The following is a 57671-nucleotide window of genomic DNA, read 5'->3' as shown; positions in this document are numbered from 1 at the left end:
AATCATCTCACAAAAGTGCTTAAAGTTCTCCAAAAAACAGGACTCGAGATTCAAATAGAACCTCATGGAATTCATGTTAAGAGAAATCCAAAGAACACCAAAATTATGCCCGTTGATATTAAAACAGGACCTTATCCTGCTTTTCCAACGGATCTCCAAGCACAATTCATGGCGCTCATGACACGGGCTGAAGGAAGCGCGCATATTACAGAGACGGTTTTCGAAAATCGTTTTATGCATGTTCAAGAACTCAATCGCTTAGGAGCACAGATAAAGCTTGATGGGCAGACGGCAACCGTTTATGGAACAGAGAATTTGCAAGGGGCTCCCGTTATGGCGACGGATTTGCGCGCTTCTGTTTCTCTTGTAATTGCGGCATTGGCAGCAAAGGGAGAAACAATCGTCAATCGTGTTTATCATCTTGATCGTGGATTTGAGAGATTAGAAGAAAAATTGGCTCGTTGTGGCGCAAAAATCCAACGTATCACAGTGTAAAGCTTTCAAAGATATGCTCCAAAGAATGGCTTTGAGAGGTTGCTTGGGGGGTGGCTGTTGTGTGGGCGGCATGCTTTCATGACACGGGGTTGAGGGAAGCGCGCATATTACAGAGACGGTTTTCGAAAATCGTTTTATGCATGTTCAAGAACTCAATCGCTTGAGGGCGCAAATAAAGCTTGATGGGCGAGAGGGCAACTATCTCATGGAACAGAGAATTTGCAAGGGGGGCCTCATCATGGCGACGGATTTGCGTGCTTGTTGTTTCTCTTGTGATTGCAGCCCTCTTACTCTTGTTACATTGGCAGCAAAGGGAGAAACAATCGTCAATCGTGTTTATCATCTTGATCGTGGATTTGAGAGATTAGAAGAAAAATTGGCTCGTTGTGGCGCAAAAATCCAACGTATCACAGTGTAAAGCTTTCAAAGATATGCTCCAAAGAATGGCTTTGAGAGGTTGCTTGGGGGGTGGCTGTTGTGTGGGCGGCATGCTTTCATGACACGGGGTTGAGGGAAGCGCGCATATTACAGAGACGGTTTTCGAAAATCGTTTTATGCATGTTCAAGAACTCAATCGCTTGAGGGCGCAAATAAAGCTTGATGGGCGAGAGGGCAACTATCTCATGGAACAGAGAATTTGCAAGGGGGGCCTCATCATGGCGACGGATTTGCGTGCTTGTTGTTTCTCTTGTGATTGCAGCCCTCTTACTCTTGTTACATTGGTAGCAAAGGGAGAAACAATCGTCAATCGTGTTTATCATCTTGATCGTGGATTTGAGAGATTAGAAGAAAATTGGCTCGTTGTGGTGCAAAAATCCAACGCATCACAGTGTAAAGCTTTCAAAGATATGCTGAATGCTTTGCGCTGTGGTTGAGGGGGGGGGCGATTGCTTGGGGGCGTTTTAACACAATGTTTGCTTGTTGGGAGGGGCTGGGCTTGGGGCGCTGGGCTTGGCTGGTGCATTTTTAATGGTTTACTCTCTTGCTTGTGGAATTTTGGAGCCGTACATTCTTGATGATTTTCTCAATAGTTCTTTCAAATCTCCATCTTTCAAGGGTATGGCTTTTGTGGCTGCTGTTTTCTTTTCGGAATGGTTTTTCTTTCGTGTAAAGTTTTGCTTCTCTCACTCTTGAGGAGGCTCGTGATTATTGTCTAAGTTTCGTTCATGGCGCTCATGACGCGGGGTGCATGACACGGGCTGAAGGAATCGCGCATATTACAGAGACGGTTTTCGAAAATCGTTTTATGCATGTTCAAGAACTCAATCGCTTGAGGGCGCAAATAAAGCTTGATGGGCGAGAGGGCAACTATCTCATGGAACAGAGAATTTGCAAGGGGGGACTCATCATGGCGACGGATTTGCGTGCTTCTTGTTTCTCTTGTGATTGCAGCCCTCTTACTCTTGTTACATTGGCAGCAAAGGGGAAAACAATCGTCAATCGTGTTTATCATCTTGATCGTGGATTTGAGAGATTAGAAGAAAAATTGGCTCGTTGTGGCGCAAAAATCCAACGTATCACAGTGTAAATCTGTAAGATGTCTCTCAAAAATGGCTTTGGGAGGGGGTGATATGTTGTTAGGTGTGCTTTTGGGAGGTGTGATCTCAAAAATAAAGGGTTATTAGTCCTCTCAATAAACGTGGGTTTTATTTCATGGTTTTGGAGTTTTTACGAGCGGGCATAAAAGTTTGAGAGGCGGGGGTGGAGCTCATAAAATAAAGACTGTTTTTAAATTTTATTGCTAATTTCATGAAATTACTTTATTGGTAAGAGAATGTTTTGGTCGTCTACGCAGCGATCAACAGGGAATGAAAGCCCTAAAGTTCAGTACATAAGATTAGCCTACTTTTGTAGGTATCCCGGGATTCCGGGAGTTTTTGCCATGTCCAGGTGCGATGAGCACTAAAAGCAAAAAAAGCTGACTGAACTCAGTACTTTCAGACTCCCGGAATACGCATAAGAGGCGCTCGCAACCGGCAGGGGAGCTTGAAGTGAAAGCTAAAAATCCACACTTTAACGATATTTCGATAGGCAGAAAAATTCGCTTTAAAAGAACAATGCTGGGAATGCCGCAAAAGAAATTAGGTAGCCAGTTAGGTGTGACTTTTCAACAAATCCAAAAATATGAAAAAGGCTCTAATCGTATAGGAGCTGGGCGTTTACAAGAAATTGCTGATATTCTCAATGTTCCCATTTCTTTTTTCTACTCCGATCTCTCGACAAAAGAAAATGCCTTGTATTGCTGTGATGAAGGGATCGCAAGTAAAGAAGAGCACATCCTTTTGAAAAGTTTTAGAGAGCTCAAACCTAAAAAGCAATTTTAAGATTAAATTTTCGTTAGAATCAAAAAAAAGATTAAAGAGGCTCTTGCTAAATAATAAATTATTATATAAAGCTTTTTCTAGAGAAGGGGGTTAACATTTCTCCTCCCCCCCCCCCCGCAGAAATGTCCAAATAAAACCTCCTTCTCATCGTTTTAAAAATCACGAAAAATTTTATCTTTTATCCTTTATTTTTTTTAAAAGAGTGACTTATTTGTGCTAGAAAAGTTGCTGTATTAGGCAAATTGGAGGGTGGGGTGTTTTTAGTAGGGATTTGGGAAGGGCTGGAAAAGTCGTCTTGTCAAATAGAGTTCTCAAAAGAAAATCTTGGAAAGAAACTATCAAAGGGGTGGCTTAAAAGAAGCTACCAAAAATCCGGAACTTCAGGCTTTAAATGAGGACCAATCCGTACTGCCGAGACCTTTTCTGCTAAACCGGTGCGATCTGAAATCTCAACCGCTAAACCACAAAGGGTGGCAGGACCACACGCCGGTTCAAAACGATCTTGCTTCGTCTTATAAAGAAAACGGTGTAAGGGTTCTTCTTTATCCATTCCAAGAGAGGAGTTATAATCTCCACACATGCCTGCATCTGTTAAATAGGCGCTCCCACCTTCTAAGATCTGCGCGTCAGCCGTGGGAATATGCGTATGGGTGCCAACGATAACACTCACACGACCATCAAGAAAATGGCCAAAACATTGCTTCTCGCTTGTCGTTTCTGCGTGAAAGTCAAAAATAATCGTATCGGCTTGCTCCATCAACGAACAGGCAAGCAGAATATTTTCCGCTGTTTCAAATGGATCTTCTACTTTACACGGCATAAAAACGTTGCCCAACAGATTGGCGACAAGAACACGGGCGCCATTTTTTGCCGTAAAAACACCAGAACCTTTTCCAGGAGTTTCTTTCGAAAAATTGGCAGGGCGTAAAAAACGATCACTCTCATGGGCATACTGCAATGCTTCTTTGTGAGAAAAAGCATGATTACCTGTGGTGACAACATCAACACCGGTTATCAAAAGATCTTGATACGTTTCTTGTGTGAGACCAAAACCACCAGAGGCATTTTCACCATTTACCACAACAAAATCAAGCTGCCATTTCTCAATCAGTTGAGGAAGGTATTCAAAAACAGCTTTACAGCCTGTGCTACCAACAATGTCACCTAAAAATAAAAAACGCATAGGCGCTTTAATCACATTTTAACATTTTAAGAAACCTTTTTCTGTAAAAATTCCTTGTACCTGTAGATCGTGTTCTGCTGCGGGAATAGAGGAAACCTCCTGACATGAAAATCCTATGCCCCATAATATCATTTGATGCCCTTGTTTTTCAAGAGCTGCAACAGCACGGTCATAGTATCCTCCTCCATAGCCAAGACGGTGACATTGACGATCAAATGCAGAAAGCGGAACAATAATATTATTGGGGGCAACAACGTCATTGTCTGCACCCGGACCAAAGGTGCCAAAACGCATGGGCTCTAAAATCGTGCTGGGCGAAAATGCACGGAAAATCATGGTGGTGGAATCAAGAACTGCTGGTAAGGCTAAATGCCCACCGCGTAACGCTACAGCATCCAGTAAAGGACGCGGGTCAATTTCCGATTTAATGGGCCAATAGCCTGCTAAAATGAGGCGTGAAAAATCGGTTCCCTTCTTTTCAAGGTATTCAATAAAGTGGCAACAAGCACGCTGCGAAAAGAGTGCGCGCTCTTCTGTTAAAAGAGCATCACGACGCGATAAACCGCTTTTGCGTTGCTGTGTGCGAAGAGATGAAGCAGATTCACAGAGGGGATTTTGTGTCATTGTCTCGTCAATTGTTTTAATAAGATGCTGGTATTTTATCCATTGTTGGCGTTTTGTAAATCTCTGTTAGGATAAGAGCTGTGCTCATGAAAAAAAGCATGAAAAAAAGTGTGTGCTCTTTATAAGGGGGTATCTTGGTGCGATAAACCGCTTTTGCGCTGCTTGCGTGCGAAGGGATGAAGCAGATTCACAGAGGGGATTTTGTGTCATTGTCTCGTCAATTGTTTTATAAGATGCTGATATTTTATCCATTGTTGGCGTTTTGTAAATCTCTGTTAGGACAAGAGCTGTGCTCATGAAAAAAAGTGTGTGCTCTTTAGGGGGTATTTTGGTGCGACAAGCCGCTTTTGCGTTGCTGTGTGCGAAGGGGTGAAGCAGATTCACAGAGGGGATTATTTGTCATTGTCTCGTCAATTGTTTTATAAGATGCTGGTATTTTATCCATTGTTGGCGTTTTGTAAATCTCTGTTAGGACAAGAGCTGTGCTCATGAAAAAAAAAGCATGAAAAAAAGTGTGTGCTCTTTAGGGGGTATTTTGGTGCGACAAGCCGCTTTTGCGTTGCTTACGTGCGAAGGGGTGAAGCAGATTCACAGAGGGGATTATTTTGTAAGTGCTGTCTGTTTTATAAAATAAAGCTTATCGTAATTTTTATTTCTTGAAAAGAGAGTATCGTCATTGGTCTTATGTAAAAGGACGCTCTCAATTTTAGCTGGAAAAATTTGATGTAAAAAAGTTATATAAATAAAGGGTGATCCACAACAGCCGATGGAAAAAGCTGATCCCGGGAACCTATACAAATAGGTGGGCGCCATATGAAAAAGCCCACGGGCTTGATCAGGGACAGCTCCCTTGGAGATCATTAAGGTCTCAGGAATACGTTATTTCCTGTCGAGAAGCGCAGAACACCCTCCTTAATATAAAACAATTTCAGAGCTTCTGCTAGAGATAAAATAACCTCGCTCTCTTCTTTTTCATAAAGTATTTCAGGAGAGATTGATGATATTGTTGGTGGTTGCTCAAAATGGCTGTATGATGGATGGCTTATTCAAAGTAAAAAAGCAAAAAATATGAGTGGGGGTGGGTGATTGAGTGACGCAGAACGGTTTATTGGCAATGGCTTGATTGGCTCTTTTGGGACAGTGCTTGATTTTTATGTTTCGGGGGTAATGCTTGGAGGAGTTTTGAAAGGAATATTTCTTATTCAAGGATGTTGGTTGAATTGGTGTTGCACCTTTGAAGTTTTTGCTTTGTGAAGCCATATTTCAGGGCTGTTTTATCAACTTTGAGGGGTGGAGGAGAGCCGATACGGTATGTGCTGCTATGGTTTGAAGCTCATAAATAAAAAACAGACGATGACAGTTTATCAGAGGCGCTAAGCGATGTTTTAAGCTTTTTTCAAAAAGTATTTTTTGAGGATCGTGTTTTATCATCTTTTTATCCATGATGGAAGGTGTGAAAAGAAGAAACGGCGTGAAGAGGACTTAGGCGTGAAGCCCGTATGCTTGCTATGAGAAGAAATTCTGTAAGGGGCATATTGGCAGTGTTTGGAAGATGCCTTCAATACAAAAAAGGTCCAAATTCAAAAAAAGGCACTGTGAATTGTGTGGGGGGTGATGGGGTGGTTATAAGCAGGGGCAGTTTATTGAGTGGAATGTGAAGCCGGCTTGCGTCTTATCTAGGTTTGAAAGGATGCCGTAAAGCGTCTTGTTCTTGAATGGTTTTAAAGAGCTTGGGGTGATTGTTCGTCTAACAGAGCTTGCACGCGCTTTTGAATCCTGCGCATTTGTGGAGTGTAATCCAAAGCTGTTTCATCAATCTTAAGTGCCAAGTTTTGAACGCTCTGTTGCTTCCATGGTAATGGCTAAGTTTCAAAAAAAGGCACTGTGAATTGTGTGGTGGTTATAAGCAGGGGCAGTTTATTGAGTGGAATGTGAAGCCGGCTTGCGTCTTATCTAGGTTTGAAAAGATGCCGTAAAGCGTCTTGTTCTTGAATGGTTTTAAAGAGCTTGGGGTGATTGTTCGTCTAACAGAGCTTGCACGCGCTTTTGAATCCTGCGCATTTGTGGAGTGTAATCCAAAGCTGTTTCATCAATCTTAAGTGCCAAGTTTTGAACGCTCTGTTGCTTCCATGGTAATGGCTAAGTTTCAAAAAAAGGCACTGTGAATTGTGTGGTGGTTATAAGCAGGGGCAGTTTATTGAGTGGAATGTGAAGCCGGCTTGCGTCTTATCTAGGTTTGAAAAGATGCCGTAAAGCGTCTTGTTCTTGAATGGTTTTAAAGAGCTTGGGGTGATTGTTCGTCTAACAGAGCTTGCACGCGCTTTTGAATCCTGCGCATTTGTGGAGTGTAATCCAAAGCTGTTTCATCAATCTTAAGTGCCAAGTTTTGAACGCTCTGTTGCTTCCATGGTAATGGCTAAGTTTCAAAAAAAGGCACTGTGAATTGTGTGGTGGTTATAAGCAGGGGCAGTTTATTGAGTGGAATGTGAAGCCGGCTTGCGTCTTATCTAGGTTTGAAAAGATGCCGTAAAGCGTCTTGTTCTTGAATGGTTTTAAAGAGCTTGGGGTGATTGTTCGTCTAACAGAGCTTGCACGCGCTTTTGAATCCTGCGCATTTGTGGATAGTAATCCAATGCTGTTTCATAAGCTTTAAGAGCAAGTTTTGGACGCTCCGTTGCTTCCATGACAACGCCAAGTTCAAAAAAAGCACTATAATTGCGCGGCTCAAGTTCAAGAGCATGGTTGAGATCAAGCAGGGCAAGTTTGAAATCGTTCAGTTGAATGTGAATCCAAGCGCGTCTTATCCAAGCTTCAGAATGAGTAGGTAAAAGTGCAAGAGCATTGTCAATATAATCAAGCGCAAGTCCATAATCGTCGCTGTTGAGTGCATTTTCGGCCCATGACATTAAAAGATCAATCGTCTCACTCCCCGATTGGGACCATAAATGTTGAAGTTGTTGACTGATCTTTTTCGCTTTAGCAACATCAGCACAATATTTCAACTCTTTGAGTAAACGTGAAATTTCTGCTTCTTTGCGCTGCTTAACTCTGTCAACATGGGAAAGCTGCTCTTTGTCAAGATCTTCAAGAATAACCGCCGAGGAATCAGAATCGGAGGGCGTTGAGGAAGGGGGAGGAGAATTGGGAATAAGATCATCTAACGGTAAAAGCGATTGTGGAGAAGGCCGATCTTCAGGAAGAGAAGGAGGATTTTGCCCATAGCTCGAGGGAACAAAACAAAAAACGCCAACAAAAAAAAGAAAAAACGCGCGCTGAAAAATACAGAAAAAACGCAGCTGAAAAAATCGAAAGGCTTTTAAAAAAATAGAAGAATCCATAAAAACAAGCCCCCAAAAGATAAATCACCAAATATTATCAAATACTAGACTTGTAATCAACGGACTTATAACCAAAAAAACGCAATAAAATTTTTTTAAGCCTACAATCAAAGTAGGCATAAAAACATTGATCCTAAAGAAATTAGTCCTAAAAGAATTAGCCCTGACGTGCTCTAAAACGTGGGTTCGTTTTATTAAGAATATAAACACGACCCTTACGACGCACCAAACGATTGTTACGGTGGCGCTCTTTTAGTGCTTTAAGCGAATTTTTAATTTTCATCATATTCACCGTTTAAATAGTTTACGTAACACAATACTATAATACAATATTAAAACACGAAAATACAATATTACAACCCCAATAGACTGCTTACTCTATGAGCCTTGCATTGCGATATCGTACTTGCATGATAACATCACACGATACACTTTTTCACTGTGATCACAAAAAGAAAAGCGCACTCTTAAGGTACGCATTAACCACTTCATTAGCACAACGATAAGTGAAAATTGCAAAAAAGTAGGAGAGATTTAACAAGAAGTCTTATTCTTGTCAAGGGTATATCCCTTACAAATTCCTTAGGGTGTGTTAAGGGTTGGCCTTGAAGGTAAAAATTTTCTCGTAAAAAAAGGACACAAAAAAGCACAAAGAGTGGAAAAAAGTAAAAGCCTTGTCAGCTTTAAACAAATAAGCTCTGTTAGGGAGTGTTGAAAGATCAGGAGCGCTGTTGAGCCGTTGGATTGTTGAAGTGGTGTGGGTTTTTGTCGTTAAGGGCAAGGTGTGGCTTCTTAAAACGTAAGGGGCTTGTTTGTGGGGGCTCGTGAAGCCCTGTCAGGTGCGTGCGCCGGCTTGAAATGCTTGAAGTGGGGAGAAGAGGGGGAGCCGTTGGATTGTTGAAGTGGTGTGGGTTTTTGTCGTTAAGGGCAAGGTGTGGCTTCTTAAAACGTAAGGGGCTTGTTTGTGGGGGCTCGTGAAGCCCTGTCAGGTGCGTGCGCCGGCTTGAAATGCTTGAAGTGGGGAGAAGAGGGGGAGCCGTTGGATTGTTGAAGTGGTGTGGGTTTTTGTCGTTAAGGGCAAGGTGTGGCTTCTTAAAACGTAAGGGGCTTGTTTGTGGGGGCTCGTGAAGCCCTGTCAGGTGCGTGCGCCGGCTTGAAATGCTTGAAGTGGGGAGAAGAGGGGGAGCCGTTGGATTGTTGAAGTGGTGTGGGTTTTTGTCGTTAAGGGCAAGGTGTGGCTTCTTAAAACGTAAGGGGCTTGTTTGTGGGGGCTCGTGAAGCCCTGTCAGGTGCGTGCGCCGGCTTGAAATGCTTGAAGTGGGGAGAAGAGGGGGAGCCGTTGGATTGTTGAAGTGGTGTGGGTTTTTGTCGTTAAGGGCAAGGTGTGGCTTCTTAAAACGTAAGGGGCTTGTTTGTGGGGGCTCGTGAAGCCCTGTCAGGTGCGTGCGCCGGCTTGAAATGCTTGAAGTGGGGAGAAGAGGGGGAGCCGTTGGATTGTTGAAGTGGTGTGGGTTTTTGTCGTTAAGGGCAAGGTGTGGCTTCTTAAAACGTAAGGGGCTTGTTTGTGGGGGCTCGTGAAGCCCTGTCAGGTGCGTGCGCCGGCTTGAAATGCTTGAAGTGGGGAGAAGAGGGGGAGCCGTTGGATTGTTGAAGTGGTGTGGGTTTTTGTCGTTAAGGGCAAGGTGTGGCTTCTTAAAACGTAAGGGGCTTGTTTGTGGGGGCTCGTGAAGCCCTATCAGGTGCATGCGCCGGCTGAAATGCTTGAAGTGGGGGAAGAGGGGACGCCGTTGGATTGTTGAAGTGGTGTGGGTTTTTGTCGTTAAGGGCAAGGTGTGGCTTCTTAAAACGTAAGGGGCTTGTTTGTGGGGGCTCGTGAAGCCCTGGCAGGTGCGTGCGCCGGCTTGAAATGCTTGAAGGGGGGAGAAGAGGGGGAGCCGTTGGATGGTTGAAGTGGTGTGGGTTTTTGTCGTTAAGGGCAAGGTGTGGCTTCTTAAAACGTAAGGGGCTTGTTTGTGGGGGCTCGTGAAGCCCTGTCAGGTGCGTGCGCCGGCTTGAAATGCTTGAAGTGGGGAGAAGAGGGGGAGCCGTTGGATTGTTGAAGTGGTGTGGGTTTTTGTCGTTAAGGGCAAGGTGTGGCTTCTTAAAACGTAAGGGGCTTGTTTGTTGCGGGCTCGTGAAGCCCTGTCAGGTGCGTGCGCCGGCTGAAATGCTTGAAGTGGGGGGAAGAGGGGACGCCGTTGGATTGTTGAAGTGGTGTGGTTTTTGTTGTTAAGGGCAAGGTGGCTTCTTAAAACGTAAGGGGCTTGTTTGTTGCGGGCTCGTGAAGGCCCTGTCAGGTGCGTGCGCCGGCTGAAATGCTTGAAGTGGGGAAGAGGGGGAGCCGTTGGAATTGTTTCTTGTATTGGCTATACGCACATAATATCATGCCGATAGTTTCAAACGTCCCCTTATGAAAAATCTCATACCCTCAATATGGGTCATCAATAACTGGTAATCACATTAAATACGTCTAGAAATATGAAAATAAGGATTATGGTATTTTAATACCACGTTTTTCACGACTTTTTTTATTTATTAATTTCTTTATTACATTTTTGAATTGCTAAGTTTAGTCCTGTAAGCGCTTTACGGTACAGTTTTCGATATTTAATGGTAGAATAAACAAGCCAAACGGATAATGTTATTATTGCACAACCGACAATAATCCCTAGAATGCGCCCTAATATTATAGCTTCAGTCATTTTCTCTCCTTATTGTATTTTGATTAGCAACCGCTTCGTCTAGTTGTTTCATTACTTTTTTCAGTTTCTTCTTTACTATGATCCGTAGCACCAAAGAGATTGGTATCGAACCGTACAGAATTAATCCGCATATCAGCCCGATTAAACTTGCAGCATCCATTTGAGGTTTATCCGCATGGCCTAATATTGAGAGAAAAATGTATAAACAGACGCTTATAAAGATTATGAATATAAACTCTCTCAGTGAAACAACACCAGCCTTTAATGTTTCCTTAACTTCTTTTTGGATATCGAGGACTAAGTCCCATTGAGAAGATGTATCATTTTGTTCTTTTGGTGATGCATCTGATAGGTTTGGTTTTGTCATGTTGATATTCGTTTGTTTCTTGAAGGTTTTGTCTTTTGATAAAGCGAATAACTCAGTTTCTCAGACTATGTTTATGAAATGAAAAAAGATTTCTGTAGTTGTTTTAATTATAATACGAATGACTTGCTACGTCTGTAGCGCATCTTCCCTTTATTATTATGAGGCATGTACAATTTTTCGTGCCGCTGTATAAAAGATTCGTTTTGTGAGTACAATTATATTTTATGACTAAACTATAGGCGAAGAGGCATTTAATATTGAAGTGTTCATATTGGCTAGAATTTACTTAAGAGAAGCGTGATTGTTGATAGATCGGCACAGGAATCTTCGTCCTTGAGCGCGGTTAGGCGCGCAAATTTGAATAATGTAACTTTATAGGGGAAAGAACGAAGGCGATAGACATAACGGAGGTCACAAATATTACAAATGTTAAAGTGAGTGATATTTTAAGCGGTTGGTGTTTTAGCGTGTAAGCTAAATTTACGGTTTTCTTTCAGTGTGGAGTGTATGTACATCTGCTCTTTTAAGCCTTATCGCGAAATGAAATAAGGAGAGACGCTTCAAGCCCTAGAAAATACGACACAGGTAATATCGCCTTATGAGGGGAGAGAGGATATTGCTATGATGGATAAGCTTAGTACTGTAATTATATCTTTGACATGAAACTCAAGGGGTGGTGCGGAGCGGCGCTTGGCACTTTTGTGAAAGAATGAACACAAGAAGGGAGACTAGAGGCAATGAGAACGCATTGTTAGAATGCTCTCTATAGGCCGCAAGAGGTAAGTTTATCCTCTAAAGGTTGGAATTAAAAGGCTTAAAGATTGGCATTAAAAGAAAAATGAAGGGGCTGCGTATGTTATAGGGGAATATTTATGCTGTGGGAGGTGGAGGGGTAGTGAAGTTGGGGGTTGGTGGATTGTTTTGAGCCGTGGGGGGATATTTTTGAGAAAAGGAAGGGGAGAAGAGCTAGGGGGTGGAGTTGAAGGGTTGGGAGCGCTTGTTGTGCTGCTTGGATATTGGTGTGGAGTGAAGCTTTGTTTTTAAGGGCGGATGAGATGTTCGTGTAGGATGAAGCGGTTTGGAGGGGGAAGAGGTGATGTTTTTAAGAGAGAAGGAGCTTGTAGGAGGGCTTCACGCCCTTTCAGGGGAGAATTAAAAGGTTAGGGGCGCTTTTGAAGCCGATGGATATCGGTGTGGGGGGAGAGGTTGTTTTTTCAGTTCATTTAGGGGAAAAGTGTGAAAAAGTATTTGTATATATGTGGGCTTAAGATTTGTTGGCTGGTCCCAGTAATTGGATGATATGCCCCATTTTGCGGTTGGGGTGAACAGTGCTTTTGCCATATAAATGGATCGAGGTGCGCTCTTGCTTCAGAAAATATTTTAACGTGCTAAAATTGTTACCAAGAAGATTGGTCATTTGGCAATCGCTATGGCGATAGGGACTGCCTAAGGGAAGTCCGCAAATAGCACGGATATGCTGTTCAAATTGTGAAGTTATGCATGCCTTTTGTGTCCAATGACCAGAATTATGGACACGCGGTGCTAATTCATTCACTAAAAGATGACCATTCGTTAAGACAAAAAGTTCAATACAAAGAACACCAACATAATCGAGGGCATCCATGACTGTTACACTGATTTCTTGAGCTGCTTTTTGCACGTCAAGTGGAATATGTGATGGAACAAAGGACTTATGAAGAATACCATTTTTGTGTTGATTTTCAGGGCAGTCATAAAAAATATGTTCTCCTTGTTTTGTACGTGCCGAAAGAACCGAAATTTCCGATAAAAAAGGGACTATTTCTTCTAAAATACAAGGCTGTTCCTGAAAAGTCCTTAAGGCTTCGTCAAGGGTTTGTTCATCTGGGTGATCAAGCTTGATCTGGTTTTTTCCGTCATAACCAAAACGACGCGTCTTTAAAAGACCACGTCCGCCTAAGGTATCAAGAGCGGAAAGAAGAGAAGAAGAATTGTCAACAGCGTGCCATAACGCGGTGCCAATCCCTTGATCACGCAAAAATTGCTTCTCAAAAAGTCGATCTTGCGTGATCTCTAATGCTTTGGAAGAAGGATAAACAGGCTTACTCTTTTCTACATATTGAACCGTTTGAAGCGAAAGATTTTCAAATTCATAGCTGACAACATCACACTGAGAAATAAAATGATCTAAAGCTGATATATCGTCATAGGAGGAAACAATATGGTTGTTTGCTGTTTGAGCGGCTGGGCAATCGGCTTCAGGGCAAAAAATAACGGTTCGAAATCCTAATTCTGCGGCCGCTATGGCGAGCATCCGCGCTAATTGTCCCCCCCCGATTAAACCAATGACGCTGCCTGGAGGTAACATGGTGAAGGGAGTGGTGTTGGACGAGGTGGTGTTGGCTAAGGTGGTGTTGGAGGGAGTGGTGTTGGACGAGGTGGTGTTGGCTGAGGAGGTGTTGGACGAGGTGGTGTTGGACGAGGTGGTGTTGGCTAAGGTGGTGTTGGAGGGAGTGGTGTTGGACGAGGTGGTGTTGGATGAGGGGGGGGTGGAAAACGGTGCCATTTTAAACCTCCGTTACAGGCGTTTGGGCGACATTGGCTGTTTGTTGTTGACGCCAATCTTCTAATCGTTGGGCGAGATCATGGTCATAAACGGCCATAACGGCTGCGGCTAAAAGGGCTGCATTAATTGCGCCTGCTTTGCCAATTGCTAATGTGCCGACGGGTATCCCTGCTGGCATTTGTACGATTGAAAGCAAAGAATCTTGACCAGAAAGAGAGTGAGAATGCACTGGAACGCCAAAAACAGGAAGAGGAGTAAGGGCTGCTAACATACCTGGAAGATGCGCTGCACCCCCCGCACCGGCAATTAAAACTTTAAACCCTGCTTCTTTTGCTTCTTTGGCAAATTGATAAAGGCGTTCAGGAGTTCGGTGTGCTGAGACAATATGCGAACTATGAGAAATACCAAGATTCGTCAAAATATCTGCACTATGGCACATCGTTTGCCAATCCGATTGGCTCCCCATTAAAATCGCCACATCACATGATTTTTTCATCATTCTCTATCCTTTTCAAAGGTTCAATGCGATTCTTTATCATTATTTTTTTAAAGTTTTATATTCTTTTTGCAAAGCCAATTGATGACAGAGAAACAGTTATTTTTCAAATAAGGCGGAAAGCTAAAAATTTAAAGGGGATCTCGAGAGATGAAAAACTAAAGTATTGAAGGCATGAAGCACTTCTTGTGAGGGGGGAGGGCAATGTCACGGGGTGGCGTGGGACCCATGAGGCTGTTGAGCTTGCGGTATTGTCTTTTATTTAAGATAAGAGGGAAAAATGTATTGGGGAAAAGCCATTGATTATAAGTTTTTTTTAAAAAAATGTCTTATTTTTTATTTGCTAAAATAAACAAGATCACCATATGATATAAAATCTGTTGCAATTTGAAACATTGCTTATGAGAAAAAGAGATTTTTATGTCAAAAATGTGTTGCAAAATGAGGATATTCTTTTGAGAAAAAAAGAGATGTATATCTCTCGATTTCAAAGCCTATTTATTTTGTTGTTCAAGTGATTCTTTTGTGAGTGGGGGATATAATCTTTATAATTGTCGATATATCTTTAACAATGGCTGATATAAGGGGAAGCGAATAATCAACGCTTTTGTGCTTTTAACGCTTTTGTTGAGATGTGCTTCTGAGCGATTATATCGTTTTTTCACTTAAATATAATGGCAATATCAATCGCGAGTGACGAATTGTGAATAATAAATCCATGGTCTCTTTTTTGCCCAATTTTGTAATATGGTGAACGCTGAAATAAATAAGAGTTAAACAACGGATGTAAAGGAGATTTAAAAGCTATGTTTCTTCCATTTTTAATCGCTTTAGGTACTGCAGTAACGACTATGTGTGGTAAAAAAAATATAAGTTATGCTTTGTGGGCAATTTTATTCGTTGTCATTCTTCTCACTTTCAATCATCACGCAACTTCTACTTTAAATTTATCTTTTTGAGAGAATAGCCATGGAACATGTTGAACAAAAAAATCCTCACTTCGTCATCTTTATGAATACGCTAGGACTCTTTGGGTTATCTATTGTCTTGGTGGTGGCTTTTTATTATCAATTGGTAAAGTTTGAGTTACCTTGTCCCCTTTGTTTGCTGCAGCGCGTTGGATTGATGCTGGCAGGTTGTGGGTTCTTACTCAATATTCACCATAAGGTGAAAAATACCCATTATGGTATGGTTATTCTTGGTTGTATGGTAACCAGTGCTGTGGCAGCACGGCAAGTGTTTTTGCATATCACACCCGATGATTTAGGATATGGTTCAACGTTCTTTGGATTGCATTTTTATACTTGGGCTTTCATTATTTCTGTCCTTTGTATCTTTGCTGTCTCATTTGTCATGATTTTAGGCGAATTGGCACACAAGTTCAAAGAATTTTCTCCTTTTCCAGTCTTGAGTAAAGCGGCAAGTTTTTTATTTGTGTTTTTGATTGCGGCAAATTTGATTTCTACCATACTGGAATGTGGTGGTGGACAATGTGCCGATGATCCTGTAAGGTATGAATTGTTATCAAATTGGTTCCCTTCACAGTCTTGAAATTTTTTAATAATCCCTCATCATAATTTTTATTGTTAAAGAGGCGGAAATATTTAAGAATCCGCTTCTTTTTTATTTATTGGGAAGACATTTCAGCAAGATTGTTCGATAATCTGATCTTTTATACCAACGCTGGCTTTTATGAGCGCTGGCGATTGATATTTTTTTAGCGAAGACTTGTACTGTGAACCTTTTATGCTGTCTTTTGAGAGAGATGAAGGGATTGATTGGCTTGGAGGCGTTTGTAGAAGAAGCCCCGGACTTTTGAACCGCGTAGGTTAAGAAGCCTCGTTTTTTAAAGGTGTATTAACGATAAAAATTTTTTGTTCTTGATTTTTCTTAACATTGTGTTAAATTGATCTTTGTATTCATTTTGGTGCTTCTAAAGCGTTTTTATTGCTTCTAGAGGGATTAATTTAAAATTTTGAAAGTTATGTGAATAATTTTCTGCAGAGGTTTGTTTATTAGAGGCAAACCTTTTTTTTTATCTAAGTTTTAGATGTTTTCTTTCAGTGTGAAGCCTTTTTTAGAAAAAGGTAAGCGTCTTGATGATGACTCTCTTCTTTATTAATATATTGATTTATAATAATAAATAACCATTTTTTAACGTGAAGCGCGTTGCTGAATATAATAAAATTTCTCATCACCAGTTCTCTCATATTAAATCAATTAAAATTACTTGGCTTATACATCATAAGTGAGTGGGCCATGTGGGTCAAAACTGTACAAGAAAGGCATGCCTTTAATGAAGTGTCTCTTGAACCGAAGGCTGTCTGCAACATTGGGAGCTGGCAGAGTTTTTGTGATGATGCCGGCTTGTTCTTCTATAAGCGTAAACTTGTTTTTCCATAAGCGTAAAGATAGGGGGGGGCTGAATGGATTTTATACACTTCATGGGAGCTTACCATTCCTTTACGGGTAGCGTTTTGCAAAATGGGTGTGATGGAGCGTTGAGAGATCTTTCTTTAAAACAAGCGCGTGAATATGCAACATAAGTATATTCCTTTTGGCACGTTTTGTATTACGAAAAAATATTGACTTATAAGGATAAGTTATCGTTGCGGATGTTGAATGAGAAAAACGAAGAGCTTCTCTCATTTCAAACTTTCTTATAGTCAATTAATTAAATGTGCTCTTCTACGTTACAAAAAAGCACTGGGTGTAAATAAAAATTCTTTTAAAAGTCGTAAAATGCTTCTTATGACCCCTTTTGATCGTTAGAATTTTTCGAAAAATTTTATGCTGCTCAATACAATAATAGGGCGGTTTATATCTATGATTTAAGTGAAAATAGGGGGATTTAGATGAAAAGGGAGGCGAGTTTTTAATGACAGTTGTTGAAAACGTTATTGTGTAATGCATTTTTTACAGATTTTCTGCTTTCTGTAAATACGTAAAAGCGTAAAAACAGAAATATGTAAAAAAGGAAGCTGGGACTTTATGTGGGGTGTATGATTTTATCATGGCATGGAATGTGGAGAGAAGATTGGGGTGTGGGGATGAAGAGTTTTATGAAGGGGGGGAAGCTTGGATGAAGAGGCGGGTGTGTTGACGAGAGAGGAGAGAGGGTGTGGGGAAAGTTGTTTTTGAAGTGGGATTGACCGGTGCTTTGCGTGATCTTACTTTAGGGTGGTGAAGGGGCAAGAATATTTTAAAATAGGACGTATCTGTCGCGTTTGATGCAACATTATCCTTTGTGGTGTCGTGATCTGAAATCAGCAGGGGAATTGGCTAGAGTAAGAAGCTGTATTGTTGACAAACCTATGTTTACAAAGTGGTGCGGGGGGGAATTTGAAAGTTTCATTTGGCTGCTTTCTGTAAATGTGGAGAAGCATCAAACCGTTGATCCGTAAAATAAAAACGTATATCCGTAAAATGATGCGGAGGATTTATGCTTTGTGTGCGCTTTTGCTTAATCAGAAATCAACCATAAGATTGCTTTTTGTTTTTTCGGCTGGAGCTCTCTAAAATTTTTCAAAAGGGTGTGTTCTTTTTCGCTGTATGTTTCTTGATCATAGTGTGCGGCATGTGTTGAAAGATTTTCTTTTGTGGCAATATCTGCATAAAAAAAGCTTATGGGAACATCCAGTTTTTGGGCGATTTTGAGTAAACACCCTGCGCTTACACGATTGAAGCCTTTTTCATATTTTTGGATTTGTTGGAAACTGACACCTAAATAGCTTCCTAATTCTTTTTGGGAAAGTCCCATGGAAATGCGTCTATGACGAATTCTTTTGCCTATCAGAATATCGATAAAATTTGGATTTTTGGTTTGCACTTCAAGCCCCCCTCCGGTTGCGAGCGCCCTCGCATTGGTATTCCGGGAGTCAAAAATACTGAACCTAAATCAGCTTTTTGCTTTTAGTGCTCATCGCACCTGGACATAGCAAAAACTCCCGGAATTCCGGGATACCCACAAAAGTGGGATAAATTCATGTTTTAGGTTTCGGGTTTTTGATCCCCTATTGATCGTTGCGTAGACGACCAAAATTACAGTATTCATTTATAAGGCAATTTCAGAAAATTGGCAAGAGAAATCAAAATAATCTCAAAGTCTATAAGATTGGGTACTTTTTAAAAAAGTGCGAAATATGGATTATAAATCGCGTCTTTTGCTTAATCAGAAATGTCGATAAAATTTGGATTTTTAGTTTGCACTTCAAGCCCCCCTCCGGTTGCGAGCGCCCTCGCATTGGTATTCCGGGAGGTTGGATTCACTGAACTTAAACAGTCTCTTGTTTTTAGTGCTTAAAGCACTTGGACATAACAAAAGCCCCCGGAATTTCCGGGATACCCGCAATGCGGGATAAATTTATGTATTAAGCTTTCGGGCTTTTAGCTCCCTATTTGATCGTTGCGTGGACGATCAAAAACACGTGCTTATCAATAAAGTAATTTCAGGAGATTGGCAAGAAAAATCAATATCCCATAAAATGGCGTGATTTGGAGGGGTATGGAGTGCTGGTTTGAATTTGACTTAAGGGGGTATATGAATGGAATAATATTAATTGTTACTCTTTTGCTTAATCAGAAATCAGCCACAAGATTGCTTTTTGTTTTTTCGGCTGGAGCTCTCTAAAATTTTTCAAAAGAGTGTGTTCTTTTTCGCTGTATGTTTCTTGATTGTGGTGTAAGAGAGTGTCTTTTGTGGGAAGATTTTCTTTTGTGGCAATGTCTGCATAAAAAAAGTTTACGGGAACTTCTAGTTTTTGAGCGATTTTGAGTAAACACCCTGCGCTTACACGATTGAAGCCTTTTTCATATTTTTGGATTTGTTGGAAACTGACACCTAAATAGCTTCCTAATTCTTTTTGCGAAAGGCTCATTGAAATGCGTCTGTGGCGGATTCTTTTACCTATCAAAATGTCGATAAAATTTGGATTTTTAGTTGGCACTTCAAGCCCCCCCTCCGGTTGCGAGCGCCCTCGCATTGGTATTCCGGGAGTCTAAAAGTACTGAACCCTAGTCAGCTTTTTTGCTTTTAGTGCGGAAACGCACCTGGACATAGCAAAAACTCCCGGAATTCCGGGATACCCACAAGAGTGGGTTCAATTGTACGCTAGGGTTTAGGGCTTTTAGTTCCCTGTTGATCGTTGCGTGGACGATCAAAATTACACTTTAAGTGATAAAGTAATTTCAGAAGATTGGCAAATGAAAATAGTTTTTATTTATAAACTTTATTTTTTAATGAGAGGCTTTCCGCCTCTCAAACTCTCCGGAACGCTCACCAAAATCATGAGATCAGACCCGCGTTTAATGAGGGGACTAACAATCCTAGGTTCTTAAGGTCAAGGAGACCATTACATGGCGCCTAACGGCGTCCTTGACCCCCAGAACTTAACGGCTTGTTTTGTCCCTCTCACGCGGCTCCGAAATCATGATTAGAAGGGGAGCTTAAAAACGTATATTCGTGAAAAAGGAGTAGAGGATTTGTGCATTGTGTATGCTTTTGGCATGGCATGGAATGTGGTGAGATAAATGGGGGAAAGAGTTTTTGTGAATGGAGTGGTAAGCTGGGATGAAGCCTGCGGGAGATTGAAGGGAGAAGAGAGTGTTGTGGGGGCGGAATAGGAATGAACAGACTAAGGGGTAAGAGGCGGTGGTGCGAAGGGATGCGTGAAGGATGGTGTGAGGAGATAGCGCTTTGCTTTTATGGTACTTGATGAAGTGGTGTCATTTGAGGGGGGCTGAAGTCCGTGAATGTGGGGTGATCTGAAGTGCTTGGGGAGATTGGCTAGGCAAGAAGCTGGGGTAATACTATTGTTTATAGAGTGGTGCGGTGTGGAAGTTTCATTTGGCTTTATTCTGTAAATATGTAAAAGCGTGAAAACGTATATTCGTGAAAAAGGAGTAGAGGATTTGTGCATTGTGTATGCTTTTGGCATGGCATGGAATGTGGTGAGATAAATGGGGGAAAGAGTTTTTGTGAATGGAGTGGTAAGCTGGGATGAAGCCTGCGGGAGATTGAAGGGAGAAGAGAGTGTTGTGGGGGCGGAATAGGAATGAACAGACTAAGGGGTAAGAGGCGGTGGTGCGAAGGGATGCGTGAAGGATGGTGTGAGGAGATAGCGCTTTGCTTTTATGGTACTTGATGAAGTGGTGTCATTTGAGGGGGGCTGAAGTCCGTGAATGTGGGGTGATCTGAAGTGCTTGGGGAGATTGGCTAGGCAAGAAGCTGGGGTAATACTATTGTTTATAGAGTGGTGCGGTGTGGAAGTTTCATTTGGCTTTATTCTGTAAATATGTAAAAGCGTGAAAACGTATATTCGTGAAAAAGGAGTAGAGGATTTGTGCATTGTGTATGCTTTTGGCATGGCATGGAATGTGGTGAGATAAATGGGGGAAAGAGTTTTTGTGAATGGAGTGGTAAGCTGGGATGAAGCCTGCGGGAGATTGAAGGGAGAAGAGAGTGTTGTGGGGGCGGAATAGGAATGAACAGACTAAGGGGTAAGAGGCGGTGGTGCGAAGGGATGCGTGAAGGATGGTGTGAGGAGATAGCGCTTTGCTTTTATGGTACTTGATGAAGTGGTGTCATTTGAGGGGGGCTGAAGTCCGTGAATGTGGGGTGATCTGAAGTGCTTGGGGAGATTGGCTAGGCAAGAAGCTGGGGTAATACTATTGTTTATAGAGTGGTGCGGTGTGGAAGTTTCATTTGGCTTTATTCTGTAAATATGTAAAAGCGTGAAAACGTATATTCGTGAAAAAGGAGTAGAGGATTTGTGCATTGTGTATGCTTTTGGCATGGCATGGAATGTGGTGAGATAAATGGGGGAAAGAGTTTTTGTGAATGGAGTGGTAAGCTGGGATGAAGCCTGCGGGAGATTGAAGGGAGAAGAGAGTGTGGGGGCGGAATAGGAATGAACAGACTAGAGGGGGAAGAGGCGGTGGTGCGAAGGGATGCGTGAAGGATGGTGTGAAGGAGATAGCGCTTTGCTTTTATGGTACTTGATGAAGTGGTGTCATTTGAGGGGAATCTGAAGTCCGTGGGTGGGTGATCTGAAGTGCTTGGGGAGATTGGCTAGGCAAGAAGCTGGGGTAATACTATTGTTTATAGAGTGGTGCGGTGTGGAAGTTTCATTTGGCTTTATTCTGTAAATATGTAAAAGCGTGAAAACGTATATTCGTGAAAAAGGAGTAGAGGATTTGTGCATTGTGTATGCTTTTGGCATGGCATGGAATGTGGTGAGATAAATGGGGGAAAGAGTTTTTGTGAATGGAGTGGTAAGCTGGGATGAAGCCTGCGGGAGATTGAAGGGAGAAGAGAGTGTGGGGGCGGAATAGGAATGAACAGACTAGAGGGGGAAGAGGCGGTGGTGCGAAGGGATGCGTGAAGGATGGTGTGAAGGAGATAGCGCTTTGCTTTTATGGTACTTGATGAAGTGGTGTCATTTGAGGGGAATCTGAAGTCCGTGGGTGGGTGATCTGAAGTGCTTGGGGAGATTGGCTAGGCAAGAAGCTGGGGTAATACTATTGTTTATAGAGTGGTGCGGTGTGGAAGTTTCATTTGGCTTTATTCTGTAAATACGTAAAAGCGTAAAAACGGAAATGTGTAAAAAAGGAAAAGGCTTTATGTCGTTAGAGGCGTTGTGGTTAATGGTACGCAATGTATAGGGATCGTGTTTTCGAAGGTAGGAAGAACAACATAAATGGAAAGAGTGGCTTAGAGGAAGCGTGTGAAGAGAGAGAAAATGGGGAAGGCTGTATGGGAAATGCGTAGAGTATGAAGTGTGGGGCAGTGAAGCATGTTGTGAATGGTGTGTGAAGAATGGAGAAGGTTTTTGAGAAAAGGAAGGGCTTCTGGCGTGGGGGAGTGGTGTTTATCTGAAGGGCGCATGTTTAAGGTGTGGAAGGTGAGGAAAAGTTGGAGAGAGGATGATTGTGAGTAAGTTGTGGAGGGATTAGTCAGAGGTGTTGGGAAAATGCTTTAGGGGAAAAAATTAGCGTAATTTCTTGTCACACTGAAACCAAAATCATCATAAAAATTGAAGGAAATTAGCGGGTAAAATTGGTGAAAAAAAAGTTTTTATTCTTAAGGTGTGGGATGACGTTTTTTGAGAACATGAGAGAGTAAACTTGAAAAACCTTTCCCTTTTTGTGGAATTTTTATTCACAAACTTAAGAAAATAGGATATGAACGCTGGAAATAACGCGCAGCTTAACAAAATATGTGCACTGTAAAGGAAATGTTTGTTTATGTCAAAAGAAGAAGTTTTAGAATTTTCTGGTATCGTTACTGAACTCTTACCTAACGCGATGTTTCGTGTGAAACTGGAAAATGATCATGAAATTATTGCTCATACCGCTGGTAGAATGCGGAAAAATCGTATACGGGTGTTGGCCGGTGATAAAATCATGGTGGAAATGACACCTTATGATTTGACAAAAGGGCGTATTACATATCGCTATAAGTAGCCTCGTGGGTGGCTTGCACTTTTTTCTAAAAGCTATCATATTATTTCTATTATTTTTTAACAGTTTTTTAGTTTGCTTTTCATGAGTGAAAAAAGGGGAGTGTTTGAAGAGCCTTGAAAAACTGTAAAATCGATGCGGAAAAAGGATAAGGAGATCAATAGCGCTTAAAAGGGAGGCTAAAGGGGCGCGCTTAAAAGGGGGTGAGAGGGAAGTCAATTGTGAAGGGGTGGAAATGAGAAATATAAGAGAGTGGGGGGAAAAACGTTTGGCAGATACTCTTACAGAAGAAATTCATTTGGTGCTTGCCTCCGCTTCGCCAAGGCGTTTAGCGCTCTTGGCACAAATAGGGATTGATCCCCAGCAGGTTTATGCAAGCGATATTGATGAAACGCCAAAATTAAAAGAACATCCTGCAAACCTTGCCAAACGTTTGGCAAAAGAAAAAGCACTGAAAGCCCAAAAAATTTTGCGCTGGTACAGTCAGAATGGTCAAGACGAGTTGCAGAATGGTCAAGAAAAATTACCTGGACAGAAAATGATTATCTTGGCGGCTGATACGGTGGTGGCTGTTGGGCGGACCATTTTCCCCAAACCAGAAAGCGAGGATGAGGCTTATGAATGTTTACGATACCTTTCTGGGCGTTCGCATAAGGTCTATGGTGCCATTTGTGCGCTCAATGAACGTGGAAAAATAACCGTAAAATTGGTTGAAAGTCGTGTTCGCTTTAGACGCTTAACCTCTGCCATGATGAAGGCTTACCTTGCTTCAGGAGAATGGCAAGGGAAAGCGGGTGGCTACGCTATCCAAGGAAAAGCAGGGGCTTTTGTTGTCCATATCACGGGTTCTTATTCTAATGTTGTGGGATTGCCTTTGGCTGAAACAGCCGATCTCTTGACCGCTTATCACTATCCACTTTTCACTCACTGGGCTGAACAAACGCATTAGAAAAACTCTAAGGTAAGATCAATGCAAGGTGAAAAGCAACAAAAAGAGAAAAGCAAAAATGAAAAAAAAGCAACAGAAGAAAAGTTAATGAAGAAGCCAATGACAAAGGTGTGCCAAGAACAAAAAGAGCTAAATTTGCAAAAAGAGACCCGTCCTCCGCATCCTTGTCCTATTTGTGGTCAGATGTCACAAAAATCTTCTTATCCTTTTTGTTCCACACGGTGCCGAGCTATTGATCTTAATCGTTGGCTTTCAGGCTCTTATATTTTACCACCCCCACCACAAGTAAGTGATGAAGAAGAATAAAGAGTTCTCTTGAGAAAAGAACGCTAAAGCGTTTTTTGTGTGGAAACTGAAGGGGAGGCGCGCGGGATTATCGTAAATGTATTTAAGAGCTGGATTAACGGCTTGCTTATTATCGTCATTCGCAAAGACGCAGATTAAGTTCAATCAACGATGGAAGTTTTAATACATATCTAAGACTTATCTCCAGAGGTTTTGTTTACCATGGATAATTATAAATTGCTTTGTTGCATGAAGGTCGATGGAGCTTTGTTGCGTGAAAGTTGTTGGTGCCTTTAGGGTGTGAGGAAAAATTGATAGTTCAATCAGTATTGCTAACAAAAAAGAAGGGGTGCGTGTTTTTGTGCAAAGAGACGGGGCAGTAAAAAATCGCTTGTTAGTGCTTTGTTGCGTGAAAGTTGTTGGTGCCTTTAGGGTGTGAGGAAAAATTGATAGTTCAATCAGTATTGCTAACGAAAAAGAAGGGGTGCGTGTTTTGGTGCAAAGAGACGGGGTAACAAAAAATAGCTTGTTGGTGCTTTGTTGCGTGAAAGTTGTTGGTGCCTTTAGGGTGTGAGAGAAAAATTGGTCATCTAATCAGTATTGCTAACGAAAAAGAAGGGGCGCGTGTTTTGGTGCAAAGAGACGGGGCAGTAAAAAATCGCTTGTTAGTGCTTTGTTGCGTGAAAGTTGTTGGTGCCTTTAGGGTGTGAGGAAGAATTGATCATCTAATCAGTATTGCTAACGAAAAAGAAGGGGTGCGTGTTTTGGTGCAAAGAGATGGGGCAGTAAAAAATCGCTTGTTAGTGCTTTGTTGCGTGAAAGTTGTTGGTGCCTTTAGGGTGTGAGGAAAAATTGATAGTTCAATCAGTATTGCTAACGAAAAAGAAGGGGTGCGTGTTTTGGTGCAAAGAGACGGGGTAACAAAAAATAGCTTGTTGGTGCTTTGTTGCGTGAAAGTTGTTGGTGCCTTTAGGGTGTGAGAGAAAAATTGGTCATCTAATCAGTATTGCTAACGAAAAAAGAGGGGCGCGTGTTTTGGTGCAAAGAGACGGGGCAGTAAAAAATCGCTTGTTAGTGCTTTGTTGCGTGAAAGTTGTTGGTGCCTTTAGGGTGTGAGGAAAAATTGATAGTTCAATCAGTATTGCTAACGAAAAAGGAGGGGCGCGTGTTTTGGTGCAAAGAGACGGGGCAGTAAAAAATCGCTTGTTAGTGCTTTGTTGCGTGAAAGTTGTTGGTGCCTTTAGGGTGTGAGGAAGAATTGATCATCTAATCAGTATTGCTAACGAAAAAGAAGGGGTGCGTGTTTTGGTGCAAAGAGATGGGGCAGTAAAAAATCGCTTGTTAGTGCTTTGTTGCGTGAAAGTTGTTGGTGCCTTTAGGGTGTGAGGAAAAATTGATCATCTAATCAGTATTGCTAACGAAAAAGAAGGGGTGCGTGTTTTGGTGCAAAGAGATTGGGCAATAAAAAATCGCTTGTTAGTGCTTTGTTGCGTGAAAGTTGTTGGTGCCTTTAGGGTGTGAGGAAAAATTGATAGTTCAATCAGTATTGCTAACGAAAAAGAAGGGGCGCGTGTTTTGGTGCAAAGAGACGGGGCAGTAAAAAATCGCTTGTTGGTGCTTTTGCTGGGTAATGGCGTGGTGTCATTTGGCGGTTGGATTGATTATATCGTGATTTTGACCGTATCTGTGTTCACGTGGAAAGCTGATCAATATGATGTCGCTTTTATTGGAGCGGCAACATTATTACCTGGTATCGTTCTGTCTAAGCCAATTGGAATGTTGGTAAGTCACCGTTCTATGATCTATTGGTTGCGGGCGTCACTGCTGTTACGGGCACTCTGTACTGTCGGTTTATTGATGGCGACGAGTCTGCAAGGATTTATTATACTGGCAGTTATTCGAGCGACATTCAACAGTCTAGCCATGCCTGCAATTTCCGTTCTCAGTGCAAATTCGGTGCCTGAAAACGGACGGACTCGTTACTATTCTGTGCTTAACATGATCAATAGCGCGGCAAAGATGATAGGACCTGCTTTGGGGAGTGCTCTGTCTGTACTTTTATCAGATACCTATACTTTATTGTTTTCTGGATTTTTGACATTGCTAGGCTTTATGGTGTTTTGTTGTCTTGGTGCACAACCTGTCTCGTCGCTCATGATAAAAACAGCGAATACCATAAAATCAAAGCAGAGGCTTTATGGGACAACTTGGTATGCCTATGTGGCGGTGATGTTTGTGTATTTTGCCATGATCTTTATGGTGAATAATCAGTTGCCGGTTATTCTTAGTGCAATGAAAATGAATAAACAGGCTCTTGGGATGCTGGTATCGGCTTCGGCAATCGGTAATTTTCTCTATGGATTTTGGAGTGTGAAACAATCAAAGCATAAACCCCTTACAGGCAAAATATCAGAGTTGTTAATGCCGGCAATGTCAACAATGATTGGTTTTGTCATGATCTCAGTGTGCTTTTTTTACTTTGATTTACTCCGTATTGAGACTTTGTTGCTCTGTTTTTTCCTTATTGGAATGGTTAGCGCTTACTTTTCCATATCTTCTAACGTTTATCTGGTAAGCAATTTCAATGAACAGATTGAATTGGCTTCCGGATGGGTGCAGTCTATACAAAATTTAGCTATGTTGGTGGCGCCCTTTGTTGGAGCGTTTGTTTTAGGTCACACTTCGGCTGGAAAATTGTTCCTTCTTTCTGGATTGAGTGGATTATTCTGTTTATTGGCTATCAGGATATTGCTGAACCGTTCTTTGTTAATTGTTCGATCTCAATGATTGGCTCATCAATAAAACAAATGTTTTAAATCATTTTTCTGAGATTTAGAGGACGTGGAGATAATCCAACATAGAGCAGCTTTTTTGACGTTATAGGTTTAATCTTTGATTTTTACTTAAACGCTCATATGTTTTTTTCGGGGCTTTGCCTTCTTGATACGGTTCCACTGTCTCGTAAACGCAATAGGGGGCATGGTTTTGAGCGACAATGTCATTTTTGTTTAACTCCGCTTTGCTACGAATAGCCAAACTTAAAAAACTCAGCTGCCAATCCTTAATCAGCTTGACTTGAAGCAATAATGGAAACAGAAAACGAGGAGCTATAGTGTGAATTATCTTATATGCCGTAAAATATCATTCTTGGAGGTATGGTGATATCAGGTATGGGAAACTTTAGGCAGGGGGTATGTTGATTGTTGTGCTTTTGCTTAATCAGAAATCAACCACAAGATTGCTTTTTGTTTTTTCGGCTGGAGGTCTCTAAAATTTTTTAAAAGGGTGTGTTCTTTTTCGCTATAGGTTTCTTGATCACGGTGTGGGGTATTTTCTTTTGTTGAGATATCTTCTTTTGTAGCAATGTCTGCATAAAAAAAGCTTATAGGAACTTCCAGTTTTTGGGCGATTTTGAGTAAACATCCTACGCTTACACGATTTAAGCCTTTTTCGTATTTTTGGATTTGTTGGAAACTGACACCTAAATGGCTTCCTAATTCTTTTTGGGAAAGGCTCATTGAAATGCGTCTGTGGCGGATTCTTTTGCCTATCAAAATGTCGATAAAATGTGGATTTTTAGTTGGCACTTCAAGCCCCCCTCCGGTTGCGAGCGCCCTCGCATTGGTATTCCGGGAGGTTGAAAATACTGAGCTCAGTCAGCCTTTTGCTTTTAGTGCTTACCGCACTTGGACATAGCAAAAGCTCCCGGAATTCCGGGATACCCGCAAAGCGGGATAAATTTATGTACTGAGCGTTCGGGTTTTCAACTCCCTATTTGATCGTTGCGTGGACGATCAAAAACACACTTTAAGTGATAAAGTAATTTCAGGAGATTGGCAAGAGAAATGAAAATAATTTCAAAGACTATAAAATTGGGTACTTTTTAAAAAAGTGCGAAATATGGATTATAAATCGCGTTTTTTGCTTAATCAGAAATGTCGATAAAATGTGGATTTTTAGTTGGCACTTCAAGCCCCCCTCCGGTTGCGAGCGCCCTCGCATTGGTATTCCGGGAGGTTGAAAATACTGAGCTCAGTCAGCCTTTTGCTTTTAGTGCTTACCGCACTTGGACATAGCAAAAGCTCCCGGAATTCCGGGATACCCGCAAAGCGGGATAAATTTATGTACTGAGCGTTCGGGTTTTCAACTCCCTATTTGATCGTTGCGTGGACGATCAAAAACACACTTTAAGTGATAAAGTAATTTCAGGAGATTGGCAAGAGAAATGAAAATAATTTCAAAGACTATAAAATTGGGTACTTTTTAAAAAAGTGCGAAATATGGATTATAAATCGCGTTTTTTGCTTAATCAGAAATGTCGATAAAATGTGGATTTTTAGTTGGCACTTCAAGCCCCCCTCCGGTTGCGAGCGCCCTCGCATTGGTATTCCGGGAGTAACAAGTACTGAACCCTAGTCAGCTTTTTGCTTTTAGTGCGGAAACGCACCTGGACATAACAAAAACTCCCGGAATTCTAAGGATATTCGCAAAAGTGGGCTCAATTGTACGTTAGGGTTTAGGGCTTTTAGTTCCCTGTTGATCGCTGCGTAGACGATCAAACTTACGATATTTATTCATAAGGCAGTTTCAGAAGGTTGGCAAGAAAAATGAAAAATTTTCTATTCTGTTATACCGTAAAACGGCGCTATTTGAAGGAGGAGTGAAGAGCTTGAATATTCAGGGTAGGGCTTGATTTGTTGAGCCTGGTGAAGTGCTGTCTTTTTTGGGGGGTGGAGACTGTAAGGTACTAGGCAAAAAGCTGGGTTCGTTTTCAGAACAGTGTTTACAGTGCAGCGCGGGTGGTGATGTGGAAATTTTATTTGGCTGACTTCTGTAATAACGTAAAAGCGTGAAAACGTATATCCGTAAAATAATGCGGAGGATTTGTACTGTGTGTATGCTTTTATCATGGCGTGGAATGTGGTGAGAGTAGGGGGATGCATTTGTGAATGGAGCGGGGAAAGCTGGGATGAAAAGGGGTGTTAAGTGCGTTTTCTGGAGAAGAGTATGTGGAGAATATTGGGAGGAAGGGCTTATTTGTCTTGTCTGATGAAACAGCATTTTTTGATATGTGGGATAGCCATATGAAATAATCAGCAGGGGAATCTAATAGACAAGAAAATCAGATTTTTGCAGAGCAGTGTTTACAGAGCAGTGCGTGGGGTGAATCTTTCGTTGGCTATTTTCTGTAATGATGTAAAAGCGTAAAAATGTGAATCTGTAAAAGTGAAGAGGAGGATTTATGGATTTATGCATTGTGCGTGTTTTGGGGGCACGTTGGGTTTTTGCATGGATGGGGTGAGATAAATGGGGAGAGAACGAGCTTGTGAATCGAGGAGGGAAGCTGGAATGAAGAGTGCTGTAAGTCGTAAATGTTTGATGGGAGAGAAAAAGGAGTGCGTGGAATGGGAGAGTGCCTATGGACAAGGGGGAGGGTGTGGATAAGAGGTGGGGGTAGTTTAAAGGGATGCGTGAAGGGATGGTGTGAGGGTGATAGAAGAGGGAGGGTGAGGCTTTTATTAAAGGGTGCTGTGGTTTTGAAAGGGGGTGAGAATGGAGAAAATACGCTGGAAAGTATGATGATGAGGTGAGCTAATTTTGGGGGCACGTTGGGTTTTTGCATGGATGGGGTGAGATAAATGGGGAGAGAACGAGAGCTTGTGAATCGAGGAGGGAAGCTGGAATGAAGAGTGCTGTAAGTCGTAAATGTGTGATGGGAGAGAAAAAGGAGTGCGTGGAATGGGAGAGTGCCTATGGACAAGGGGGAGGGTGTGGATAAGAGGCGGGGTAGTGCAAAGGGATGCGTGAAGGGATGGTGTGAGGGTGATAGAAGAGGGAGGTGAGGATTTTATTAAAGGGTGTTGTGGTTTTGAAAGGGGGTGAGAATGGAGAAAATGCGCTGGAAAGTATGATGATGAGGTGAGCTAAAGGGATGAGAGCAGGGCTCGAAAAAATAACTGGGAAAGGGAGCCGTGGTGGGGAAATGAAAAAAAACTTTCTCACCCCCAGTTGTTTTCAAAGGGGAGTGAGGGGCTTATCAAGAAGAAAAAAGCTAGTTTCTTTTCATAATCTTCCAAGTTTTTCCATCAGACATATACATAATCTTTTGACCTGTGGTTATCTTTTGTGTGCCGTGAGTGGTGTGAAGCGTAGAACTGAAAGCCGCTAGATGATCTATAAAGATTGATTTCCACTTAAATGAATCAGGAGATGGCAAAAAGATATTGGGTGCCCAAGAACGATTTTTTGAACGAATAACGACAAGCTCTTTTTGTTTCAAAACGTTAGAAATTGTTTCTGCAGACAGATCTTTCTCATTGGAAATTTGTATTTCTGGTTTAGTAGTAGGCGAGGCTAAACCTCCAAAGTCGCTTATACTTGTCATGCAAAAGTTGGATGTACATGATGTTTGGATGAAGTCAGAATCTTGACACTTTCCTTGATTAGAAGCTTTCAGACTCCCTTCGTGTAGCTTGTTTTGTTTTATGCCTTGAGGCTCAAAAAAAATCGAACTTTGCGGACTTAAATCATAACAGGAGGAGAGATGTCTCTTCCAACGAGAATGGTCTTCAACAAAACTTGAAGATTTACGGAGTTGTCCAAATGTATTTGGTACTTCTATGGTCCCAATATTCACTTTTTTACCCGTTATAAAATCGACTACTGTCGCTGTAACTAGATTTCTATTTTTTTCAACATATAATCGATATCTGCGTCCCATCTCCCATGGAAAGTTAATTTCACATCGTACTCCTGAACCTTCCTGAGTAAAATGCTTACATGTATTACCCTTCCATCCAGTTGCATTCCAGATAGAAAAATGAATGGTACGGCCGCTCCTGTTGAAAAAACCAATTTGTCCACTTTTTCCATTTTGGAATTCAAATTTATTTCCCCAGAAATAGATGGAGTTAGGCCCACCATCGTAATTTACTTGCTGGGTGAAAACAAATAGATCAAATGATGCATTTTTAAGCCATTCATGCTCTATTGTAATAACTTTGCCGGCAAAAACGGCATAGCTTGGTTTACTTATCAGAAGGAATAAAAGTATTAAAATAACCTTTTTTACAGTATGGTACATACTCAAATCCTCTATCTTAATAAAAATAGTGTAACTTTATAAGTATTAAAGCACATATTCAATGTTTTGTTAAGTAAAATTAGAGAAAATACTTTAATGTTTACTCTAAACTATATGCTGTAAAGACTACTTTGTTTAAAGTGTTTTTGCATGCTCCTTTTCTGCTGTTCAAATTTAAGTTTAATGGTGGAATTTAGGGGTGATGGTTTAAAAAGGGGAGTGATGATGGGGGTATAAGAAAAGTTGCGGTTTTTATTTAAAATGATAGCGTATTTTTTTTCTCCCTCTTGCTATGAGGCTTGTAGAAACCCATATTCTTTTTAGCACTATGGTTCTTCTTCTTGCTGCTTTTTTCGCGGTGTTTTTTAGAGGCTGGAAAATCCTTTCTGGATGTTTCTTTTGTGGAATATTGGAGAGGTTAAAGTGTGGTGATGGCTTGAGATTTAAGGAAAAAAAATGAACTTGGAAAAATATAGCGAACGCGTGCAGGGTTTTTTACAATCAGCACAAAATAGCGCTCTTGCTTCTGATCATCAGCAGTTTATGCCGGAGCATTTCCTGAAAGTGTTGTTAGACGATTCTCAAGGATTGGCTGCATCGCTTATCCAAAACGCTGGTGGTGATCTTACTCTTATTCAAAAGGCGCTAAAAGAAGCACTTGATGCTTTGCCTAAAGTGCAGGGGGGAAATGGACAGCTCTATCTTTCGCAGCCATTGGCAAAAGTTTTCGCGCTGGCTGAGGATATTGCGAAAAAAGCCGGTGATCAGTTTGTGACCGTGGAGCGCATGTTGCAAGCGCTGATCATGGAAAAGACCGCAAAAACAGCCGATATTTTAACAAGTGGAGGATTGACCCCGCAAGCGCTTAATCGGGCAATTAATGCGCTGCGGAAAGGAAAAACAGCAACAAGCCCCCATGCTGAAGGACAATATGATGCCTTGCAAAAATATGCCCGGGATCTCACAAAAGATGCCCGTGAAGGAAAACTCGACCCTGTGATTGGGCGGGAAGAGGAAATCCGCCGCACTATTCAGGTGCTTTCACGGCGGACCAAAAATAATCCCGTGTTGATTGGTGAGCCTGGGGTGGGGAAAACAGCTATTGTGGAAGGGTTGGCATTGCGCATTGTTAATGGCGATGTACCTGAAACTTTGCGGGATAAACAGCTTCATGCGTTGGATATGGGAGCGCTTATCGCTGGTGCAAAATATCGTGGGGAATTCGAAGAGCGCCTTAAAGCGGTGCTGGCAGAGGTGCAAGCCGAAAATGGACAGATCATTTTGTTTATTGATGAATTGCACAATCTTGTTGGCGCTGGAAAATCTGATGGTCCTATGGATGCTTCTAACTTGTTAAAACCTGCTCTTGCACGCGGAGAACTCCATTGTGTGGGCGCTACTACGCTCGATGAATATCGAAAATATGTCGAAAAAGATGCTGCTTTGGCACGCCGCTTCCAGCCTGTCTTTGTACCTGAACCCTCTTTGGAAGATACTATTTCTATCTTGCGCGGTATTAAGGAAAAATATGAACAACATCACAAAGTGCGCTTGGCTGATAGTGCTTTGATTGCGGCGGCGCGTTTGTCTAACCGCTATATTACAGATCGCTTCTTGCCGGATAAAGCTATTGACCTTATCGATGAAGCGGCGGCGCGTTTGCGCATGCAGGTCGATTCAAAGCCGGAAGAACTCGATGCTGTTGATCGGCGTATTTTACAGTTGAAGATCGAACGGGAAGCTTTGAAAACAGATGTCGAGCCAACAGCAAAAGAACGGTTGAAAAATGTGCAGGAGGAACTCAAAACATTGGAACAACAGTCCGCTGAGATGACAAGTGCTTGGCAGGCTGAGAAACAAAAATTAGGGCATGCTGCTGATTTGAAAAAACAACTCGAAGAAGCCCGTAATGCTTTGGCTATTGCACAGCGTGATGGACAATTCCAACGCGCTGGAGAGCTCGCTTATAGTGTCATTCCTGAACTCGAAAAACAATTGAGTATCGCGGAAAATGATGACCAACAAAATCATCTCGTTGAAGAGACGGTTACTGCTGAACATGTGGCGCGGATTGTTTCACGCTGGACCGGTATTCCTGTTGATCGAATGCTGGAGGCAGAACGGGAGGCGCTGTTGCGGATGGAAGATGAAATTAGCAAACGTGTGATCGGTCAGGGAGAGGCTGTTCAAGCTGTTTCTCGTGCTGTACGCCGCGCGCGTGCAGGGTTGCAAGATCCCAATCGTCCGCTTGGCTCTTTCATGTTTTTGGGTCCTACTGGTGTGGGGAAAACCGAATTAACCAAAGCTCTTGCCGCTTTTCTCTTTCAAGACCCAAATGCCATGTTGCGCATCGATATGTCGGAATATATGGAAAAGCATGCCGGGGCGCGGCTGATTGGGGCACCTCCTGGATATGTTGGATATGAAGAGGGGGGGGTGCTGACTGAAGCTGTACGTAGAAGACCTTACCAGGTCATTCTGTTTGACGAAATTGAAAAAGCACACCCTGATATTTTTAATCTCTTGTTGCAAGTGTTGGATGAGGGACGCTTGACTGATAGTCAAGGACGTACCGTCGATTTTCGCAATACCTTGCTGATTATGACTTCTAATCTTGGTGCTGAGTTTTTAACTGCTTTGCCTGAAGGGCAAACAACCGATCAGGCAAAAAATGATGTTATGAATGTCGTTAAAGCGGCTTTCCGTCCTGAATTTTTAAACCGTATTGATGAGATTATTCTCTTTCAAAGGCTGCAACGTCACGATATGGAAGCGATCGTCGATATTCAGATAGAACATTTGCAAAATTTGCTCAATGAACGCAAAATAACTTTGCAAATCGAGCCAGAGGTGAGAAAATTTCTTGCCGATAAGGGCTATGATCCGCTCTATGGTGCGCGTCCCCTTAAACGGATTATCCAAAAAGAAATTCAAGACCCACTGGCGGAAAATATCTTATTTGGAAAAATTCATGATGAGACGACGGTGAAAATTACAAAACAAGGAGATCGGTTGGAATTTTTGCCTGAAGATTAAGTGTGGAAAAATTCACGCTATAAAGGGCGGTGATAATCCTATTATGTGATAAACACCGCTCTTTGAGGCGTGCTGATTTAGAAAAATTCACGATGAGACAGCGGTATTTTATTGCAAAGCAAAGGGAGTGGCTGGTGTTTTTGCATGTTAAATCAGCGTTTTCGAATATCGTAGGATTCTTTTACTTCTGTTTGTCGTGAAAACTATTTTCTTGCAATTTTATAAGTGAAGTCACAAGCGGGATTGCTTTATTGCTTTGTGCGTAAAAACGTTAGAGAGAAATGCCGTTTATCCGCCGTAAAACATTGCTCTTTGAAGGGGGATGGGGAGCTGATCTGAATTTGACTTAAGGATGTTTCGTTGTTTGATATATTAACAAATAATGTTGATCGTTGTGCTGTTGCTTAATCAGAAATTAGCCACAAGATTGCTTTTTGTTTTTTCGGCTGGAGTTCTCTAAAATTTTTCAAAAGGGTGTGTTCTTTTTCGTTATAGGTTTCTTGATTGTGGTGTAAGAGAGTTTCTTTTGTTGAGAGATCTTCTTTTGTGGCAATGTCTGCATAAAAAAAGTTCATAGGAACTTCTAGTTTTTGAGCGATTTCTAGTAAACATTTGGCACTTACACGGTTTAAGCCTTTTTCGTATTTTTGGATTTGTTGGAAACTGACACCTAAATGGCTTCCTAATTCTTTTTGGGAAAGCCCCATGGAAATGCGTCTATGACGGATTCTTTTGCCTATCAAAATGTCGATAAAATGTGGATTTCTAGTTGGCACTTCAAGCCCCCCTCCGGTTGCGAGCGCCCTCGCATTGGTATTCCGGGAGTTAAAGGTACTGAATCCGAGTCAGCTTTTTGCTTTTAGTGCCAAAGCACCTGGACATAGCAAAATCTCCCGGAATCCCGGGACACCCGCAAAGCGGGTTCATTTTTACGCTCGGATTTAGGACCTTTAATCCCTCTTGATCGGTGCGTAGACGATCAAAATTACACTTTAAGTGATAAAGTAATTTCAGAAAATTGGCAAGAAAAATCAAGAATTTTCTATTCTATTATGCCCTAAAACATTGCTCTTTGAAGGGGAGCTGGTTTGAATTTGACTTAAGGGGGATATGAATGGAATAATGTTGATCGTTGTGCTGTTGCTTAATCAGAGATTAGCCACAAGATTGCTTTTTGTTTTTTCGCTTCGAGCTCTCTAAAGTTTCTCAACAGAGTGTGTTCTTTTTCGCTATAGGTGCATTGATCGTGGTGTAAGAGAGTTTCTTTTGTTGAAAGATCTTCTTTTGTGGCAAGGTCTGCATAAAAAAAGTTTACGGGAACTTCTAGTTTTTGGGCGATTTCCAGTAAACATTTGGCACTTACACGATTGAAGCCTTTTTCGTATTTTTGGATTTGTTGGAAACTGACACCTAAATAGCTCCCTAATTCTTTTTGGGAAAGCCCTATTGCAATGCGTCTGTGACGGATTCTTTTGCCTATCAAAATGTCGATAAAATGTGGATTTTTAGTTGGCACTTCAAGCCCCCCTCCGGTTGCGAGCGCCCTCGCATTGGTATTCCGGGAGTTAAAAACACTGACTTGACTCAGCTTTTTGCTTTTAGTGCCAAAGCACCTGGACATAGCAAAATCTCCCGGAATTCCGGGATACCCGCAAAGCGGGATAAATTTATGTGTCAAGTCTTCGGGTTTTTAATCCCTATTGATCGTTGCGTAGACGATCAAAATTACACTTTAAGTGATAAAGTAATTTCAGAAGATTGGCAAGAAAAATCAAAAATTTTCTATTCTATTTATGCCATAAAACACTGCTCTTTGAAGGGGTGTGAAGAGCTAGAATATTTGAGGGCAGGCCTTGATTTGTTGAGCCTGATGAAGTGTTGTCGTTTGAGGGGGGTGTCTGAAGACTGTAAGGGTACTAGGCAAAAAGCTGGGTTCGTTTATAGACTATTGTTTATAGAGTGGTGCGGGGTGGTGAACCTTTCGTTGGCTTTGTTCTTTAAAGATGTAAAAGCGTAAAAACGTATATCCGTAAAAGTGAAGTGGGGGATTTATGGATTTATATATTGTGCGTGTTTTTGGTCACTTTGGGCTTTTGGGGGCGTGGAATGTGGTGCGAGAATTGGGGGAAGTGTCTTCGTGAATGGAAGTTTAGAGGAAGAGTGCTGTTAAGTTGTTAAGTGTGTGACGGGAGAGAAAAAGGGGAATGGAGGATGAAGAGAGTGCGCATGGATAGGGGGAGAGTGTGGGTAAGGCGGTGGTGCAAAGAGATGCGTGAAGGATGGCGGTTTTGGAGATAGGGCTTGATTTGTCGAGCCTGATGAAGTGTTGTCGTTTGAGGGGGGGGTGTCTGAAAATTGTAAGGGTACTAGGCAAAAAGCTGGGTTCGTTTATAGACTATTGTTTATAGAGCGGTGCGGGGTGGTGAACCTTTCGTTGGTTTCGTTCTGTAAAGATGTAAAAACGTATATCCGTAAAAGTGAAGTGGGGGATTTGTGGATTATATATTGTGCGTGTTTTTGGTCACTTTGGGCTTTTGGGGGCGTGGAATGTGGTGCGAGAATTGGGGGGAAGTGTCTTCGTGAATGGAGGGAGACGTTTAGAGGAAGAGGGGTGTTCAGTTGTTAAGTGTGTGATGGGAGAGAAAAAGGGGAATGGAGAATGAAGAGAGTGCGCATGGATAGGAGGAGAGTGTGGGTAAGGCGGGTATTGCAAAGAGATGCGTGAAGGATGGCTTAAGAAGATAGGGCTTGATTTGTCGAGCCTGACGAAGTGCTGTCGTTTGAGAAGTGGTTGGGTGTAAGCTTTATTTTGTGGGGAAAGTTGCTTTTTATTGTGGGATTGTAGACTAGTGCTGGTTGGGAATTTTCATTCTTTGAGACGTGGGGTGGAGGTCAATGTAATAATATGGAAGATTGTGATCTCATAATTTTTACATTCTTTCTTTTTTAAGATATTACTTGATATTAGAGTAAATGCTTATATCAAGAGGAGTATTTCTTTAAAAATTTTCACTTAACTTATTAAGCGATTTATTAGAATAAAAGACTCTTCTGAAGTTCATATCACCAATTGTATCGAAGGAAGTGTAACTTTAAGTGTAGAAAAGTTTAACATCGGATGGTTGATATGAATTTGTTTTTAAAAAAGAGTCCATTAGCTCTTTTTTGCTCTCTCTTTATTTCCAAAGTTGGAGATTATGCTTATGAAGTTGTTTTTATTTTACTGGTCTTAGAATTAACAGATAACACCTTTTTTACAGGTCTTGTGTATTTTTTTCGATTTATCCCTTTTCTCTTTTTTGGCCCTATAGGCGGTTGGTTAGCGGATAATTTTTCTTTGAAGAAAAATATGATCTTAAGTGAAGTTGTGAGATTATTAGCTTCATTGTTTGTTTTTATAACTTATATAACAGGTACGGCACATATCATTGTTCTTATTTTTGCAGCAATATGTACAACGATAGGAAGAAGTATTTTCCAACCAAGTTTTCAAGCTGCTATTCCCAGAATGTTTTCAATAAAAGATCTTACAAAGGCCAATAGCATTGCTCAAATTATCATGGAAACTGCATCCGTCATTGGCCCTTTGGTTTGTTCCATACTGCTTTTTTTTGCAAATAAATCGGCAGTACTCATTTTTGATTTTTTTACCTATTTTATATCTATTATCGTGTTATTTAATCTCATGAATTTAAATTCAAATGAGAATAAATCATTCAATTTTATAAAAATTTATCGAGAAACAGCTTCATATCTTAAATATATTTCTACAGAACATAATAATTTATTTATTACGCTCGTTGGCTCGTCGTTTGCTATTCTCTTTACGGGTGCAATTTTAAGATTTTTAATTCCAGCTTTTGTTCTCTCTATAGGGGGAGAGGAGAGCTTTGTGAGTTATATTTTTTCTCTCATGGCTGTTGGAACTATTGTTGGTGGTTTGTTATATAGTAAAATTATATTAAATATTACTTCGTTGAAGCTCATGATATTTTGGCTTCTTTATGGGGTTATTCTGTTTGTTATGCCCTTAGCTGCAGAAATTTATTTAAAATTCCTTCTCGTGTTAGCATTTGTTTTAGGATTTATTGGTGCCTTTGTGGATATTGGTTTAGTCTCAGCTATTCAATTATATTCTCGTCGTGAAGATTTTGGTAAGAGTTTTGGAACCTTTTCAACTTTAGCGAACTCTGCGGAAGCAATGTCTGGCTTTATTGCTGGACTTTTGGCTCTCGTGGGATTGTTAAGCTCTTTTTTAGCTATGTCCGCATTAATTATTTCCACCGGAATTATTGGCGTTGTAAAAATTAAGAAAAATAAAGAGTTAACACCTCTTAACACGACAGTCGATGACGACCATTGATATATTTTATATCTCCATGCCTTTTCTTTTTTCTAAAGACGGTTCGCTCATTATCTTATTCATGAGGTAAAAACACAGCTCTTTGAAGGGGGTGATCTGAAACGAATGAGTGGTCAGTGGTGGAAATTTGCTAGGCAAGCATTTGAATTCTTTACAGACCTTTGTTTATAGAGTGGTACGGGGTGGTGAACCTTTCGTTGGCTTTGTTCTGTAAAGATGTAAAAACGTAAAAATGTGAATCTGTAAAAGTGAAGTGGGGATTTGTGGTTTATATATTGTGCGTGTTTTTGGTCATGATATGGAGGGGTGAGAAGGATTGGGGGAAGTGTCTTCGTGAATGGAGGGGAAATGAAGGGTGCTATGCGTTGGTTTATGTAATGCAACACACCATGAAAGTAAGTATACATATACTATATGCTTTACATGTGTTTTTTCGTACTTTTAACATATATATTTTGTGTCTTAAACATAAGCTTTGAGTACTATGAGAGATGGTGGTCGTTTTTTTAACAAGCGAGAAAGTGATTAACTAATGCTTGATAGTAAAGCAGTATGTTGTTAAGGCTATTCTTTGAAAGGAGGCTCTTATTTCTGGTGTAGGAGCTTCTCAGAAGAGAATGCAATTAATAGGGGAGTTAAGATGTCAAAATATTTATTTCCGTTACCGCTTGTATTGGTGGCTGGTTGTGCATCTATCAATAATTATTCATCAAGTTATGTTAGTCCAAATATTACGCAAGATGATATAAAATTAATTGCTAACGATTTTGTTCGTAATCTTAAAAAACCTTTACCGTCCGCTACAACAACACTTATTGTGAAAAAAAATAAAACAGAAGACAACTTTACTCCTGTATTTATTAATCTCTTGCGACGGAATGGATATAACGTGATCTATACAGATCAACCAAACAAACAGCAAAATGGTGTAATCTTGACTTATCAAATAACGCCAATAAAGACAGGTATCTTGTCTATGGTTTCTTATGATGAGGTTGGAGTAACGCGTTATTATATCCGCACTTATAATCGATGAAACCCCTTTGCCGGTTTGTCTCAAAAAAGTAGATAATGAAGAAATGTGTTTCAGGGGAAGTGTTGGGATTAAATTAATCAATAAAAATTTGCAGATATGAAAATTGCATATTCAGATGACAATTATTCGTCGTCTCGTTTACAATTTCAGTGTTGTAACGAAGAAAGATGTCGTTTTATCTGTTTGCAATTCTTCATGTTCTATCTCAGTTATATAGCGCTTTTATCGTTTCTGTCTTATAGAAAATTACTTTCTGTTCTACGGCTCTATATGCCAATCTAATAGTCAGATCTAAACAATCAAATTCATATGAACTCTTTACAGAAATCTGTTGTTTGAGATTGTTGGAAAGGTGTTTTGTTTTTATCAAATTGTCGCGTGGTGGTTTGGGAGTTTCCTTTGGCTGCATTCTGTGAAGATGTAAAAGCGTAAAAATGTGAATCTGTAAAATGAAGCGGAGGATTTGTGCTTTGTGAGAGCTTTTATTATGGCATGGAATGTGGTGCGAGGATTGGGGGATGTATTTGTGAATGGAGCGGGGAACGCTGGGATGAAGAGTGCTGTTAAGTTGTGAGTGTGTGATGGGAGAGAAAAAGGGGGAATGGAGGATGAAGAGAGTGTGCGCATGGATAGGGGGGAGAGTGTGGGTAAGGCGTTGGTGCAAAGAGATGCGTGAAGGATGGCGATTTTTAAGGAGATAGGGCTTGATTTGTCAAGCCTGACGAAGTGCTGTCGTTTGAGGAGGGCGTCTGAAGACTGTAAGGGGGGTACTAGGCAAAAAGCTGGGTTGGTTTATAGACTATTGTTTATAGAGTGGTGCGGGGTGGTGAACCTTTCCTTGGCTGCGTTCTGTAATGATGTAAAAGCGTAAAAATGTGAATCTGTAAAATGAAGCGGAGGATTTGTGCTTTGTGAGAGCTTTTATTATGGCATGGAATGTGGTGCGAGGATTGGGGGATGTATTTGTGAATGGAGCGGGGAACGCTGGGATGAAGAGTGCTGTTAAGTGCGTTTTCTGGAGAAGAGTGTGTGGAGAATATTTGAGGGCAGGGCTTAATCAGTCTTGTCTGATGACACGGTATTCTTTGAGGTGTCGTGATAACCATATGAAATAATCAGCAGGGGAATTTGATAGACGAGAAATCAGATTGTTGCAGACCAGTGTTTGCAGAGCGGTGCGGAGTGGTGATGTGGAAATTTTATTTGGCTTACGTTCTGTAAAGATGTAAAAGCGTAAAAACGGTGATCTGTAAAATGATGCGGAGGATTTGTGCTTTGTGTATTGTGCATTTTTTTGTCATGGTATAATGATAGATCCATTGAGCACCCCTATCTTTACTCTTCATAAAAGAGCAAGCCGGCACTATCATTATATTTGTGCTAGCTCGTGGGTGTTGGCTACAGCCCTTGGCATACAGCCCTTGGCACTTGAGACGGTTCATAAGAGCCATTTTATTCCTTTCTTAATCGTTTTTTATCCATACGGGCTCTCCCCTGCTTTTGACGTGCAAGCGAGTGATTTTGATTGATTCAACATGGGAGGGATTTGAAATGAGAGAATCTTACGATGTTTGGAACTCTTAATCAGTATCAATAATGCTAAATTATTTCTTATAAATCAATATATTGTCATGGTGTCGAGGGGTGAGAAGGATTGGGGAGGTGAAGAGTGTGTGAATGGAGGGAAATGAAGAGTGCTGTTCGTGTGTTGGCTAGAGAGAAGAGTTTTGGAATAGCTGTGAACAGATTGCAGAGCTGATGTGTAAAGAGATGTGAAGAGATAAAAACTGTGGTTGGCTTTTATATTCTATGCGAAATTTAACAATTATATTTGCGTCTATATTTGTATGGGGGATATCCGTGAAATGGGTGTGAGAAGCATTGAGAGGTGTTTTTTTAATAAGTGGGTGAATGAGCAATACAATGAAAGCCTATTTAGGGGAAATCCTATTTTAGCTCTTGTTGTTTTAGACATTGTGTTTTGTATGAGGGGCATTTTGCAGGAAAGGTGTTTTGAGGGATGTGGCTCCCTTAAAGAAAAATACAAAAATATCAAAAGAAAAATATAAAAACTTGACAAGGTAAATGTAAAAAGGTATCATAATGATACAATCGGAATTGTGCGTTTAAATCAGAAGAGATCTCTTGATAAAATTCTGTGAGAGGGGTGGGGATGTTTTTCCAAGGTTTTGGTGTTTTTATCCTATTTTGAAGTTTGTTATCCTATGATGTCGTAAACCGGTGCCGTAAACCGTTTTTTTGAGATGTGGTGATATCAGGCGGCAAGGCTTTAGGCAGAGGGGAATATTGGCAAAGGATGTCGATTGATGCGCTTTTGCCTAATCAGAAATTAACCACTGTCTAATCTGAAATTAACCACAAAATTGCTTTTTGTTTTTTCGCTTCGAGCTCTCTAAAGTTTTTCAAAAGGGCGTGTTCTTTTTCGCTGTATGTGTCTTGATCGTGGTGTAAGGCATGTTCTTTTGTGGGAATATCTGCTGTTAAAAGGTCCGCATAAAAAAAGTTCATAGGAACTGCTAGTTTTTTAGCAATTTCGAGCAAACACCCCGCGCTTACACGATTTAAACCTTTTTCATATTTTTGGATTTGTTGGAAACTGACACCTAAATGGCTTCCTAATTCCTTTTGAGAAAGTCCCATTGAAATTCTTCTATGACGGATTCTTTTACCTATTGAAATGTCATTAAAATGTGAATTTTTAGTTTGCACTTCAAGCTCCCCTCCGGTTGCGAGCGCCCTCGCATGAGTATTCCGGGAGTTTGAAAGCACTGAGCTCAGCCAGCCTTTTGCTTTTAGTGCTGACAAGCACTTGGACATAGCAAAAGCTCCCGGAATTCCGGGATACCCGCAAAGCGGGATAAATTTATGTACTGAGCGTTCGGGCTTTCAAATCCCTATTTGACCGTTGCGTGGACGATCAAAAACACAGATCAATTCATAAGGCAATTTCAGAAGATTGGCAAGAAAAATCAAAATAATTTCAAAGACTATAAGATTGGGTACTTTTTAAAAAAGTGCGAAATCTGGATTTTTAGTTTGCACTTCAAGCTCCCCTCCGGTTGCGAGCGCCCTCGCATGAGTATTCCGGGAGTAGTAAAGTACTGAGCTCTAGTCAGCATTTTTGCTTTTAGTGCTTATCACACCTGGACATAGCAAAAACTCCCGGAATCCCGGGACACCCACAAAGTGGGTTCATTCTTACGCTAGAGCTTAGGGCTTTACTATCCCTTATTGATCGTTGCGTGGACGATCAAAATATCCTTTGAGTGATAAAGTAATTTCAAGGGATTGGCAAGAACAATTAAAAGATTTGCTATACGGTTATAGTGTAAAATAGGGATGTTTGGGGGCGGTAATCTGATGTTAGTAGGGGAATTTATTGGGTAAGAGGTTGGATTATAGTTTAAAACCGGTGCGGGGTGGAAGCTTTATTTAGCAGAGGAAAATTTGCTTTTTGAAGTCGAATTGTAGATCAGAGTTTATCTGGCGTGTTTGATGAAACACCATTCTTTGAAGTGTGGGATAGCCATATGAAATAATCAGCAGGGGAATCTGATAGACGAGAAATCAGCTTGTTGACAGACCCGTGTTTACAGAGGGGCGTGGGGATGACGGTTTTTGAGTTTCATTTGGCTTTTTTCTGTAATGATGTAAAAGCGTAAAAATGTGAATCTGTAAAATTATGCGGAGGATTTGGGCTTTATGTGGGCTCTTATCTTTTTGGGTGTGTCCCATTTTTTTTTAATTGTTGAATGCTTGGCAAATTTTGTTGCTGATTTTTATGTCATTTTTTGTGTTTGAGGTTTTGGTTTCTCTTTAGTTGGAAGGAACATGATGATGGTAGATGAACATTGTCTTCCCTTACGTCGAAGAGGGCGGAAAAAAGGGGCTTTAAATAAAACAACAAAGCGATTTAATGAAGCTCTTTTGACAGCGGCGGAGCAGGCTGGATATCACTATGGTGAAGATGGGCTGGTGTCTTATCTTCAGTATCATGCGTTGAATAATCCTGTTCCTTTTTTTTCGCTGCTGGCAAAAGTGTTGCCTCTTCAGGGGGCTGGAGAAGGGCAGGTTAAAACAGTTTCGCGTATTGAGATTGTACCAGTGAATGCAAAAAATAGCGAACCGGAGAAGTGTGATACTTCGATAACTAAGGTTTGAAGAAGGAGCTGTGATGTTTGGGCATTTACTGGAGAGCAGAATATTTCGGTGGGAGATATTGGGGCTTCCTATGTCGAGATGCCGGCTTTTATGGGCGATGACAGAGGGGCGTGTGCTGAAGAGGTGATACCCGAGAGGTACAATGCTTAGGGGGTGTGGTTGTTATCTACTGTTTTGGATTTTTGTGAAGGTTTGGTCTTTTCTCGTTATTGAAGGTGTGGAGATATCAAAAACAGTTTCGCGTATTGAGATTGTACCAGTGAATGCAAAAAATAGTGAACCGGAGAAGTGTGATACCTCGATAACTGAGGCTTGTGATATTGAAAAATGTTAGGCTGAGGTGGGTGATGTGGGGTGATGTCTTGCAAGGGGGCTGCTTTGGTGATTGCCTATCTTGAGGGGATTGAAGCGGAGGCTATCGTGCTTGTAGGCGCTCGTGATATTGGGAAGGGGCTTTGGTGAATGATGCCGTAAGGGCCCCCGTGTGCTGGAGGGAATTTGGTGCAGGGTATTTGTGTGGTGGATATGGAACAGTGTTTTGATGGGGGAGGGGCATGAAACTTGAGAGAAGTGTTATGCTTGCGGGATGCATGTGTTTTGGTGGGGGTATCTTGGGGGATAAAGTGTGAGGATTGGTGATGCTTGAGAGGCATGATATTGGAGGATGTTGGGCTTTGGATATGCCTGAGAGCCATGTGCTGAGGCTATGATTTGGTTGGGGGGATACCTTGCTTGTGGTTGGGGGATGACAGGCGCGGTGTTTGAGGGGGTGGGGCTTTTGTGCCTTGGGGGCTTGGGGCGCATAGGTGGGGTCAAGGGGATCTCATGCAAAAAAGTGAAATTTATTGAATATTAGGATGAAGAAAAGATAAAGCGCTGCTTTTGAGAAGGGCGTTTTTCGTTCAATTGCTCTTTTCGTTCAATTGCTCTGGGATCATTAAACTTGGGATAAGCAAAAGGGTGCAGCGCAATTATTGCTAAAGTATGAAAATTTATAATGACAACTGTTCAGAAAACTTCTCAAAAAATTGAGCAGAAAACGGCTCAAGTGGCTCTTATTCCAAAGCTTATTCCTGTCTTTACTGGAAATGCCGATGTGCGAGCCGCTTGGGGAGGACGGGGCTCTGGAAAAACACGTTCTTTTGCTTTGATGTCGGCTGTGGTGGGATATCGCCATGGAATGGCTGGAGAACGCGGGATTATTCTTTGTGCACGGCAATTTCAAAATTCTCTTAATGAAAGTTCTTTGGAGGAAATTAAACGCGCTATCGAGTCTTATCCTTTTTTACAAGACTATTATGAAATCGGCGATAAATATATTAAGTCAAAAGATGGACGGATTGTCTATGTGTTTGCTGGGCTTGATCGCAATATCGCAAGTATTAAATCAATGGGACGCGTTTTCCTTTGTTGGGTCGATGAAGCCGAGCCCGTGACAGAAACTGCTTGGCAAACACTTATTCCAACTTTGCGCGAAGAAGGAAAAGATTGGAATGCAGAATTATGGGTCACATGGAACCCATGCCATGAAAATGCAGCCGTGGAAAAACGTTTCCGAAATGTCGATAATCCTCATATCAAAGGGGTGGAAATCAATTGGCGTGATAATCCGCAATTTCCTGAAAAACTCAATCGTGATCGAATGGACGATTTGCAGCAAAGACCAGAGCAGTATAACCATATTTGGGAAGGCGAATATCTCCAAGCTGTCCAAGGGGCTTATTATCAGAAATGCCTGCTGGAAGCCGAAATGGAAGGGCGGATTACCACTGTTCCACGGGATCCTTTGATGCAGGTGAGAATCTTTTGGGATATCGGGGGAACAGGAGCAAAGGCCGATGCTACCGCATTGTGGGTGGCGCAATTTGTTGGACGTGAAATCCGAGTGCTCGATTATTATGAAGCCCAAGGACAACCTCTCTCAGAGCATGTGGGCTGGGTTTTTCAAAGGGGATATGAAAAGGCTCTTATGGTTTTGCCTCATGATGGCGCAACAAAAGATCGTGTCTATAATGTGAGTTTTGAAAGTGCCCTTCAACAAGCCGGTTTTCAAACCAAAATAATTCCTAACCAAGGAACAGGCGCTGTGAAAATGCGTATCGAAGCCGTAAGGCGGTTGTTTCCTGCACTATGGTTTAATCGTGAAACGACATGTGCGGGCAGAAAAGCGCTTGCTTGGTATCATGAAAAGCGCGACGAACAGCGCAATATCGGACTAGGGGCTGAACATGATTGGGCTAGCCATGGGGCCGATGCCTTTGGACTGATGTGTGTGGCTTATGAACAACCAAATGCTAAAGCGCGAAAAAAACCTTATCGCTCGTTTCACCATTCTCAAACTTCATGGATGGCTTTTTAATGAATAGTTCTACAGATTCTTCTTTTAATCAAATCGAAACGCTTGAAAATCAAGCTCTCTTTAAAAAACTCGTGGGTTGGTATCAGGATGATATTGATCATGTCGAAAAATGGCGAAAAAATGCCCAGGAAGATTACGATTTTTATAATGGACGGCAATGGAATGAGCAAGACTTGGCTGTCTTGCACGAACAAAACAGGCCGGTGATGACTTTTAACCGTATTGCGCCTTTAATTAATGCCGTGATTGGGGCTGAGCGCAATAATAAAAGGCAAGTGCAATTTATTCCACGACAAGAAGGCGCAGCCTTTGCTAATCAGATTCTGACAGGAGCAGCCGAATGGTTTCGCGATGAAGCCGATGGCGAATACGAAGATTCCGATGCTTTTCAAGATGCAATTATTTGCGGTATGGGCTGGACAGATACACGCCTTGATTATGAACAAGATCCCCAAGGAAAACCAATCATTGCACGTTTAGACCCGATGAAAATGGTGTGGGATGCAAGTGCTGTCAAGCCTAATCTTATTGATGCTCAACGCTTATGGTATATTGATGAAAAACCCCTTGCTGTGGCGCAGGAAATGTTTCCCAATGTTCATTGGAGTGACCTTAATGCTGATTGGGTTAAACATCAGAGCTTTTTACATTCAACCAGCGATGGGATGACACAAAGTTATCAGTCCGAGAGGGGGTATCAAGGAGAAGAGGGGAGCGGCTATCAACGTCCTAAAATGGTGACATTGGTAGAATGTCGCTGGTTTGAACGCGAGGTGGTTTATAAAGTTCTCGAGCCTCTAAGTGGAAAGTTTGTCGATTATTCAGAGCAGGATTTCCAAAATTTAAGCAAAACCTTTCCTCATGTCCAGGCAACAAGGTTGAACAGAAAAATTGTCAAACGGGCATTTTTAGGTAGAAAGCTGCTTGAAGCGCCTGATAAGCCTTTGGTTCCACCCAATCAATTGGGATGGGAGTGTATTACCGGTACTTTTGATAAGTTAAGCCGACAGTTTTACGGAATTGTGCGCCCTACAAAAGATCCGCAACGGTGGGCAAACAAATATTTTAGTCAAGTAATGCACTTGCTCAATAGCCAATCAAAAGGCGGCATTATGGCAGAACGCGATGCTTTTGATGATGATCGACAAGCCGTCGAGAGTTGGGCTAGAGCCGATAGCATTACTTGGTTGAAAAGTGGGGCTGTGTCTGGCGGAAGAATCCAACCTAAACCCGTGGCGCAATTTCCGCAAGGTTTTTTTCAATTGTTTAATGAAGCAAAGAGTGCTCTCGAACAGGTGACGGGGTTGTCTTCTGAATTTATTGGGACGCGAGCTGTCAATCAGCCTGGCATTCTTGAACAACAACGGCGACAATCGTCACTTAATCTTTTGGCTTCCTTTTTTGATGGGTTGCGTCGATATCGGCAACGACAGGGAAAAATTATTCTCTATCTTATTCAAAATTATCTCTCCGATGGGCGGTTGGTGCGTATTGCTGGTGATGAAAATGCCCAGTATGTGCCGCTGACACGCGAAATGGTGACAAGCTTGGAATATGATATTGTCGTGGATGATGCGCCAACAAGTCTTAATGAAAAAGAGCGTACTTTTGCACTGATCATGCAATTGCTTCCTTTGATGCAAAATTTTACAACGCCTGAGATTATGCTCGATCTTTTACGCTATTCGCCTTTACCGGCTTCACTTATTCATAAAATCGCTATAAAGGCGCAAAACTCTTTTCAAGAAGAGCAAAATGCTTCAGCGCAGATGGGGGGTAATGTGGGAACAGAGCAGATAATGCAGATGTTGCAGACAGTAAAGGCTCAACAATAGGACGCTTTGTCATGCGCGACTTCTGATAAACGCCATATATCATAAATTGCTTATCGATTTTCGTAGTGCATGGGCTCCCTTTTCTCAAAAGAACTGTTTTGTAGGGCAGGACTGTTGGGAAAAGTAGGGTGGAGAGGGAGGCTTGCCCGTCATGTGGGGTGAAAACATGGTGGGGATGGTGAGCGCAGAATGGGCTTATCGATTTTCGTAGTGCATGGGCTCCCTTTTCTTAAAAGACCTGTTTTGTAGGGCAGGACTGTTGGGAAAAGTAGGGTGGAGAGGGGAGTTTTGCCGTCATGTGGGGTGGAGAGCATTGGGGGGAATACTGGTGCTCAAATGATGGGAGAACATTGAGGGGATAAGTGCTTATGGGCTGTTTTATCTGAAAAATTTGATTTTATTGTTTAAAAAAAGAGAAGGCTAATGTCATGGATCAAGAACACTTAACGCCGGCAGAACAAAACCAATTGAAACAAGATTTTCTGGTCTCAACACAAGAGGGAGAAGATGGTGAAATTGCAAGAGAAGAAAAAACTCTTGAAGATAATTTTCAAGGGCAAGTGCATCAACAACAGTACTCTTCGCAAAAGGCTGGAAAAGAGGTTCAAGGGGGAGAAGATGTTCCACCAGATCCGCAAAAAGACTTTATGGGCTATATGCAATGGTTGGGAAAAACACTCCAAAAACAAGGGCTTGTACATGAAAAACAACAGCCTTCTCTTGCTCGCGAAGCAGAACAGTTGCATGCATTTTTTCAGCAGTCTGTTGCCAGTGTTAAACAAAAGCATCATGATTTTGATCAAGCAGCTGATTTTATTTATGAAACGCGGGCTAAACAGTTGGCAGCTTGTGCTTCGCTCTATCCTGAGATGGCAGATCCCCAAAATATTGATGCGATAATTGGTGATGAGTTGAAGCAGATCTTGCGCGATTGTGCGCAAAAAAATCAAAATCCGGCTGAAGTGATTTACTCTATTGCACAAAAAATTGGCTACACAAATGTTCCCAATAACATGGGTGAAAATTTACAGGAAAGACACAATTCTGCACGTACTCTTGCTGCTTATAACGGCTTGACGCCAAATGGGCCGATTTCTTTGGATATGCTTGATAAAATGTCAGAAGCAGAGTTTAGCGCTTGGGTTACTGATCCTAAAAATAAAGCCGCTTTTAATCGTTTAATGGGGGGAAGAGAATTTTAAAAACAAGAATGTGGCAGGTGTTTTTTGCGGGAATGTTAAGAGGCTTTTGGCGCAGAAGAATGCGGGAGTGTTTTTTGCGGGGAATGTTAAGAGGCTTTTGGTGCAGGAGAATGCGGGGGGTGTTTTTTGCGGGAACGTTAAGAGGCTTTTAGCGCAGGAGAATGCGGGAGTGTTTTTTGCGGGAACGTTAAGAGGCTTTTAGCGCAGGAGAATGCGGGAGTGTTTTTTGCGGGAACGTTAAGAGGCTTTTAGCGCAGGAGAATGCGGGAGTGTTTTTTGCGGGAACGTTAAGAGGCTTTTGGCGCAGAAGAATGCGGGAGTGTTTTTTGCGGGGAACGTTAAGAGGCTTTTAGCGCAGGAGAATGCGGGGGAGTGTTTTTTGCGGGAATGTTAAGAGGCTTTTGGCGCAGGAGAATGCGGGGGGATTTCTCAAAGCACGGATGTGGTGAGGAGAGCTCTTATAAGGAGGAGGCAGACGCTAACAGAAATTAGATAAAACTCACGAACAACCTATTCACCATCTGAAATGAAATGTGGTGTTTTGAGCGCCCGGCGCTTTGCCGGGTTTTTTTATGTCAAGAAAACTTTTAGAGGATAAAATGACCGTAACTTATATCGGACTTAATGACCCAATGGCAGTGCGCACATGGTCTAAATTACTAAACCAAGAAGTCTCAAAAGCACTTCCAATTGCGCCGTTGATTGGAAATGATTCAAACAGTATCGTACAATTAAAAGATGAAACTACGAAAGCAAGTGGGGATGCTATTAGCTTTAATTTGCGTGTGCAGTTGCTAGGCGATGGGGTGAGCGAAGGGCAGACATTGGAAGGCAATGAAGAAGCTTTACAGTTTCTCAATGATCGCTTGGCAATTAATGAACTCGTTCATGCTGTGCGTGTCAAAAATGAGGGAACGATTGATCAACAACGAATTCTCCATGATTTGCGCACCGAGGCAAAAAATGGTTTGGTTGATTGGTATGCAGATCGTCTGAGTATGATGTTCTTCATTCAAGTTTGCGGGTATACCGCAAAAACAATTAACTTTGAAGGACGCACGATTACCCTTAAACCAGTTCATTATGGGTTTAATGCGCCAACGGCACCAACCAATAAACGTGTGGTACGTCCTAATGATAAAGCAAAAGATGAGGACTTAAAAGAAGACGATGTTTTTGATCTCAGCTTGATTGATAAAGCAGTTGAACGGGCTAAATTGGCAAATCCTAAAATTAGACCTGTGCGGATCGATGGGGAAAATGTTTATGTGCTTTATCTTCATCCAACCCAAGTGACACAATTGCGAACCAATACTGATGCGGGGCAATGGCTCGACATTACTAAGGCAATCTATAGTGGAAGTCGTATCAAAAATCCGCTCTATGATGGGTCTTTGGGCATGTATAATGGTGTGGTTTTGCGCGAAGCTGAACATATTACCGAAGGGGTCGAAGCTGGAACCGCTAACAAAGCTGTACCAAATGTGCGGCGGGCTGTTCTGCTTGGTGCGCAGAGTGCTGTGATTGCTTTTGGTAAAGATCGAGGAGCAACACGCTATAAATTGGTGGAAGAACTCTTCGACTATGAAAGAGAATTCGGGGTCGCAGCAAAAACCATTATCGGTATGAAAAAAACTTGCTTTACCTTGCCAGGAAGTACGCAAGGGGCTCAGGATTTTGGCACTATCGTCATCCCAACTTATGGAGCGCCAGCTTAAAGCGAACGCTTGCTCTCTTCCCCCAACAAGAGGGATCTGTTGGGGGAAAAATTTAAAATGCTTCCAGAAACAAGGACAGGCTTATGACCACTTTATCCACTGATCCCCAAAATCTAAACCTTACACATTCAGACCATTCTAAAACTTTTGCTTATATGGTCGCGCTTATTCAAGATGAAATTGACGATACAACAGCGGAATATTCCCTGCAAATTCAAGATTCAATTTTTACGGCTTTGCGTTTGTGTGAACGCGAACCCTTTTTCTTTAATGAAAAAAGAGAAAGGACGTTTAAAACACAAAGTGGTAAAACATGGTATGGGCAAGAAGAGGGGGTTTTTATTGAAGCAGAAAAGAGTTTGGAGGGCGTCTTTTTAGTAACAAAGAGTGCAATACCAACAAAGTTGTTCTTTAAGCCCTTGGAAGTGTTGCATCAACAATATGGTATGCATCCTGCGCTAGGAACGCCATTCTTTTATACCTACCTTGATCAAAAAATAGGACTCTTTCCAACACCAGAACATCTGGAAACTGTACAGCTTTCTTATGCTCCTGTTCATTTTGCCGATGAACAGCTGAAAGAGGATGATAACCCTTGGTTGATTTATGCTTTTGATCTTATTAAAGCACGGGCAAAATATGAACTTTATAAAAATATTCTTAAAGATCCTGAATATGCCGCCGTTTCTTTCAGAGATTTTCAAGAACAGCTTCAAGCTTTGCGCATTGAAACATCGCGCCGAAAAGGTTCTTCAAAGATTCGCCCAATGCGTTTTTAAAAAGTTCATTTCAAATCGTTTATGGCTGGCGTTGAAGGTTGGTTTGGCACTGGTGGCTGGTTTGTCACTTATGGCTGGATTTGCGCGTTGGGTGTTGATGGTGAAGGGCTGGTGGATGGCGTTGGGGTGGCCATTATTGATGGTATCGTTTTTTTTGGTGCGTTAAACAACCTAAGGTTGTTTATTTTGTTGAATTTTATGCCTTTAGAGTTTTAAGGGCTTTTGTGGTTTTTTATCCATAAGCCTTGGTATTTTGAATGGCACTGAGCTTTTCAAAGATTTTATGGGGGCTTTTGATGGCTCTTTCCCCCGTCATTGTGGGGGGTGATTGCGGGCAGTTGATTTTGGTTTGGCGCTGGTGGATGGCGTTGGGGTGGCTATTATTGATGGTATCGTTTTTTTTTGGTGCATTAAACAACTTTAGGTTGTTTATTTTGTTGAATTTTATGCCTTTAGAGTTTTAAGGGCTTTTGTGGTTTTTTATCAATAAGCCTTGGTGTTTTGAATGGCACTGGGCTCTTCAAAGATTTTATGGGGGTCTTGATGGCTTTTTTCCCAATCGCTGATTATCGACCCGATGTGGCGGATATCAATGGAATTTTTACCGATGAACTTGTTAATGTGCTCCCGGCGGATGGCTCCTATATCCCTATGCCAAGTTTTGAGCCTTTATCAGAGCCTTGTCCGGAGCCAATCTTAGGCACTCTTGCGGTTAAAACAAAAAATGGGGTTTCTATTATTGTCGGGACAAGAGATAAAATCTACTTACTTGATAATACAACAATGAACTGGAAAGATATTAGCCAAAAAGGAAAACCTTATCTGGCTAATGTTGATGCTCCGTGGTCTTTTGCTTTGTTTGGTGATTTTATCATTGCTGTGAATGCCAATGATAAACCACAAGTGATTGATATTAATCATGATAAAACATTTAGAAATTTAGGAGGAAATCCACCACAGGCAGGGATTGTTCGAATCTGGGGAGATTTCGTTTGTTTGATGAAATTAACCGAAAATCCAAGACGGGTTCATTGGTCTGGATTAAATGATGCTGAATTTTGGACCGTGGGAAAAAAAAGTTGTGATTATCAAGATTTTCCTGATGGCGGATTCGTCCAAGGGGCAACGGAGACAACAAATCCAATTATCTTTATGCGTTCTGCAATCTATGCTGGTTCTTTTATTCCTGGCTCTAAGATTATTTTTAGTTTCCAAAAAATCCACGATAAACGAGGCGCAAAAAATGCTGAATCAATTGTTTGTAGAGGCGATTTAGCATTCTTTGCCGATGAGGGCGGGTTTTATCAAATAACAAATGAGGGACAGATTATACCCATTGGGTTCGAAAAAGTCGATCGAACGATGACCGCAAAATCAAGGAAGGATAATCTGTACACTCTGTCTGCTGCTATCGATGGGGTGTATAATCGTGTTTATTGGATGGTTGATTCTGATGAGAATCTTCATAAACGTATCTTGCTCATTTATGATTGGGGATTGCAAAAATGGACAAAAGCTCTCGTCGATATCAAAATGATATTGCCTATTTTCTTAGCCGGAACAACCCTAGAAGGTCTTGATTTTGTGACTAAGAATATTGACGATTTGTCCTTTTCTCTTGATAGTAAAGCTTGGAAAAATGAATCGCCTATTCTGGGGGCATTTGATCAACAGGGGAGACTGGGTTCGTTTTCTGGGGGTCCTATGGCTTGTGTCGTGACATCACAAGAAATGGGGCAGACAAATGGCATGATAACACGGGTGAAAAATATTATGCCTCAAGTCAATAGTGGAAAGTTTTATTTGTCTGTGGGAATGCGCTTTCGACAATCTCTTGAAGAGGAAACTGTTTGGTTGCCAGAAAAACAGCCCTCTTATAATACTGGACAAATTCACTGTCGTGCAAGGGCACGGTTTTATCGCTTTAAATTGCGTATTCCTGAAGGGGTGAATTGGACTCATGTCACTGGATTTGATGTGGAATTGACGCGGGCCGGCATGCGATAGGCATGCCCTTTTGTAATACCATGCGATAGGCTCAAGCCTCTATTATTAAAGAACAAATGCCCCATAGGCTTCCCAAACCTTTATAAACAAAGGCACAATGCGATAAGCTGTGTCTTTATAATATGAAGAACAAGGTGGTGCGTTATGTTTCATGCTTTTCTGCGATAAAGGAAAAATAGGCTGCACCATGGTTTATTTTTATAAAGAAAAAAGTTCCCTCTTTGTTGTGACAAAGGGATGATGGGGCTTTTTTTCTTTTATTGTGCGGGGGGCATGGAATGCGTGAAGTATGCATGGGGATGCGTATTGCTCAAATGAGGGAAATGATAAAGCTAAAAGAGCTAAAATTATGATGCTTGAGAGTCAAGATTTATATTCTGCTCATCTGACAGAGCAGTGGCCATGGGGAAAAATAGCTCCCTATCAAGAGGCACTCAATGCTGCATTGAAAAAATATGCGCAGCGCTTTCCGGATGATGTTTGTCTGGAAAAAATTGCTGAAGAAATCGCTACAGGACAAGCACAATTGTGGCTGGTCTTAAAAAATAAAATCCAATTTAGTGCTTTTGCAATTACCAAAGTTGAAATAACCCATACGGGAAAAAAATGCGTCGTTCTCTCAGATCTTGCGGGAGAAGGAGGGCTGAAATTGGTCAAGTTGATTGATGAAGTCGAAAAATGGGCGCGAACAATCAATGCGGACGAAATGCACATGTTTGGAAGAACTGGATGGGCGAAAAAGCTCGCTCATCACGGATATTCTCGTAATCTTATTCAATATAGAAAGGTTCTGGGTTCATGAGTAGAAAAAAAACACCTCAAGTGCAGACAACAACACAAACAAATGCACCACCCGCTTGGGCTGCTGATATTCTTAAACAAGCCAGTGCTAACGCGCTTGGACTTTATAATAAAGGAATTGGCGGAAACGTTTATCAGGGAGAGAGAGTCGCTGGTCTTAGCAATATGACAAAAAATGCGCTAACTGGTTTACAACAAGCAGCTGGGCTCTATAACAATCCAACGGTAACGCAATGGTTGAATGCACCAACCAACAGCGCTACAAATCTTTCCGGTATGGCTAAGGGAAGCTGGATTGGAAGCAATAGTAAATTTAATACTGCATTGCAAAATGCTCTGAATAAAACTTCTGATGCGATTAATCAATCTATGTCTGGGGCAGGACGTTATGGTTCTGGCGCTCATACTGGTGTGCTGGCCGATGAGTTAGGCGCCTTGGCAACAAATGCTGCGGTACAGCAGTATAATCAAGATATTAATAATATGATGAACGCGAACCAGATGATTGATCGCTCTCAGCAGGATCAGGTTAATGCAGCAAATAGCTATTATCAAGGACAGAGTAATGCGCAAAGCAATGCTTTGAAAGGGGGTATGATTCAAGATATAAACCGCCAAAATGTCTTAGATGCTGAACGCCAAAAATGGTCAGAAAAAGATAATCAAGATTGGAACCGATTGCAAAGTTTGTTACAGGTAGGAACACAGGCTGCTGGAAATTACGGAACGACTTCAGGAAAATCCACGACAATGCCTTCTGTGACAAAAGATCCATTGCGTGATGCGCAGCAAGTACTTGGATTGGTCGGAGGAATTTTAGGGCTTTGTGATGTGAGAGCAAAAGAAAATATTATCCCTGTGGGGCAGAAAAAGGGATATCCACTTTATACCTTTAATTATAAGGGAAATCCACAACGTTATCAGGGCGTTATGGCGCAAGACGTGTTGCGTGTGAACCCTGAAGCTGTTTATGTCAATGCGAAAACAAAGTTATTGCATGTTGATTATGACAAAATAGGCCTGAAAATGGAAAAAATGAAAATGGAGAAAATGCCGGCATCTAAAAATAAAATTGCGGCTTTCTTTTCTTCATTTTTTGCTCGTTTTCCCTTTTTGAAAAAAGAGTATCTTCTATGAGCTCGATTTATGATTGGTCAATTGTTGCATCAGAAAATGCTTATGTCGACGAGAATATAAACTGGGCAGAAGGGCAACCGCCAAGCACAGTCAATGATAGTGCTCGCGCTATGATGCAACGCATCAAAGAATATTTGTTGGATAATGGGGGCGGGATTGAAACACAGTTTACTGTCGATGTGAAAAATGAGAGAACGTCACTTCGTTTGGCAACAAAGTCTTTTTTTGAGACTTATATGGATGGCATTGTTGTGCGCTTTAAAGCACAAGGCGTCAACAGAGGAATAACAAATATTTCTTTAAATCAATTGCTACCACGACCAACTTATATGGCAACGCCAGAGGGTATTATGCCTTTAAAGGGCGGGGAAATTCAAAAGGGGGGGCTTTATGAGATCGTCTATACGCGTGATATTGCCGGAAAAAATGCTGATGGCTGGTTTTTAACCAATCCTACTATAAAACTTCCTGAAATTCCGCCCTTTCCTCCTTTGCCTGAAACTTTTTCTTCTGGATTTATTGGGACTTTTGCTACAGAAAAAATACCCTCTGGATGGTTACTGTGTGATGGTAAAGAATATTCGCGAAGGAACTATGCTAATCTCTTTGCTGTTTTGGGAGAAACATGGGGAAAAGGAGACGGGAGAACAACATTCAATGTTCCCGATTTGCGTGGAATGTTTTTACGGGGGCTCGATAGTGGAAAAGAAATTGATAAAGGACGTCGCTTGGGAAGCCGACAAGAAGAGTCTTTTAAATCTCATACCCATGAAGGAAAAACAGATTCAACAGGTAACCACCAGCATAGTTATCCAATGATTGAAAAGGTAGTTTGGGATATGAATCACGGTGAATATTATAGAAATCTGGCTCAAATTTACAATAAAAATTTGTTGACAGGTCCTGCGGGAGAGCATGAACATAAGGTCTTGTTGCAAAAAACAGGGGGAGATGAAACACGTCCTGTCAATGTGGCGGTGGTTTATGCTGTCAAAGCCTGAGAATGAAAGCTGTGTGAGAGAAAGATAAAAATGCTTGCAAAATGTTTGTTATGAAAAAAAGTCTTATTGAATATAAAGTCTTATAGAATATATTGTGCAGAAAGTTTTGAGGCGCTTTAGAAAAAAAACTCAACTCTCTTTATTCTTTTATTTTTTGTGCTGCCTTTGTTGGATGCCTAAAGGTGAGTTTACCTATTGTTCTTTAGAGGATCAAGACAGTGATTATTAAAGGTAGGGAAAGAACAAAAAAAATTTCTTTATTCATGGCGTTTTTTGCTGAGGAATAAAGATTTTATCCCAAATGCCTCTCTCTTGTGGTATCGTGATCCATTGTTTCAAGTGCTGGGTTTAAACCGCTGCTGTGCGATGACAAAAAGCCCCTAGATAATTTTATCCTATTATAGCGTAAATACCGTCATTAAAACACTATTATTGAAGCTGGTGATATCAGTAAGATAGCTTAAAGTATTTAATACATTAGCAACTGTTCTGGGGAGGATTTGCTTGGTTAAGTATTATGCAAGTGAATCATATAAATAATGAGCAGATATGGAGCTCCTTCAGAGGAGTTGGATTGTTTACAAACCGATGTGGGGCTAAAACCTTTGTCCTTTGAGGGTGGTGGAAAGAGGTCAACGGATATGTTTATTTAAAGCGAGAAAAAGCAAAATGGAGCACTCCCTTTTTTGGCAAAGCGTGTAGGAAAAAAGCCACTCTTTGTTTTCAAAATGGGTGCACTGTTGGCAAGAGCAGCAGGTTGGCGATGCGTTGTAGTACATGGTGAGGCATTGAACTCTCTGAGATGGCATTTTGTGCTTATCAGGAAACTTCTTGAAACGGGATGAGAGTGATACGAGAAAAATCTATAAGACAATAGTTTGTTCCGTTGTGTTGTAAAATACCATTGTTTGAGATGTGGTTAAAATTTTATGCATGGGGTGTTTTTCATCTGTGCGTATTCCTAACGCAGCATTTTTTTGTAGAATAACTCTGGACAGGGGATACATTACAAGGATGCATTTGAAGGGGGAAGCCAAGTCAAATCTGTTAGATAAGAAGCCAGATTGTTTACAAACCATTGTTTATTGATTGGCATTATTTAAAGACCGGTGTGGGCTTTGTCATTTTGGGAAAGGTTGATACAGCATGCAAGGTGATCAAACATTTTTCTCTGATTATCAGGTGATAAAGTCAACATTTTAGGTGGAAAACAGAGTATAATCTAAAAAAATACCTTGTAAAAATTTTCGATGAGGAAATTTTTTTTTAAAGCCTTTCATATGGTTTTCTGAGGTTTTCTGAGGTTTTCTGAGGTTTTCTGAGG

General features: G+C 41.4%; 48 protein-coding genes, 1 other RNA gene and 2 pseudogenes (1 of these 51 running past the window's edge). 33 read left to right on the top strand and 18 right to left on the bottom strand.

What is annotated here, in order from left to right; translation table 11 throughout:
• The 5 genes and pseudogenes from murA to ACFIMK_RS01245 all read left to right on the top strand — a co-directional run.
• Positions 1-495, top strand: the end of a protein-coding gene (murA, locus tag ACFIMK_RS01265; RefSeq protein ID WP_375693503.1) for a UDP-N-acetylglucosamine 1-carboxyvinyltransferase. The gene continues 801 nt to the left of window position 1, outside the view; 495 of the gene's 1296 nt are visible here — the last part of the coding sequence; its start codon lies off the left edge, out of view; its stop codon occupies positions 493-495.
• Between the two features lie 100 nt (positions 496-595).
• Positions 596-913, top strand: a pseudogene (locus tag ACFIMK_RS01260) (UDP-N-acetylglucosamine 1-carboxyvinyltransferase); the annotation flags it as partial.
• 136 nt (positions 914-1049) lie between these two features.
• Positions 1050-1370, top strand: a complete 321-nt coding sequence (locus ACFIMK_RS01255; RefSeq protein WP_375682956.1) for a hypothetical protein — start codon at positions 1050-1052, stop codon at positions 1368-1370.
• A gap of 314 nt (positions 1371-1684) precedes the next feature.
• Positions 1685-2023 (top strand): annotated as a pseudogene (locus tag ACFIMK_RS01250) (UDP-N-acetylglucosamine 1-carboxyvinyltransferase); the annotation flags it as partial.
• A gap of 463 nt (positions 2024-2486) precedes the next feature.
• Positions 2487-2819: a helix-turn-helix domain-containing protein gene (locus ACFIMK_RS01245; RefSeq protein ID WP_375682955.1), complete on the top strand. Its 333-nt coding sequence runs from the start codon at positions 2487-2489 to the stop codon at positions 2817-2819.
• Between the two features lie 361 nt (positions 2820-3180).
• Here the strand turns inward: ACFIMK_RS01245 and ACFIMK_RS01240 are convergent, their stop codons facing one another.
• The 4 genes from ACFIMK_RS01240 to ssrS form a co-directional block, all read right to left on the bottom strand.
• A complete protein-coding gene (locus ACFIMK_RS01240) occupies positions 3181-4002 on the bottom strand; it encodes a TIGR00282 family metallophosphoesterase (protein ID WP_375607046.1) in 822 nt (273 codons plus the stop codon).
• 18 nt (positions 4003-4020) lie between these two features.
• On the bottom strand, positions 4021-4626 hold the full coding sequence (locus ACFIMK_RS01235; RefSeq protein ID WP_375638493.1) for a 5-formyltetrahydrofolate cyclo-ligase: 606 nt from the start codon (positions 4624-4626) through the stop codon (positions 4021-4023).
• A 316-nt stretch (positions 4627-4942) separates the two neighbouring features.
• Entirely contained in the window at positions 4943-5116 is a 174-nt protein-coding gene (locus ACFIMK_RS01230; protein ID WP_375675213.1) for a hypothetical protein, read from the bottom strand.
• Positions 5117-5373: 257 nt separating this feature from the next.
• Positions 5374-5534: non-coding RNA, 6S RNA (gene ssrS, locus ACFIMK_RS01225), on the bottom strand.
• Between the two features lie 178 nt (positions 5535-5712).
• On the opposite strand from ssrS, the gene ACFIMK_RS01220 reads away from it, so the two are divergent.
• Positions 5713-5880: a hypothetical protein gene (locus ACFIMK_RS01220; protein WP_375681367.1), complete on the top strand. Its 168-nt coding sequence runs from the start codon at positions 5713-5715 to the stop codon at positions 5878-5880.
• Positions 5881-7178: 1298 nt separating this feature from the next.
• Here ACFIMK_RS01220 and ACFIMK_RS01215 read toward each other — a convergent pair.
• The 3 genes from ACFIMK_RS01215 to ACFIMK_RS01205 all read right to left on the bottom strand — a co-directional run bounded on the left by ACFIMK_RS01215 (position 7179) and on the right by ACFIMK_RS01205 (position 9709).
• Positions 7179-7964, bottom strand: coding sequence for a tetratricopeptide repeat protein (locus tag ACFIMK_RS01215; protein ID WP_375611659.1), 786 nt, complete (start codon positions 7962-7964; stop codon positions 7179-7181).
• 157 nt (positions 7965-8121) lie between these two features.
• A complete protein-coding gene (gene ykgO, locus ACFIMK_RS01210) occupies positions 8122-8247 on the bottom strand; it encodes a type B 50S ribosomal protein L36 (RefSeq protein ID WP_004863016.1) in 126 nt (41 codons plus the stop codon).
• 436 nt (positions 8248-8683) lie between these two features.
• Positions 8684-9709, bottom strand: coding sequence for a hypothetical protein (locus ACFIMK_RS01205; RefSeq protein WP_375693502.1), 1026 nt, complete (start codon positions 9707-9709; stop codon positions 8684-8686).
• A gap of 296 nt (positions 9710-10005) precedes the next feature.
• Here ACFIMK_RS01205 and ACFIMK_RS01200 point away from each other — a divergent pair, with 296 nt between their 5' ends.
• Positions 10006-10236, top strand: a complete 231-nt coding sequence (locus ACFIMK_RS01200; RefSeq protein WP_375675207.1) for a hypothetical protein — start codon at positions 10006-10008, stop codon at positions 10234-10236.
• 295 nt (positions 10237-10531) lie between these two features.
• Here ACFIMK_RS01200 and ACFIMK_RS01195 read toward each other — a convergent pair whose 3' ends face one another.
• From ACFIMK_RS01195 to purE, 4 genes are all read right to left on the bottom strand, one after another.
• Positions 10532-10705: a hypothetical protein gene (locus tag ACFIMK_RS01195; RefSeq protein WP_375611660.1), complete on the bottom strand. Its 174-nt coding sequence runs from the start codon at positions 10703-10705 to the stop codon at positions 10532-10534.
• Positions 10698-11072 (bottom strand): hypothetical protein, encoded by a 375-nt coding sequence (locus ACFIMK_RS01190; RefSeq protein ID WP_375682954.1) that lies wholly within the window; start codon positions 11070-11072, stop codon positions 10698-10700. The genes ACFIMK_RS01195 and ACFIMK_RS01190 overlap by 8 nt, the downstream gene beginning before the upstream one ends.
• 1264 nt (positions 11073-12336) lie before the next feature.
• Positions 12337-13419, bottom strand: coding sequence for a 5-(carboxyamino)imidazole ribonucleotide synthase (locus ACFIMK_RS01185; RefSeq protein WP_375613631.1), 1083 nt, complete (start codon positions 13417-13419; stop codon positions 12337-12339).
• 199 nt (positions 13420-13618) lie between these two features.
• Positions 13619-14116 carry a 5-(carboxyamino)imidazole ribonucleotide mutase gene (purE, locus tag ACFIMK_RS01180; protein WP_375610656.1) on the bottom strand — a complete coding sequence of 166 codons (498 nt, stop codon included), beginning with the start codon at positions 14114-14116 and terminating at the stop codon, positions 13619-13621.
• Between the two features lie 803 nt (positions 14117-14919).
• Between purE and ACFIMK_RS01175 the strand changes: the two genes are divergently transcribed.
• From ACFIMK_RS01175 to ACFIMK_RS01165, 3 genes are all read left to right on the top strand, one after another.
• Positions 14920-15072 carry a DUF5993 family protein gene (locus ACFIMK_RS01175; RefSeq protein WP_273790835.1) on the top strand — a complete coding sequence of 51 codons (153 nt, stop codon included), beginning with the start codon at positions 14920-14922 and terminating at the stop codon, positions 15070-15072.
• Between the two features lie 10 nt (positions 15073-15082).
• On the top strand, positions 15083-15664 hold the full coding sequence (locus ACFIMK_RS01170) for a disulfide bond formation protein B (protein WP_375613594.1): 582 nt from the start codon (positions 15083-15085) through the stop codon (positions 15662-15664).
• A gap of 708 nt (positions 15665-16372) precedes the next feature.
• A complete protein-coding gene (locus ACFIMK_RS01165) occupies positions 16373-16516 on the top strand; it encodes a hypothetical protein (RefSeq protein ID WP_375638483.1) in 144 nt (47 codons plus the stop codon).
• A 1060-nt stretch (positions 16517-17576) separates the two neighbouring features.
• On the opposite strand, the gene ACFIMK_RS01160 is transcribed toward ACFIMK_RS01165, so the two are convergent.
• On the bottom strand, positions 17577-17942 hold the full coding sequence (locus ACFIMK_RS01160) for a helix-turn-helix domain-containing protein (RefSeq protein ID WP_375638485.1): 366 nt from the start codon (positions 17940-17942) through the stop codon (positions 17577-17579).
• A 745-nt stretch (positions 17943-18687) separates the two neighbouring features.
• Positions 18688-19059, bottom strand: a complete 372-nt coding sequence (locus ACFIMK_RS01155) for a helix-turn-helix domain-containing protein (RefSeq protein WP_375682724.1) — start codon at positions 19057-19059, stop codon at positions 18688-18690.
• Positions 19060-22357: 3298 nt separating this feature from the next.
• Here ACFIMK_RS01155 and infA point away from each other — a divergent pair.
• From infA to ACFIMK_RS01135, 4 genes are all read left to right on the top strand, one after another.
• Positions 22358-22576, top strand: coding sequence for a translation initiation factor IF-1 (gene infA / locus ACFIMK_RS01150; protein WP_004857577.1), 219 nt, complete (start codon positions 22358-22360; stop codon positions 22574-22576).
• 232 nt (positions 22577-22808) lie between these two features.
• Complete coding sequence (locus ACFIMK_RS01145; RefSeq protein ID WP_375611669.1) at positions 22809-23522, top strand: Maf family nucleotide pyrophosphatase; 714 nt, start codon at positions 22809-22811, stop codon at positions 23520-23522.
• Positions 23523-23543: 21 nt separating this feature from the next.
• The gene (gene yacG / locus ACFIMK_RS01140; protein WP_375611670.1) at positions 23544-23828 is read left to right on the top strand and encodes a DNA gyrase inhibitor YacG; all 285 of its coding nucleotides are present in this window, start codon (positions 23544-23546) and stop codon (positions 23826-23828) included.
• Between the two features lie 1557 nt (positions 23829-25385).
• Positions 25386-26594, top strand: a complete 1209-nt coding sequence (locus ACFIMK_RS01135) for an MFS transporter (RefSeq protein ID WP_375682973.1) — start codon at positions 25386-25388, stop codon at positions 26592-26594.
• Positions 26595-27022: 428 nt separating this feature from the next.
• On the opposite strand, the gene ACFIMK_RS01130 is transcribed toward ACFIMK_RS01135, so the two are convergent.
• Positions 27023-27394: a helix-turn-helix domain-containing protein gene (locus tag ACFIMK_RS01130; RefSeq protein ID WP_375681374.1), complete on the bottom strand. Its 372-nt coding sequence runs from the start codon at positions 27392-27394 to the stop codon at positions 27023-27025.
• 1720 nt (positions 27395-29114) lie between these two features.
• Here ACFIMK_RS01130 and ACFIMK_RS01125 point away from each other — a divergent pair.
• Complete coding sequence (locus tag ACFIMK_RS01125; protein ID WP_375638510.1) at positions 29115-29252, top strand: hypothetical protein; 138 nt, start codon at positions 29115-29117, stop codon at positions 29250-29252.
• 607 nt (positions 29253-29859) lie between these two features.
• On the opposite strand, the gene ACFIMK_RS01120 is transcribed toward ACFIMK_RS01125, so the two are convergent.
• Positions 29860-30891, bottom strand: coding sequence for a DUF3472 domain-containing protein (locus tag ACFIMK_RS01120; protein ID WP_375682669.1), 1032 nt, complete (start codon positions 30889-30891; stop codon positions 29860-29862).
• A 456-nt stretch (positions 30892-31347) separates the two neighbouring features.
• On the opposite strand from ACFIMK_RS01120, the gene clpB reads away from it, so the two are divergent.
• Positions 31348-33927 carry an ATP-dependent chaperone ClpB gene (gene clpB / locus ACFIMK_RS01115; protein WP_375682668.1) on the top strand — a complete coding sequence of 860 codons (2580 nt, stop codon included), beginning with the start codon at positions 31348-31350 and terminating at the stop codon, positions 33925-33927.
• Positions 33928-34331: 404 nt separating this feature from the next.
• On the opposite strand, the gene ACFIMK_RS01110 is transcribed toward clpB, so the two are convergent.
• Positions 34332-34703: a helix-turn-helix domain-containing protein gene (locus ACFIMK_RS01110; protein ID WP_375611674.1), complete on the bottom strand. Its 372-nt coding sequence runs from the start codon at positions 34701-34703 to the stop codon at positions 34332-34334.
• A gap of 368 nt (positions 34704-35071) precedes the next feature.
• A complete protein-coding gene (locus ACFIMK_RS01105) occupies positions 35072-35443 on the bottom strand; it encodes a helix-turn-helix domain-containing protein (protein ID WP_375682972.1) in 372 nt (123 codons plus the stop codon).
• Between the two features lie 991 nt (positions 35444-36434).
• Between ACFIMK_RS01105 and ACFIMK_RS01100 the strand changes: the two genes are divergently transcribed.
• The 4 genes from ACFIMK_RS01100 (at position 36435) to ACFIMK_RS01085 (ending at position 40441) form a co-directional block, all read left to right on the top strand.
• Positions 36435-36590: a hypothetical protein gene (locus tag ACFIMK_RS01100; protein WP_375629151.1), complete on the top strand. Its 156-nt coding sequence runs from the start codon at positions 36435-36437 to the stop codon at positions 36588-36590.
• A 464-nt stretch (positions 36591-37054) separates the two neighbouring features.
• Entirely contained in the window at positions 37055-38290 is a 1236-nt protein-coding gene (locus tag ACFIMK_RS01095; protein WP_375638513.1) for an MFS transporter, read from the top strand.
• 640 nt (positions 38291-38930) lie between these two features.
• On the top strand, positions 38931-39326 hold the full coding sequence (locus ACFIMK_RS01090; RefSeq protein WP_375682953.1) for a hypothetical protein: 396 nt from the start codon (positions 38931-38933) through the stop codon (positions 39324-39326).
• Between the two features lie 911 nt (positions 39327-40237).
• A complete protein-coding gene (locus ACFIMK_RS01085; protein WP_375682952.1) occupies positions 40238-40441 on the top strand; it encodes a hypothetical protein in 204 nt (67 codons plus the stop codon).
• A gap of 1246 nt (positions 40442-41687) precedes the next feature.
• On the opposite strand, the gene ACFIMK_RS01080 is transcribed toward ACFIMK_RS01085, so the two are convergent.
• Positions 41688-42056: a helix-turn-helix domain-containing protein gene (locus ACFIMK_RS01080; protein ID WP_375611676.1), complete on the bottom strand. Its 369-nt coding sequence runs from the start codon at positions 42054-42056 to the stop codon at positions 41688-41690.
• Positions 42057-43181: 1125 nt separating this feature from the next.
• Here ACFIMK_RS01080 and ACFIMK_RS01075 point away from each other — a divergent pair.
• The 13 genes from ACFIMK_RS01075 to ACFIMK_RS01015 all read left to right on the top strand — a co-directional run bounded on the left by ACFIMK_RS01075 (position 43182) and on the right by ACFIMK_RS01015 (position 56347).
• Entirely contained in the window at positions 43182-43508 is a 327-nt protein-coding gene (locus ACFIMK_RS01075; protein ID WP_375638511.1) for a hypothetical protein, read from the top strand.
• A 184-nt stretch (positions 43509-43692) separates the two neighbouring features.
• A complete protein-coding gene (locus ACFIMK_RS01070) occupies positions 43693-43842 on the top strand; it encodes a hypothetical protein (RefSeq protein ID WP_375643514.1) in 150 nt (49 codons plus the stop codon).
• Between the two features lie 663 nt (positions 43843-44505).
• Positions 44506-45867: a PBSX family phage terminase large subunit gene (locus ACFIMK_RS01065; RefSeq protein ID WP_375653767.1), complete on the top strand. Its 1362-nt coding sequence runs from the start codon at positions 44506-44508 to the stop codon at positions 45865-45867.
• Positions 45852-47702: a portal protein gene (locus ACFIMK_RS01060; protein WP_375638502.1), complete on the top strand. Its 1851-nt coding sequence runs from the start codon at positions 45852-45854 to the stop codon at positions 47700-47702. The genes ACFIMK_RS01065 and ACFIMK_RS01060 overlap by 16 nt, the downstream gene beginning before the upstream one ends.
• A 428-nt stretch (positions 47703-48130) precedes the next feature.
• On the top strand, positions 48131-48904 hold the full coding sequence (locus ACFIMK_RS01055; protein WP_375682951.1) for a hypothetical protein: 774 nt from the start codon (positions 48131-48133) through the stop codon (positions 48902-48904).
• A gap of 599 nt (positions 48905-49503) precedes the next feature.
• A complete protein-coding gene (locus ACFIMK_RS01050; RefSeq protein ID WP_273791303.1) occupies positions 49504-50622 on the top strand; it encodes a N4-gp56 family major capsid protein in 1119 nt (372 codons plus the stop codon).
• 83 nt (positions 50623-50705) lie between these two features.
• A complete protein-coding gene (locus ACFIMK_RS01045; RefSeq protein WP_375682950.1) occupies positions 50706-51401 on the top strand; it encodes a hypothetical protein in 696 nt (231 codons plus the stop codon).
• Positions 51402-51422: 21 nt separating this feature from the next.
• Positions 51423-51617: a hypothetical protein gene (locus tag ACFIMK_RS01040; protein WP_375674557.1), complete on the top strand. Its 195-nt coding sequence runs from the start codon at positions 51423-51425 to the stop codon at positions 51615-51617.
• Positions 51618-51658: 41 nt separating this feature from the next.
• The gene (locus ACFIMK_RS01035; protein ID WP_375682949.1) at positions 51659-51865 is read left to right on the top strand and encodes a hypothetical protein; all 207 of its coding nucleotides are present in this window, start codon (positions 51659-51661) and stop codon (positions 51863-51865) included.
• A gap of 79 nt (positions 51866-51944) precedes the next feature.
• Positions 51945-53408, top strand: coding sequence for a hypothetical protein (locus ACFIMK_RS01030; protein ID WP_375647466.1), 1464 nt, complete (start codon positions 51945-51947; stop codon positions 53406-53408).
• A gap of 349 nt (positions 53409-53757) precedes the next feature.
• Positions 53758-54210: a hypothetical protein gene (locus tag ACFIMK_RS01025; RefSeq protein ID WP_375681383.1), complete on the top strand. Its 453-nt coding sequence runs from the start codon at positions 53758-53760 to the stop codon at positions 54208-54210.
• Positions 54207-55346 carry a tail fiber domain-containing protein gene (locus ACFIMK_RS01020; protein ID WP_375682446.1) on the top strand — a complete coding sequence of 380 codons (1140 nt, stop codon included), beginning with the start codon at positions 54207-54209 and terminating at the stop codon, positions 55344-55346. Before ACFIMK_RS01025 ends, ACFIMK_RS01020 begins: the two co-directional genes overlap by 4 nt.
• The gene (locus tag ACFIMK_RS01015) at positions 55343-56347 is read left to right on the top strand and encodes a phage tail protein (protein WP_375674549.1); all 1005 of its coding nucleotides are present in this window, start codon (positions 55343-55345) and stop codon (positions 56345-56347) included. The genes ACFIMK_RS01020 and ACFIMK_RS01015 overlap by 4 nt, the downstream gene beginning before the upstream one ends.
• The last annotated feature ends 1324 nt before the right edge of the window (positions 56348-57671 follow it).

Source organism: Bartonella sp. AP280QHHD (genome assembly GCF_042196125.1).
Lineage (GTDB): Bacteria > Pseudomonadota > Alphaproteobacteria > Rhizobiales > Rhizobiaceae > Bartonella.
Note: the sequence above shows the minus strand (reverse complement) of the source record. Positions and strands in the feature narration are given on the sequence as shown.

What these genes read in the sequence shown, in the direction of transcription:
- ACFIMK_RS01040 (WP_375674557.1), top strand. Translation starts at nt 51,423, where the DNA reads ATGGCTGGCGTTGAAGGTTGGTTTGGCACTGGTGGCTGGTTTGTCACT.
- infA (WP_004857577.1), top strand. Translation starts at nt 22,358, where the DNA reads ATGTCAAAAGAAGAAGTTTTAGAATTTTCTGGTATCGTTACTGAACTC.
- clpB (WP_375682668.1), top strand. Translation starts at nt 31,348, where the DNA reads ATGAACTTGGAAAAATATAGCGAACGCGTGCAGGGTTTTTTACAATCA.
- ACFIMK_RS01215 (WP_375611659.1), bottom strand. Translation starts at nt 7,964, where the DNA reads ATGGATTCTTCTATTTTTTTAAAAGCCTTTCGATTTTTTCAGCTGCGT.
- ACFIMK_RS01090 (WP_375682953.1), top strand. Translation starts at nt 38,931, where the DNA reads ATGTCAAAATATTTATTTCCGTTACCGCTTGTATTGGTGGCTGGTTGT.
- ACFIMK_RS01170 (WP_375613594.1), top strand. Translation starts at nt 15,083, where the DNA reads ATGGAACATGTTGAACAAAAAAATCCTCACTTCGTCATCTTTATGAAT.
- ACFIMK_RS01015 (WP_375674549.1), top strand. Translation starts at nt 55,343, where the DNA reads ATGAGCTCGATTTATGATTGGTCAATTGTTGCATCAGAAAATGCTTAT.
- ACFIMK_RS01120 (WP_375682669.1), bottom strand. Translation starts at nt 30,891, where the DNA reads ATGTACCATACTGTAAAAAAGGTTATTTTAATACTTTTATTCCTTCTG.
- ACFIMK_RS01065 (WP_375653767.1), top strand. Translation starts at nt 44,506, where the DNA reads ATGACAACTGTTCAGAAAACTTCTCAAAAAATTGAGCAGAAAACGGCT.
- ACFIMK_RS01050 (WP_273791303.1), top strand. Translation starts at nt 49,504, where the DNA reads ATGACCGTAACTTATATCGGACTTAATGACCCAATGGCAGTGCGCACA.
- ACFIMK_RS01185 (WP_375613631.1), bottom strand. Translation starts at nt 13,419, where the DNA reads ATGTTACCTCCAGGCAGCGTCATTGGTTTAATCGGGGGGGGACAATTA.
- ACFIMK_RS01060 (WP_375638502.1), top strand. Translation starts at nt 45,852, where the DNA reads ATGGATGGCTTTTTAATGAATAGTTCTACAGATTCTTCTTTTAATCAA.
- ACFIMK_RS01095 (WP_375638513.1), top strand. Translation starts at nt 37,055, where the DNA reads ATGAATTTGTTTTTAAAAAAGAGTCCATTAGCTCTTTTTTGCTCTCTC.
- ACFIMK_RS01020 (WP_375682446.1), top strand. Translation starts at nt 54,207, where the DNA reads ATGAGTAGAAAAAAAACACCTCAAGTGCAGACAACAACACAAACAAAT.
- ACFIMK_RS01035 (WP_375682949.1), top strand. Translation starts at nt 51,659, where the DNA reads ATGGCACTGAGCTTTTCAAAGATTTTATGGGGGCTTTTGATGGCTCTT.
- ACFIMK_RS01055 (WP_375682951.1), top strand. Translation starts at nt 48,131, where the DNA reads ATGGATCAAGAACACTTAACGCCGGCAGAACAAAACCAATTGAAACAA.
- ACFIMK_RS01165 (WP_375638483.1), top strand. Translation starts at nt 16,373, where the DNA reads ATGTGGGTCAAAACTGTACAAGAAAGGCATGCCTTTAATGAAGTGTCT.
- yacG (WP_375611670.1), top strand. Translation starts at nt 23,544, where the DNA reads ATGCAAGGTGAAAAGCAACAAAAAGAGAAAAGCAAAAATGAAAAAAAA.
- ACFIMK_RS01075 (WP_375638511.1), top strand. Translation starts at nt 43,182, where the DNA reads ATGATGGTAGATGAACATTGTCTTCCCTTACGTCGAAGAGGGCGGAAA.
- ACFIMK_RS01195 (WP_375611660.1), bottom strand. Translation starts at nt 10,705, where the DNA reads ATGACTGAAGCTATAATATTAGGGCGCATTCTAGGGATTATTGTCGGT.
- ACFIMK_RS01240 (WP_375607046.1), bottom strand. Translation starts at nt 4,002, where the DNA reads ATGCGTTTTTTATTTTTAGGTGACATTGTTGGTAGCACAGGCTGTAAA.
- ACFIMK_RS01235 (WP_375638493.1), bottom strand. Translation starts at nt 4,626, where the DNA reads ATGACACAAAATCCCCTCTGTGAATCTGCTTCATCTCTTCGCACACAG.
- ACFIMK_RS01190 (WP_375682954.1), bottom strand. Translation starts at nt 11,072, where the DNA reads ATGACAAAACCAAACCTATCAGATGCATCACCAAAAGAACAAAATGAT.
- ACFIMK_RS01025 (WP_375681383.1), top strand. Translation starts at nt 53,758, where the DNA reads ATGATGCTTGAGAGTCAAGATTTATATTCTGCTCATCTGACAGAGCAG.
- ACFIMK_RS01230 (WP_375675213.1), bottom strand. Translation starts at nt 5,116, where the DNA reads ATGAGCACAGCTCTTGTCCTAACAGAGATTTACAAAACGCCAACAATG.
- purE (WP_375610656.1), bottom strand. Translation starts at nt 14,116, where the DNA reads ATGATGAAAAAATCATGTGATGTGGCGATTTTAATGGGGAGCCAATCG.
- ACFIMK_RS01125 (WP_375638510.1), top strand. Translation starts at nt 29,115, where the DNA reads ATGGGGAGAGAACGAGCTTGTGAATCGAGGAGGGAAGCTGGAATGAAG.
- ACFIMK_RS01175 (WP_273790835.1), top strand. Translation starts at nt 14,920, where the DNA reads ATGTTTCTTCCATTTTTAATCGCTTTAGGTACTGCAGTAACGACTATG.
- ykgO (WP_004863016.1), bottom strand. Translation starts at nt 8,247, where the DNA reads ATGAAAATTAAAAATTCGCTTAAAGCACTAAAAGAGCGCCACCGTAAC.
- ACFIMK_RS01045 (WP_375682950.1), top strand. Translation starts at nt 50,706, where the DNA reads ATGACCACTTTATCCACTGATCCCCAAAATCTAAACCTTACACATTCA.
- ACFIMK_RS01255 (WP_375682956.1), top strand. Translation starts at nt 1,050, where the DNA reads ATGCATGTTCAAGAACTCAATCGCTTGAGGGCGCAAATAAAGCTTGAT.
- ACFIMK_RS01145 (WP_375611669.1), top strand. Translation starts at nt 22,809, where the DNA reads ATGAGAAATATAAGAGAGTGGGGGGAAAAACGTTTGGCAGATACTCTT.
- ACFIMK_RS01030 (WP_375647466.1), top strand. Translation starts at nt 51,945, where the DNA reads ATGGCTTTTTTCCCAATCGCTGATTATCGACCCGATGTGGCGGATATC.
- ACFIMK_RS01205 (WP_375693502.1), bottom strand. Translation starts at nt 9,709, where the DNA reads ATGCACCTGATAGGGCTTCACGAGCCCCCACAAACAAGCCCCTTACGT.